Below are 53,590 nucleotides of genomic sequence, written 5' to 3'. Positions count from 1 at the left end.
ATCGTCATCGGCCTGATCCTCATCCTCGCCGTGGCCTTCGACCGCTGGCTGAAATCGCGGGTGAGGCGGTGATGGTGGAGGAGCGGTAGCTATCCAGGTCGGCAGGACAGAGGGGGGTGTTCAAGCGCAGCGTAGAGGGATAGGCAAGTTTCGCGCGAAGGGAATAGAAGTAGTGAACCACTATCCCGTACCTCCCAGTAACCGCGGCAATGCGCGCAAAATGCGCAAGTCGATGACTGATGCCGAGCTGAAGCTCTGGAACGAGGTCCGGGCCCATCGTCTCATGGGACTGCCATTTCGCCGCCAGATGCCCATCGCCGGCTTTATCGTCGATTTTGCCTGTCCGGACAAAAAGCTCATTGTCGAGTTGGACGGCTCTCAGCATGCCGAGGCCGAAGCTTCGGCATCGGATGCTGCAAGAAGCTCGCGCCTTGAAGCGCTCGGCTGGACTATCCTGCGCTTCTGGAACGACGACGTCATTCGCGATATCGATAATGTCTGTCAGCACATCGTAATCGTGGCCGGCGCGGATGTGCGCTGAACTCGGCCGTGCAGGGTCGGTGGGACAGCACCTCTCTGTCCTGCCGAACATCTCCGCTCAAAGGGCAGGTTTCTGAGGCGAGGTGCCAATGACCCAGATAAGGACCATGACCGAACAGGACGTGCCGGCGGTGTCTCGGCTACTTGGAGAGTCCTGGCGATACACCTATTCGCCGATCCTGGGTGCCGAGACTACGGCACGGCTGTCGGATGAGAAGCACGCGCCGGAGCGGCTGGCGGCCGAGCTCAGGGACGACAGCAAGATGTCCTTCGTCACCGAGCGGGCTGACGGCTCGCTCGCCGGCTACGCGATGGCGGCGATGGACGACAAGGGCGAGGTCATGCTCGAGCGGCTCCATATCGACAAAAGCGACTACGGCACCGGCTTTGCCGCCGACCTGCTGCACGCCGTTCTTGCCGCGCATGCGGGTATTCCCAGCATCGCACTGGAAGTGATCGAGGGCAACGACCGCGCAATCGCCTTCTATCGCAAGCACGGCTTCGAGGTCGTCGAGCGCCGGCCGGCTGCACACGGGGTGGGCGGCCACGCCTCGCTGATCATGCGCCGGCTGCTGCCACGGGCTTAAAGCGCTGTCGGTGAAGCTGCCAATCTCCCCACTAGAGCAGGCATTCGCGCATCCGCGCCGCAATCATTGGCGCTCCTCCTTGCCGGCCCCCACGCGTTGAGCCGCCAGAAACATCAGCGTGTAGGCCGCCTTGCGGCGATCCCAGCCGGCCGACTCAGCCATATCCAGCAACCCGTCGACCAAAGGCGCCAGCGCCGCCCTGCAATCGGTTTCATAGTTGAAATCGTTCTTCGGGCGGGTCGGCGCGGCGATCTTTCCAAGACTGTCCGTCATATCCATGGCAACACCTGCTCAGCATCAGTTCCCGGACCGGCAAGACCGTGCCCGCCTTTGGCGGACACGGTCCATCTGCCGTTTCGAAATCGCGCTTTGGAAGCCTGACCTTAGAAGTCCATGCCGCCACCGCCGGGCATCGGAGGCATGGGCGTTTCCTTCTTCGGCTTCTCGGCCACCATCGCCTCGGTCGTCACCAGCAGCCCGGCAACAGAGGCCGCACCCTGCAGCGCAGTGCGCACGACCTTAGCCGGATCGATGACGCCCTGCCCGTACAGGTCGCCGAACTCGTTGGTCTGGGCGTTCCAGCCATAGCCGAAGTCGGTCGTCTCGCGCAGCTTGCCGACGATGATCGAACCTTCCGCACCGGCGTTCTCGGCGATCTGGCGCACCGGCGCTTCGATGGCGCGACGCACGATGTCGACACCGGTCTTCTGATCGGGATTGTCGACGACGACGTTATCGAGCGCCTTCGCCGCCCTCAGCAGCGCCACGCCGCCGCCGGGCAGGATACCCTCCTCGACCGCCGCGCGTGTGGCGTGCATGGCGTCGTCGACGCGATCCTTGCGCTCCCTGACCTCGATCTCGGTCGAGCCGCCGACGCGGATGACTGCGACGCCGCCAGCGAGCTTGGCCAACCGCTCCTGCAGCTTCTCGCGGTCGTAGTCGGAGGTGGTTTCCTCGACCTGAGCCTTGATCTGGCTGATGCGCGCCTGGATTTCATCCTTGCGGCCGGCACCGTCGACGATGGTGGTATTCTCCTTCTCGATCAGCACCTTCTTGGCGCGGCCGAGCATCTCCAGTGTGACGTTCTCGAGCTTGATACCGAGGTCTTCCGAGATCGCCCTGCCGCCGGTCAGGATGGCGATGTCTTCGAGCATGGCCTTGCGGCGATCACCGAAGCCCGGCGCCTTGACGGCCGCAACCTTCAGGCCGCCGCGCAGCTTGTTGACGACCAGCGTCGCCAGCGCCTCGCCTTCGACGTCCTCGGCGATGATCAACAGCGGCTTGCCCGATTGCACGGCGGCTTCGAGCACAGGAAGCATGGCCTGCAGGTTGGACAGCTTCTTCTCGTGGATCAGCACATAAGGTTCTTCGAGTTCGACGCGCATCTTATCCTGGTTGGTGATGAAATAGGGCGAGAGGTAGCCACGGTCGAACTGCATGCCTTCGACCACTTCCAACTCAGTCTCAGCGGTCTTGGCTTCCTCGACAGTGATGACACCCTCATTGCCAACCCTTTCCATCGCCTCTGCGAGGAAGCGGCCGATCTCGGCATCGCCATTGGCAGAGATGGCGCCGACCTGAGCGATTTCGTCGTTCCTGGTCACCTTGCGGGCATTGGATTTCAGGTCGGCGACGACGGCGTCGACCGCCTTGTCGATGCCGCGCTTCAAATCCATCGGGTTCATGCCGGCAGCGACCGCCTTGGCCCCTTCCCTGACAATGGCCTGAGCAAGAATCGTCGCGGTCGTGGTGCCATCGCCTGCGGTGTCGCTGGTCTTCGAGGCGACCTCGCGCACCATCTGCGCGCCCATATTCTCGAACTTGTCCTCCAGCTCGATTTCTTTGGCGACAGTCACGCCGTCCTTGGTGATGCGCGGGGCGCCGAACGACCTATCGAAGACGACATTGCGGCCCTTGGGACCGAGCGTTACCTTCACCGCATTGGCGAGAATATCGACGCCGCGCAGCATTTTCTCGCGGGCTTCGGTATGAAATTTCACATCTTTGGCAGCCATTGGATCACTCCTTCGAATAGGCAGCTTTTCGTTGACTGGAATGCTTGTTGAGGCCCCGCTCAGGCGGCCCTCTTCATCTCGCCGGCGCCCTCGATAACGCCCAGCACGTCGCTCTCTTTCATGATGAGCAGATCCTCGCCATTGAGCTTGATCTCGGTGCCGGACCATTTGCCGAACAGGATGCGGTCGCCGACCTTGACGTCGAGCGGCTGCAACTGGCCGCTGTCGTCGCGCGCGCCCGGACCGGCGGCAATGACCTCGCCCTCCTGCGGCTTCTCCTTGGCGGTGTCGGGGATGATGATGCCGCCGGCGGTCTTCTCTTCGACCTCGATACGGCGGACCAGGATGCGGTCGTGCAATGGACGGAACGTCATGTCGTTCTCCTCTCGGGACAAACAGATTTTCGAAGATCCTCCTGACCGGACCGGCAATAATCGGCCCGGCACGGGGTGCACGACCCTTCGTCAGGCATCGCGCGCATACGAACTAGTCGCGCTTTTTTCAGCTTTCAAGAGGATCCCGCAAAAATTTTAGCACTCGACACCTGAGAGTGCCAATACCCTGTAATCGTTCGCACATTAGTCGCCTCAGGTAAAATGCGCCTGAAATTTGGCAGGATTTTTCAAAATCCCGTCCGCCGGGAGCCGCTCGCGGCGGCTGGAACCTATGTGGAAGGCGAGGCGTTTTGCAGGCCGAGATTTCAACAGACCGAGATTTCAACGGAAAGGACGATCGCATGACCAGCAGGGACTTTCAGCTCCAGATGCAAGGGTTTGGCCTCACCACGGCGGAGATCCACTACCGCCTGCCCGATCATCGCAGCCTGCTGCAGCTCTACATCTGGCAGGAGTACGATATTGCCCCCGATTTCCCGACGCTGAAGCATTTCCTCGATTTCTGGGAGCGCGAGATCGAAGGCCCGCTGCATTCGGTGCGCGTCGCCCATCATCACCTGATCCAGCCCTCCGAATGGCGGGCCGTAAACGGCATTATCACCGTCCACTGAGGAGCAAGCCGATCAGCCGCTAGACAGCTGACAAAGTCTCCGAGGTGGGGGAAAGGCAGCTGCCTCTCCCCACTTGTCTTGGATCTCACATTATCGGCGGGGGGGCCGGGCTAGCCGGCGTGGTCGACAGGCTTGCGGGCCGATGCGAGCAATCCGGCCTTGCGCGCCGCCCTGACGAAGGCCTTGCGCGCATCACGCGCGGTACGCCAACCGTCGAGCGCGTCGCGGCAGGTCCGATAGGCGGCGCGCCAACTCCGGCCGCGTGCACGGTCCGCCCACTGCTGGCGCATGCATTCGATGGCTTCCCAACTGCTGGCGACCTTGCGCTCGCTGGATTGGAATTTCAACGTGATCGGCTCGGCAAAGCGGACGTCGTCCATCACTTCCTCCTTGTTTTCTGATCGTCTTCTTGTTTGAGCAAGCAACGTTATGCTGGCAGGCACCGACGGCCGGCCGGCGCCGCCGAAGGTGGTCTTCTCTTTGCGCGGTTCAAGAGCATCGCGGCAACAGCCGGTTATTCCTCCTCGTCCGGCCCTTGCAGCAGTTCGATCAGCATCGCTACTCTTGCCGTCGGCAGCGGTCGGCCCTCGTTCACCAGCGCCTCGTCGGCGGCGATCCAGGCCAGGGCCTCACGCAATTCCTGGACCGTCCCGTCCGTCGCCGCAATGTCGGCGATAACGGCGTCGTCGACCGGGCCCAGCACAGAAATGATCTCGTCGCGTGTCATGGTCAGCTCCATCTGCGAGTGCCGGGAATGGGCCCGGCAACACAAGAATCTGGGTCTTGACCTGCGGCAGACAATAACCGGCCGGGGAAGTCAGCGTTGGCGATTGAAGCCAAACAGGCAATCTCCTGCCGGACATCTCGCCGCAAGCGGGGAAATTGGCAGCCTCGCCGAACCGACCGAAAAACCGGCAACGCGAAAGCCACCGGGTCTTGACTTGCGGCGGACAGTAACCAGATCGAAGGCACCGGTCGCCGAAATGGGGCCGGCGAAACCAGGGAGCGCCAGCTCTTTGGCGCTCCTCGTATCTATGTTGCTCGATGGAGGATGTAGCTATGAGAACCGCATTCGATTTTTCCCCGCTCTATCGGTCGAGCATCGGCTTCGACCGCGTTTTCAACCTGCTGGAAAATGCTCCGCAGGCTTTCGACGCCTGGCCGCCCTATGACATCGCGCGCAGGGGCGAGAACAACTACCGCGTCACCATCGCCGTCGCTGGCTTTTCCGAGGACGACCTCGAGATAACCCACGAGCCGAACCTCCTGATCGTCTCGGGCCGGTACAAGGATCCGGACAACGCGGAATATCTGCATCGTGGCCTCGCCGCGCGGCCCTTCACCCGCCGTTTCGAGCTTGCCGATCACGTCAAGGTCGCAGGCGCCTCGCTCGACAACGGCCTGCTCAGCATCGATCTGGTACGTGAGGTGCCCGAGGAGATGAAGCCTCGGCACATCGCCATCGGGACCGATGTCGCCTCGCCGAAGACCGGGCCGAAGGTCACGCAGGTCGAAGCAAACAAGCAGGCTGCCTGAACGCACCAGTCGAGAAAGGAGACTATGCAATGGCTATTCGTGATCTCATTCCCTGGGGCCGGGAGAACAATCAGGCCCCCAGCCTGTTCCGCCACGGCGATCGCGATCCCTTCCTGACGCTGCATCGCGAAATGAACCGCCTGTTCGACGAGGCGTTCCGCGACCTCGACACGCGGCTGCCGTCGCTCGGTAGCTTCTCCGCTGCCCGCACCAGCTGGCCGAGTGTCGAAATCTCCGATGGCGAAAAGGAGATCCGCGTCACCGCTGAGATTCCCGGCATGGACGAGAAGGACGTCGAGCTACTGCTCGACGATGGCGTGCTGACGCTGCGCGGCGAGAAGCGCGAAGAGACCGAGGACAAGGACAGGCAGTTCTCCGAACGCTTCTATGGCCGTTTCGAGCGGCGGATCCCGCTCGGCTACGAAGTCGACGAAGACAAGGTGAACGCGGCGTTCCGGAACGGCGTGCTCAGCGTGCCGCTGCCGAAGACGGAGCGCGCCAAGGCCAAGGCCAAGCCTATAGCCATCAACGACGGCAACGGCAAGTCCTGATGGCTCGCAGCAGGACGACGCCCCTTCTGCCCTGCCGGTTCCGGCGGGCAGAGGGGGGCAAATGTCGATGACCCGTTCTCCCGACACTCCGGTTCCGCCTGACCAGGCGCAGCACGCCCTGCAGTGCCTGACGACCGAGCATTTCGTGCTGCAAAACGCTCGCGCCGCGACCATTCAGGAAGCGAACCAGCGAGCCGATCTGTTCCTGACCTCGGTCTCGAGCGCAACGATTGCCTTGTCCTTCGTCGCGCAGGTCACGGAGATGGGCAGGCCGTTCGTGTTGTTCAGCCTTATCTTGCTGCCTTGCCTTTTCTTCATCGGCCTGGTCACCTTCGTGCGCGCTGTGCAGGTTGCCATCGAGGACATGGTGCATGCCCGCGGCATGGCCAGGATCCGCCACTATTTCGTCGAACTGGCGCCCGTCCTGCAAAGATACCTTGTCAATTCCACGCATGACGACCCCTCGGCGGTGCTGGTCGACAAAGGTCTCAGGCCCTCGCCGCTGCAATATTTCATGACCACCGCGGGGATGGTGGGCACGATCAACGGCGCCATCGCCGGCGTCTTCGCCGGCATCGTTGTTAAGTCCGCTTTCGGCGGAGGCATGTCGCCCGGCGTGATTTGCGGGCTGGCGGCCTTCGCGACATGCATTCTCATCCTGCGGCGCTATCATAGTCGCGCCTGGGCGGCGGCCGAAGAAAGCTTGCCCGCACGGTTCCCAGGCGACAATGGCGACAGCGAAAGCTAGCGCCGACGCAACCGGATGTCGAAAAGTGGCAGGGCGCCGCCCTTGCGTCTTGCGCGCCAATTGACCATCCTCGCCAACATCACTTTGCACCGCGGCCGCGGGGTTCGCATATGCCGACGCTTTATGCGCTGAAACCGGCCTTCCAGGCCAGGCTGCGGCCGCTTGCCGACGGCCTGGCCAGGGCGGGCATCACCGCCAACCAGATCACGCTGCTGGCCTCGGCCCTCTCGCTCGCCACCGGCCTTGTGGTGGCAGCCCTTGCCGGCCACCGCGTGGTCATTCTGCTGATGCCGCTCGTGCTGTTTATGCGAATGGCGCTGAATGCGATCGACGGTATGCTCGCAAGGGAACATGGCCAGGCCTCGAAGCTCGGCATGTATCTCAACGAGCTCTGCGATGTTGTCTCCGATCTCGCTTTGATCCTGGCCTTTGCCGTCATTTTTCCTGCCTGGGGCGTCGTTGCATTTGCTATCGCGGCGATGATCACGGAGTTCGCCGGCGTGCTCGGCATCGCCGCAGGAACCGGGCGCAACTATGCCGGCCCGTTCGGCAAAAGCGACCGGGCGCTGGCGCTTGGCATCCTCGCCGTGCTTATCGCGTCCGGCCTGTGGGTCCCGGCGCTCACGCCGCTCGTGTTTCCGGCCATGGCTACACTCTCGCTGGCGACCGCCATCAACCGGATACGCAGCGGCCTTAACGGGAGCGGCAGCTGAATTCCGGTCTCGCCAGGGAGAACAACATGCTTCACCAAGAGACGGTTGCCGCCGTGGCTCCAGCCAACATCGAGCGGGTGGCGCAGGAGCGCAGCTTCAAGAGCCATGACGGCACTGAGATCTTCTATCGCTATTGGCCGGCACTGTCGGAAAACCGCAAGGGCGCCATCCTGCTGTTCCACCGCGGCCACGAGCATGGCGGCCGCATGGCGCATCTGGTCGACGAGCTCCAGATGCCCGACCACGCCTTCTATGCCTGGGATGCGCGCGGCAATGGCCGCTCCGCCGGCGAGCGCGGCTATGCGCCGTCGTTTGCCGCGCTGGTGCGCGACATCGATTGTTTCGTGCGCGAGATCGGCAGCGACGGCTTTGCCCGGCGCGACATCGCGCTGATCGCGCAATCCTTCGGCGCCGTGCTTGCCGCCGCCTGGGTGCATGACTATGCGCCCGACATTCGCGCCCTGGTGCTGGCCTCGCCGGCCTTCTCGGTCAAGCTCTACGTGCCCTTCGCCAAGCAAGGCATTGCGTTGTGGCAGAAGCTGAAGGGCCGCTTCTTCGTCAATTCCTACGTCAAGGCGAAATTCCTGACGCATGACCCCGAGCGTATCGCCTCCTTCGACGCCGACTCGCTGATCACCCGGCCGATCGCCTCCAACATCCTGGTCGAGCTCTACGACCATGCCGCGCGCATGGTCGCCGACGCCCGCGCCATCACCGTGCCGACACAGCTTCTGATCTCCGGCAGCGACTGGGTGGTGCGGCATGGACCGCAGCACGAGTTTTTCGTCAATCTGGCGAGCCCGGCCAAGGAGCGGCATGTGTTGCCCGGCTTCTTCCACGACACGCTTGGCGAGCGCGACCGCCACAAGGCACTCGACCTGATCACGCCTTTCCTTGAAAAGCAATTCGCGGCGCCGGAAAAGCCGGTCGACCTGACCGAGGCCGACCGCGCCGGCTACACACGCGACGAGGCCGACCGGCTGGCCTCGCCGCTGCCGCTGCTGTCGCTAAGGGGCCTCTACTGGGCGATGAGCCGCGCCTCGATCCGCATGGGCGCCTGGCTGTCGTCGGGCATGAAGACGGGGATTGCCACCGGCTTCGATTCCGGCTCGACGCTCGACTATGTCTACGAGAACGAGGCGCGCGGCATCAGCCCCATCGGCCGCATGATCGACCGCACCTTTCTAGATGCCATCGGCTGGCGCGGCATCCGCCAGCGCAAGCTGCATCTGGAAGAGCTGATCGGCAGCGCCGCCGAGACGCTGAAGGCCGCCGACCGGCCGGTCCATATCGTCGATATCGCCGCTGGCCATGGCCGCTACGTGCTCGATGCCGTGCAGAAATGCGCCGAGCCGCCGGCAAGCGTACGGCTGCAGGATTTCTCCGAGCTCAACGTCTCGCTCGGCCGCAAGCTGATCGCCGAGCGCAGGCTGCCGGCGACTATCTCGTTCCATCAAGGTGACGCATTCGACGCCACCACGCTGACCGGGCTCGACCCGGCGCCGGATCTCGCCGTCGTCTCGGGGCTCTACGAATTGTTTTCCGACAATGCCATGATTGCCCGCTCGCTCGGTGGACTGGCCGGCGCCATGCAGCCCGGAAGCCTGCTCGTCTACACCAATCAGCCTTGGCATCCGCAGCTCGAGATGATCGCGCGCAGCCTGACCTCGCACCGCGGCGGCCAGGCCTGGGTGATGCGCCGCCGCACGCAGGCCGAGATGGACCAGTTGGTGGCGGCCGCCGGCTTCGAGAAGCTCGACCAGCGCATCGACCAGTGGGGCATCTTCACCGTTTCGGTCGCGCGGCGCGTCTGAGCATGAACTTGCCTGCCTCTGCCTTTCCTCACGATGCCCCTGCCCTTCCGGCCTTGCCGCGCGAGCCATATCCCGGGATAGTCCTGCGCGCCGCCCTGTGGCTTGCATTTCTGGCGCCGTTCTTCTACGCCACCTACGGCTTCGCCAATTGGCTGGCGTCGCGGCGCGACGACGTCGGCAGCATCGTCTTCGGCTGGGAGCATGGCGTCCCGTTCCTTGCCTGGACGATCGTGCCCTACTGGTCGATCAACCTGTTCTATGGCTTGTCGCTGCTGTTGAACAATTCGAAGAGCGGCGTCGACCGCCTTGCCGGCCGCTATCTGACGGCGCAGCTCGTCGCCGTCGCCTGCTTCATCCTGTTCCCGCTGACGGCGACCTTCGCGCGCCCGCAGACGAGCGGCCTGCCCGGTTTCATGTTCGCCGTACTCGGCGGCTTCGACAAACCCTTCAACCAGGCGCCGTCGCTGCATATCGCGCTGCTGGTCATCATCTGGGACCATTGGCGTCACAGATTGACCGGCATTGCCGGCGTCGCCTGGCATTTCTGGTGTTTCCTGATCGGCGCCTCGGTGCTGACGACGTGGCAGCACCATTTCATCGACATTCCGACTGGCGCGCTGCTCGGCCTTTTCGCGCTGTGGCTGTTTCCGCGCGACGGCGAGCTGCCGTTCGCCGGCTTCCGCCTGAGCGCTGACCCGAAGGCGCGGCGGCTGGCGCTGTTCTATTCGCTCGGCGCAACCCTTGCGCTGGCCGGCGCGGCTGCCGGCGCGTTGGTCTCGGCGCTGTGGCTCATCCTGTTGTGGCCGGCACTGGCGCTGGCCATAGTCGCTTTCGCCTATGCCGGCGCCGGCGCCAAACTGTTCCAGAAAACAGCCGATGGCCGCGTGTCGCTGGCCAGCCGTCTTCTGCTTTGGCCCTACCGCCTTGGCGCCAAGGCCAATGTGTGGGCGTGGACGCGAAAGTTTCCGGCGCAGATCGTCATCGCCGACGGTGTTTTCCTTGGCCGTTTTCCGACCGCCGCCGAGGCCGACCCCTTCGGCACGGTGGTCGACCTTGCCGGCGAATTGGAAAGACCGCGCGGCGCCTCCGGCCGCTGGGTGAGCGTGGCCATGGTCGATCTATTGCCGCCATCGCCGGAGGCGCGTGCGCAAGCGGTGGCGACGATCGAGGCGGCGCAGAGCCAGGGCACGGTGCTGGTCTGCTGTGCGCTCGGCTTCCAACGCAGCGCCGCCGTCGTCGGCGAATGGCTGGTCGCCAGCGGCCGGGCCGCCACGCCGGATCAGGCGCGAGGCAAGCTCGCCGCCGCGGGCCGGCCGGTGCATCTTGGCGTGGACGCGGCGAACATGACCGCCTATCGTGACAGGGCCGAAGCGTTCGCCGCCGGGCTGATGGTGCAGGTGGCATGGCCGCTGCTGTTGATTGCTGCTGCCTTGCTGGCGGCGCCGGTCATCGGCCTGGCGGCTGCGCCGCAAACATCGTCGCTATCCGCGGCGGCCTGGCTGATCGCCGCCGCGGGTGCCATAGCCACAATTATTCTCTCGGCCCTGCTTTTATTCGACGCGCTGCTGTTCCGGCTGATGGCCAGCCACGCCAGCGAGGCAGGCGGCGGTGCGGCGATCGACGACGTGCTGGCGCGCATGCGGCTGAAACCCACGGCGGCCGGCGGCCGCTCGCTCGACCAGCGGATGGCCGGCACGCGCCGTCTGCTCGCCAAGCAGCGTATCGCCTTCAGCCTGTTCGCGGCGGCCTCGGTCGTCGCGGCATTCTTTTGAGCCCGTCCATGACAAAGCTTCGCGTCAGCACCTATACCCTGCTGCAGACGGTGACCTCGGTCGGCCTGTCGGCACTGGCCTGGGTGGTCACCGGCGTGCGGCCGATCTGGAACGGCAGCCAGCCATCGGACCGGCAGCGTATCTACTTCGCCAACCATGCCAGCCACGGCGATTTCATCCTGCTGTCGGCCTGCCTCAGCGAGAAGGAACGCGCCCGTACCCATGCGGTGGCGGCCGCCGATTATTGGGGCAAGACGCGGCTGCGCCGTTTCATCGCCGAGGACATGCTGTCTTCCGTGCTGATCCACCGGCAATGGACGGATGAAACGCAGCACCCGATCTCGATCATGCTGTCGGTGCTCGACCAAGGCCATTCGCTGATCCTGTTTCCCGAAGGCACGCGCAACATGACCGACGAACCGCTGCTGCCGTTCCGCTCAGGCCTCTACAATCTGTCGATGGCGCGGCCCGATGTCGAGCTTATCCCGTGCTGGATCGAGAACATGTCGCGGGTGCTGCCCAAGGGGCAATTCGTGCCGGTGCCGCTGCTTTGCCGCGTCGTCTTCGGCGCGCCGATCGCCATTCAACCGGGTGAGGAACGCCGCGCCTTTCTCGACCGCGCCCGCGAAACGCTGCTGGCGCTGAACCCCCGGCCGCAGCGAGACGATTGAGGACCAAGGCAAAATGCTGCCGATGATGCACGAAACCCTCATTCTGATTGTCGGCCTCCTGGCGGTGCTGATCAGCGCCAGCGTCGTCGCCGGCGTCTTGTCATGGCGCGCGCCAAAGCCGTTGTCGCCGACGCTGGTCAACCTCACCCAGCGCATCAATGCCTGGTGGGTGATGGTGGTGGCGATCACCGTCGCCTTCTTCTTCGGCCGCCCCGGCATGACCATTCTGTTCGCGCTGATTTCGTTCGCCGCGCTGCGCGAATTCGTGACGCTGACACACAGCCGCCGCAGCGACCACTGGGTGCTGCTCGGCATGTTCGGCATCGTTATCCCGTTCCAGTACTGGCTGGTGTGGACCGCCTGGTACGGGCTCTTCACCATCTTCATCCCGGTCTACTGCTTCCTGCTGATGCCGGCGATCACCGCGCTGCACGGCGACACCGAGCGCTTTCTCGAGCGCGTCTCGGCGCAGCAATGGGCGGTCATGATTTCGGTCTACTGCGTCAGCCACGTGCCGGCGCTGCTGACGCTCGAGGTGCCAGGCTTCGAAGGCCGCAACCTGTTGCTGATCGCTTTCCTGATCATCACCGTGCAAGGCAGCGACGTGCTGCAATATATCTTCGGCAAGCTGTTCGGCCGGCATCTCCTGGCGCCGACGGTCTCGCCGTCGAAGACCTGGGAGGGGCTGGTCGGCGGGCTGGCAGCATCGAGCCTGCTCGGCGCGCTGCTGTCGTTCCTGACGCCGTTTTCGCCGCTGCAGGCAGCCGGCGTCGCCTTCATCGCCTGTCTGATGGGCTTCCTTGGTGGGCTGGTCGCCTCCGCCATCAAGCGCGATCAAGGCGTCAAGGACTGGGGCCATCTGATCGAAGGCCATGGCGGCATGATGGACCGTGCCGACAGCCTGGTCTTCGCCGCCCCGGTCTTCTTCCATACGGTGCGTTATTTCTGGACTGTGTGAAGACTGGCGCCGTTCGTCGCGGTAGCATCCGAACGGTTCAGCGCGACGCTTGCGAAGACACCTGATCCGTTTCGTTATTGCCGTTTTCGCGAAAGCGGTAATAACCCGACCTGCCGCGGTCTTCGCCGCGCTCATTTTGCCGCGGCGAGCGACTCTTTCTTGCGCGCCGGCGCCAGGCGGCGCACGCGGCGTTTGGCGGTGGTCTTCAGCGCCACCGGCGGAGCGCTGGACAACGCACCGAGCACCGCACCGACCATGCCGTGTGCGACGAAATCGGCGTTGATCTCATTGGCCAATCTGGCGTCTGCCTCCTGGTTGTCGCTGTCGGCTTCCGACCACAATACGATGCCCACCCGCAACCTTGGTTTGGCGCGTTTCAGCCGACGGACCAGGAACCGGCCGTGCTTGACGGAATCCCGGTTTAAAAATCCGACGACGACGGTATCGACAGCGTCGAGCTCAAGACGGCGAATGCTCCCCGGTTCCATATCGGCGAAGCTCGCTCTCAACACCGTGGCGCCCTGGATTTCGAGCACCTGCGCCAGCATGGCGGCAGCGGCATCGTCGAGTTCGCCGCGCCCTCCGCCGCACAGCACCGACATGCCCGTGCCATCCGGCAGTTCAGTTTCGTCCTCGCCCTGAACCTCCCCCTGAACCTGCTTGTCCTCGCGTGAGCCGTTGTCCTCGGCCGCGGCCGTATCGTCCTCTTCCGCCTCCTCCTGCGCGCTGTCGTCGAGGTTCGCCACCATCGTCAGCGCGCTGCCCGCGACCTGCTGTCTTTGCTCATCGCTCAACACACCACGCACCCGGTCCTGCTCGCCGAGCAGAAGTGCGGGAATCGCGACCTCGTCATAGAACTCGACCAGATATTTTTCCTCCAGCATCTCCTCGGCATGGTCCGTCGCTTCCTCGGGATCGCCGGCCAGCAGCCGCTGGTAAAGCCGGGCGTGCGGTTCGAGCACGGGTTCGTTGCCGAACAGAACGTCGAGGAATTCGAACTGCGGCACATGGCGGCCGAGCACGACGAGGCAGACCGTGAGCGGCGTCGACAGAACCAGGCCCAATGGCCCCCAGAGCCAGGTCCAGAAGATCGCCGCAACGATGATAGCCAATGGCGACAGCCCGGTGCGCGAGCCGTAGAGCCAGGGTTCGATCACGTTGCCGGTGATCAGTTCCACCACGACGAAAAGCCCGGCGGTCCATAGCACGAGCGACCAGCCGGGCGCCACGGCAAGCGCCAGGAACAGAGGCAACAGCGTCGCTATGACCGGGCCGATATAGGGGACGAAGCGCAGCGCCAGCGCCAGCAAGCCCCACAGCAATGGATTGGGTATGCCCAGCAGCCAAAGTCCGATTGCAATCGGGACGGCATAGACGATGTTCACGACCAATTGCATCAGCAGATACCGGCCGACGCGCTTGCCGGCATCCTGCAACGCCTCGGTGGTTCGATGCAGATCGCCGTAGCCGACGAGGCGTATGAAGCGATCGCGCAGATCCTCCCGCTCGAGCAGCATGAATATGACGACCACAACGATCAGTCCGGCCGATGCCAGCGGGCTCAGCAGCGGGCCGATCAGATTCTGGAGAACCTCGAGCGGTCGTTCGCGCGCGACGATTTCGACCGGGATCGGCTCCCGCGGAGGCTGATCGGCGGCGGGTTGTGCGGGCTCCGGTCTGTCGAGCTCCTGGCCGACGCGTTCGATCACCCGGCTCAATCTGGAAACGATGCCTCCGCCGACGCCGGTTTCCTTGAGCGACCGGACCTTGGTCAGGATATTCGCCTGGTAAAGCGGGATGTTCTGCGCCAGTTCACTGACCTGCGTGGCGACGATGAAGGAGAACAGAGCCAGCACCGTGAATGCGCCGAGCACGCTGGCGATTACGGCAGGAAGACGCGGAATGCCGGCTCGCTTGAGTGCCGATACCATGGGCACGAGCGCAAAGGTAAGCAGCAGCGCGATTGCGATCGGCAGAAAGACCTCGCGCCCGAAATAGAGCGCCGCGACGGCCGTCACGACCGACGCTACGCTGGGCAAGGATGTGCGCGGAAGCGCCCTGGCCGCGGAAACAATGCCCGCCCGCCGGGGCTCCGACAGGTGCGCGCCGTTTCGACGATTTGCCGCCACTTGATACCTCCACCCCGCCACCGCCATGATCGGGCATATTGAGCCGGCGTGCAACTTCGTAGCGTCTCACCCAGCTGGACGCCGATTGCGCTCGTCTGCAGCGCCGCAAATTCAGTCGTGGTAGAATTTTCTGCATTAATGGCGTCACGGGCAATCCTGTTCCATGCCTGCGCCAGAACGTGGAACTTTCGGGTCAAAACGCCGTTCCTTCGTAGATCGCTGATGGACAACCTCAAAGCAGCAGCTCTGGAGGAATGATCATGAACATCAAGATGCTTTGCATGGGCGCGATGGCGCTTTCGATGATGACCGGCGCAGCGCTTGCCGCCGGTGCCACTGGCACTTCGGCGCTCGACGATCCGCAGAAAATGACGCCCTTCTTCACCGACGCCGGCATGAAGAGCATGAAGTCGGAAGCCGAATTCAAGGCGGCATGGATGGCCATGTCCACGAGCGACCGGGCCATGATGTTGAAGGAATGCAGCGACGCAGGCATTGCCAAGATGCATGCCGACTTCTGCAAGATGGCCAACCAGCTCGGTGGCGCCAACAAGTGACCGCCGGCTTCTTGCCGATTGCAATAACGGACCAAGCGAAAGGGCGGGCAGCTCCGCCATTGTGCGACCTTCCTGTCCACACCGGCGGGCGCTCAGCTATTTGAACTCGTGCCGGAATATCTGCGTAATGAAGGCCACGGCTTTTGTTCGATTGCCGTGGCGCCATCGCATGGATGACGGCCTGGTCGGAGCGCATGTCGCGGAGCGGCAATGCCACTATGGGCCCAGGGGGGGTCCCGTCTGCTCGCAACCCGGGTTTTCCGATCGGCCGTCCGCATGGCATTGACAGCCGGCACGCTTGACCCAGTGGGCTTGACCCCCAGCACGCTTGACCTCGCCGCCAACTGTGGAATAGGCCGGGTAATGACCCAACCACCTCCGCACCGGAGCCCCACGAAAGACCCGACATGACTGACGCGATCGTAAGAGACAGCAATGGCACGGCGCTGCACGAGGGCGATTCCGTGACCCTGATCAAGGATCTCAAGGTCAAAGGCACCTCGGAGACGATCAAGCGCGGCACGCTGGTGAAGAATATTCGCCTCACCGGCAATCCCGGCGAGATCGAATGCAGCACCAGGCAGGTGAAGGGCCTGGTGCTGAAGACCGAGTTTTTGAAAAAGGCGTGATCGCCTCGGCACCTTCGCTTCCATATCAATCGCCCTCATGACTGAATCGCTCATGTGAGTGAATCGCCCGCGCGAGGAGCTGGAGGAGCTGCGCCCTCCCCCTATGTTGCACTGCGTTAGATTTGTTGCATTGCAATATCGGCGCATCGGGTCGAGCCTCTGCGAGGTGGGCATTCCTTGCATGAGGTGATTGTGTCGGCATCATTTCGGCCTGACATCGAAGGGCTGCGCGCACTGGCGGTGGCCGGTGTCATCGCCTTCCATTTTGGTCTCTCCGGCCTGCCCGGCGGCTTTGCCGGCGTCGACATCTTCTTCGTCATCTCGGGCTATCTGATCACCCGCCACCTGGTTACGGAAATCACCGAGACCGGGCGGCTGAACCTCTGGCGCTTCTATGCCCGGCGCGCCCGGCGCCTGTTGCCGGCGGCACTGTTCGTCATCCTCGCCACGCTGCTTGCGGGTTATTTCATCCTGTCGCCGGAGGAACAGGCGCTTTATTCGAAAGGCGCTATGTTCGCCTCCGCCTACATGATCAACCTTTGGCTGATCCGGTGGTCGTTCGACTATTTCGCCGCCGACGCCACCAACAACCCTTTCATCCACTTCTGGTCGCTCTCGGTCGAAGAACAGTTCTATTTGGCATGGCCGGCGCTGCTGCTTGCCGCCGCATTGCTGCGCCCCGGCAACCGCACCGCTATCGTCGTCATCGGCGTCGCCGGTGCGGCCTCCTTCGCCGCCTGCGCCTGGCTGACGGAAGTGTCGCAGCCCTGGGCCTTCTATTTCTCGCCGCTCAGGGCCTGGGAATTCGCCGCCGGCGGCCTCGCGACCATGGCACCGGCAAAGATCTGGCGCGACCGGCCGCTGCTGGCCACCCTCCAGGCATGTCTCGGGCTAGCGCTGATCGCGTGGGCCTATCTGATGCTGGACGAAGACTCGCCTTTTCCCGGGGTGAATGCGCTGGCGCCTGTCGCCGGCACCGTGCTGCTGCTGCTCAGCGGCAGCGGCGGCCGCAACCTGCCGAGCGCCGCGCTGGCGCTGCCGCCCTTGCAATGGTTGGGCCGGCTCTCCTATTCGCTCTATCTCTGGCACTGGCCGGTCATCGTCTATGCGGCAATGGTGGTTCCCAACCTGTCCATCCTGGACCGCTTTGCCTGCGCGGCGCTGACGCTGGTTCTGTCGATGTTCACCTATCATTTCATCGAGAACCCGATCCGCCGCAACGGCTGGCTGATGGCCGGAGCAGCGCGGGCGCTGGTGCCCGCCGTCGCGCTGACCGGCGCCGGCGTGGTCGCGGCCTACGGCAATGCGCGCTTTGCCGAGCACAATCTCAGCCCCGAACAGCACGTCATCGCCGACAGCGCTGCCCAGCTCTCCACCGTGCGCGCGACCAATGGCGGCTGCGTGCTCGATTTCGAGACCGTCAAGCCGAAGCCCTGCATGTTCGGCCGCAAGGATGCCCAGCGCTCGGTCGTGCTGTTCGGCGACTCGCATGCCGACCATTGGTCGACGCCGCTGATCAAGGCGGCCGAGAAGAACAACTTTCGCGTCGTCACCTTTCTCAAATCCTCCTGCCGGGCTTCGCGGGTGACGACCTGGAACTGGCGGCTGAAGCGCGACTACACCGAATGCGACCAGTGGCGCGAGCAGTCGGTCAAGGACATCATCGCGCTCCATCCGCAACTGGTGGTGATTTCGGAATTCTCGATCGGCAATGTGATGAAGGAATCGCCCGAGGAGTTGAAGCACGCCGATTGGCAAGCGCAGTGGCGAACGGGCCTCACCTGGACGCTTCAAGCCTTCAGCCAGGCCGGCATCAAGGTCGCGGTCATCAGGGACGTTCCCTACAATGCAAGCTACGCCGACAAATGCGTGGCGCGGGCGCTGTGGCGGGGCCAGACGCCCGCGACATGCGACACGCCGAGGATCATGGCGGCAAACGACGACATCGCCACCATAGAGCGCGACATCGTACGCTCGACACCGAACGCTGCTTACATCGACATGACCGACCGCTTTTGCGACCAGACCACGTGCCATGTCTTCATCGACGGCAAACTAGCCTTCCGCGACCGCCACCACCTGGCGACGCCCTTCGCCGAAACGCTGGAACCGGCGGTGGAACGGGCGCTGTTTTCGGATGTGATGGCGGCGGCTGTAAAGTAACAGTGCCGGATCTTGTCGGATCACGACCCAGCCCCCTCGGCAAGCAACCATACGGGCGTCAGCTGAGGATGAGACCCGCCAGGAAAACCGTAAGGATAAGCGACAGCGGAACTGCAAGAAGGCAGCACAGCTCGAAAGTATTGGCTCGCCAAGAAGTCATTGGTCGCTTTTCCATGTTGGCCTCCTCCCTCAACGGCCAGACCGAGACGGCAGTTCCGCTTAAACGGTGCTCATCCCCACCACTCAATATGCAATTGGCGCAGCTCGTTCCGCTTCCTGGTCATCCATCGTGCACGCGCCAGATGTGTCGCCCACGCCCGGAAAGCCCTCTCCGGCTCCTGCTCCGGATCAATGTGCAGAACGATGCGGGCGACCTCGCGCCAATCGGTCCCTTCCGCCGAAGCGTCGAGCAGCCGGACATAAGTAAGCATGCGATCTTCGTCATAACCGGTCAGCACCGAAGACGTCGGCGCTGCGTTCGCGATATGAAGGTTTGGCGGCTTTTGCATTGCGACCTACCAGCACTGGCGCATCGTAGCAGCCTATGAAGAAGCCCGCGCCCTTTGATCGGAGGATGCGGATTGAGATTCGGCTCGACAGTCGACAAATGCGGGCCTCGGGCGGGGGTTCCCCGCCCAGCTGGTCTCACGCCTCACCCATCGCGATCGGGTGGACGCAATCTATGTATTTTACTATGTATTTCAGTGGAACCTAATTTAGTCGACGCAATTGTGCGTGCGTGAGAAAGCGTGAAATCCAGACCGTCACTGAAGGCCGGCTATCGCGGGATCAGTTGGCCGATGACCCAGTGATTGCAGTCGATTTGACTGAACGGATATTACAGGCGGCCGAAAACGACAGGATTGTCTGCCTCGTCGTGGCAACGGAGCAGCTGGAAACCGACCGCATCGAGAAAGCGGAGCCTAAGGAGACCAGGATTGCCGCAAGCTTCGTCCGGGACTTTGAGGTGATGCTGCTTGTTCTTTATGCGGCCTACGCCCTCGCTGTGCTGGGTGCGACCGCTTTCATTTTGCTGGAACTGGGCCATATTCTGTAGGTCGGCAAGGTGACGGGACTGGCACCGCCCGATTGTCGCTGTTTGACGGGATACATAGGGCGCGGACCACAATCCGCTCGAGGCTTGGAAAGCAGCCAGCCACGTTGCGTCGGCGGCCCCACCCTGGCGTACAGCAAGAGGCGTTTTCGCCCCCGCTGGCGCTAATTTGGGCTCTCGCTTCGTGGCATCTTGCCAATCTATGGAACGAGGCTGCCCCTCAAGGGTTTTTCTATTAGAGGGACGTTAAAGAAGGAGGTAGCTATGAAGAAGCTCCTGCTTGCCTCGGTGATCGCCATCGCCTCGGCGGCTTCCGTGATTGGCCCGGCGAATGCTGGCGGCAGCGTCACGATCGGCATCGGCAACGGCTATGACGACGACTATTATTATCGCCACCATCGGTATTCCGATTACGACGATGAGTACGTCCCCCGTTACCGCTATGATGTCTACGACGAGGACTACAGGCCGCGCTACCGGTACCGGTACCACCGGCGCTGCCACACCGAAGTCATCAGGCACTGGCGTCATCACCACCGGATCATCGAAAGAATCCGTGTCTGCCGTCGTTGACGGATCGATCCGGCCGGTAGTGCCGGCCGGATCGGCGGGGCTTCTCACCTCGGCTTGCGCATCAGCATCATGCCGTAATGCACGGCCAATATGTCGAGCCCGATCTTGAGCAGTTTCACCACCACGTCGCGCGGCTCGCCGGCTTGGTCGGCCAGGCTTTTCACCGTTGCGTCGGCACAGCAGACCTTTTGCACGACGCCGGCGATCTCCCAATGGGCAAGCGCCCTGGTGGCCTCGGCATGGTCGCGGCCAGCGGACAGAATGTGTTCGGCGACGCCGCTGCCGGTGCGGCCGCCGTCGACGCGCTCGGCCCAGGCCATCGGCTTGGCGCTTGCCTCGGACGAGTCGCGAAAATCCTGGCGGTAGCGCATGCCTGCCTCGCGCTGCTGGCGCGACAACGAGGTGAGGCCGCTCAGCGGGTCGACGTTGCGCACCCGCACGATGCCGCCGGTCGCTGTGTGGCCATCATTGGAAACCTCGTAGAGGCGCGCGCCCTCCTGCGTCCCCTTGGCCAGCCGCTTGCGGCCGAACTGGTCGTCCTTCAGCGCGAAATCATGACCGATCTCCTTGCGGATGCGCACCTGCTCGGCCTCGCCTTTCGGCAATCTCGGTGGCCTGGCTTTGGCCTTTTGGGCGGTTTTGTTGCTCATCGGATCAGTCCTCCTGGGTTTTGGTCGTCGGGCTCTGGCGAACTTCCAGCCTCATGGAAGCGGGCTCAAATTGCTTCGGCCGGCAGCGTGCGCAGGAAGCGCGCCGCGTGATAGGCGCAGTAGCTTTTCGATGGCTTGGTGCGCAGTCCGCAGCACAGCATGTCCAAACCGGGCCGGCTGCCGGGGGCGTCGTTTTCCGCATCCTCCTGCAGCGTCGTGTCGAGCGGCGCGCGGCAGCGCTCGAACAGGCAATCGATGAAGCGCATGGCGGCGAAATGCGGCTGGCGGCCGCCGGCAGCGATCGGGCGCGGCGCCGGCATTTCAAGCGGCGCGCCATCGGTCCCGGTGATCCGAGCCGGACCCGGCTGCCAGGCCGGCGGCGCCAGCCTGGCCGACAGCCTGGCGGGGCGGCAGCGTGGCTCGGCCTTCGGAGCCGCCTCCGCTTGACCTGCGGCATTTGATGGCTCAGGCGCCGAATTTCCGAGCCGTCCGCCCGACCGTCCGCCACACCGGCCCTTGGATCTGGCAAGGCCGATGGTGCGCAAACGGGCGGTGCGGTGGACGATGCCGATGATGGCCGCGCGTGAGAGCGGGCTACCACGCTGCGCACCGAGCCTGGTGGCGATCTTCGCGGCCGACAGTCCGCTCATCAGCTAGTTCTCGATTTGTTCCAGTTCCGAGGCGGAATAGCGGGCGGCCATGATGTTTTTTCCCTGCAAAGATGGTTGTGTGCGGCGCCGGCTTCGCCGGCCTCAGGCCCGAAAGCCGGTCAGCCTTCGCGTTGTCTGCTGCGATCGAGCTTCATCTCGGCCGCCTGCCTTGTTGCGCCGGACACTGCCTTGCCCGTCCGCTTGTCGAAGGCGATGACCGTGCCGTCTTCGGTGCGGATGCAGGAAACCGTGGCATCCGCATTGCCGGCCGGCAGGGAATTCGTGGCCGGAGCCGTGAGGGGAACGGCTCCGGCCGTTCCGGCCGCTTGCGCTGCCGGATCCGAGGCGCGAGCCTCGGGCATCGTCCCGGCCGGGGAGGAGGACAGCCGCGACGAAGGGGAAAGGGTTGGCACATGCATGGCCTTGGCGATCGTTTGCGGTACCGCCTCCAGGCCAGCGCTGCCGGCGCGCTGAACGGCGGATTCAAGGACCGAAAGCTGGTGAAGCGACTTGTGCATGCCCATATAAGAGCATAACTCAAATCATAATGCAAGCGATTCTTGCATAGACGAAACCGAATCTTATGCCTCAGATGGAGCCATGGCGAAAACTGCACTGTCGATCAAGGTCGGAGCGGCGATCCGCCGGGCGCGCAAGCAGCGCGGCCTGGTGATGCGCCACATTGCCGAGCACAACGACACCGACGTCGCTGCCGTCGGCAACTGGGAGACCGGGCGCAACCTGCCCAAGACCGAGAACCTTTTGAAGACCGCCGCTTTCCTGCGCGTCGACCCGGTGGCGCTCGGCAAGGGCGAGGTCGTTTTCCTCGAAGATGCCGGACCGGTCGCCGATGCCGAGATCGTCACCGATCCCGGCCCCCTGCCCGCCGGGCCGATGGACATCCAGCTTCTCGGCACCGCCGTCGGCGGCGACGATGGCGACTTCACCTTCAATGGCCAGCCGGCCGGCTATGTCCAGCGGCCGCCGGGGATCCGGCATCTGCGCAATGTGTTTGCGCTGCACGTGCTGAGCGATTCGATGGTGCCGCGCTACGAGCCCGGCGAGATGATCTATTGCGGCGGCCGCGAAGCGCTGCCCGGCGACCATGTGGTGATCGAGACGCTGCCCGAGGAGAACGAGCAAAACGGCAAGGCCTTCATCAAGAAGCTGGTCAAGCGCACCGCTGCCGAGTTGATCGTCGAACAGTACAACCCGCCGAAGACGCTGACCTTCAACCGCTACGCCATCAAGAACGTCTTCCGCGTCATCCCGCTCAAGGAATTGCTGGGGTATTGAGGAGGCGCTTGTTGCCTTCTCCCGAGAAAAGCAGGGCAATCGCAAGTAGGCAAGCGCCCCCCTCACCCGGAATGCCAACCGAATTGCGAAGGGCAATTCGGGCAATCCGACCTCTCCCCGAGGGGAGAGGAGGTCGCCAGCGTTGATGCCAGGCTCTTCTCCCAGCGGGGAGAAGGTGGCCGCCCGCGGGTCTTGCCTCCGGCAAGCCCGAGGCCAGGCTCCGCGGCCGGATGAGGGGGACCCCATATGCGATAGCCCGCCCTGAGGAGGGACCGGCGCCCTCCCCTCAAGCCCGCCTCGACTGCTCCAGCTCTCGACCGTTGAGCAGGCGCGCCTCGGCGCGGGTCCGTTGCCGGTCGTCGATGAAGGCGGCCTGGATCGAGACCGCGGCGCCCGGCAGGCCGTCGGCCCGGCAGGCCTTGCAGATCAGGCGCCCCGAAAGTGCGGCCAGCGGTGTCTCCGGCATCACCCCATGCCGCTTGAGCTCGGCCGGCTTCCACCACCTGTTGCGTCCGCAGTCGATGCACTCGACGGCAATCGAGACAACATCGGCGATCGTCGCTTCCTTGCCTGCCAATGCCATGGCCATCCCCATCGTTGTTCCTGCTTTGTTCGCATCATTATCGGTTTTCCAAGCGGAGTCGAGTCGGTTCCGCTTACACCAACATGAAAGTTTCGCTTGTTCGATTATTTGAGTTATGCTTATACCTGGTGCGGACTGGAATCGGCGCGAGCAACAGAACCGCAGCCGGCCGGCAGCAAGGGAATGACGATGGACCCAGCCCAGTTCGCCCATGCCTGCGGCTATAGCGGCGACAGCCCGGCTATGCTTGCCGCTTTCGCGGCCATCCGCCAGCACGGCATCCGCAAGGCACGCCAGGGTCATCGCCAGCGCAAGGCGGCGATTGATCAGATGAAGCCGAGCCGCGCTCTGTTCCTGGCGGCGATCCGCCCGGCACAGTCAGCCGAGGAAGCACTCGATGACGCCGCCCGCTTCCTGTCGATGTTCCGCAACATGCCGCGCTGGCGGCAGGAAAGGCGCGCCGCCGACCTCGCCCGCGCCAGGCAACAACGCCTCTTCGCCCGCTTCTTCCGCCGCTACGGCCATCGTCTCTGGGCGCTCGAGGCCGCCTGAAGACGCGCGCCTCCCTTGCAAGTCAAAACGGATATTGCGATCGCCAACACTGCGCCGTATGTCTCCGCGCGATGAGCGAGATCGAATTCCGTCGTGCCCAGGCGCCTGACCTGCCGGCGATCGTTGCAATGCTTGCCGACGATGTGCTCGGCGCAGACCGGGAAGACCCGTCCACGCCGCTTGCGCCATGCTATCTCGATGCTTTCAGCGCAATCGATGCCGATCCCAACCAGTTGCTGGCCGTCGCCGTCGACGCCGGGCAAGTGGTCGGAACGCTGCAGCTCAGCTTCCTTCCAGGCATTTCGAGGAAAGGCACCTGGCGCGGCCAGATCGAAGGCGTTCGCATCGCCCGGCAAAGGCGGTCCCGCGGGGTCGGCAAGCTGATGATCGAATGGGCGATTGAAACGTGCCGTTCGCGCAATTGCAGCTTCGTCCAGCTCACCACGGACAAAGGTCGACGGGAGGCGCACGCTTTTTACGAGCGCCTCGGTTTCACCGCCAGTCATCTCGGCTACAAGATGGCGCTGTAGATCAGCATTTCATCGAATTCAGCGCCGACCGCTCATCTTCGCTACCCCACTCTGGATGGAGCATTGACAAGCCGACCTTTCGCCCTGCTCCATCCGCTCGATGATTTACGACCGAACCTGGCTTGAAAAAACCTTTCGCGCAAAGCCCCGGCAGAAGTTCCTGTTCTTCTGGGGCCATCAGCCGTCCAAGGACGGCCGCATAACCACGTCGTGCTTCAGCCAGTGGTGGCATGCGCCCTTTACCGTCGATGGTCTGAGCTATCCGACTGCCGAACACTGGATGATGGCCGAGAAGGCACGCCTGTTCGGTGATGCTCAGACGGCAACACAAATCCTCGAGGCGGCGAGCCCCAAGCAGGCAAAGCAACTTGGCCGCCAGGTGAGCGGCTTCGATGGCACCAAATGGGATGCCGACAAATATCGCATCGTCACCGAAGGGAGCTTTCAGAAGTTCCGCCAGAACGCGGCGCTGCGCGAATATCTGCTGTCGACGCATGACCGGGTGCTGGTCGAGGCGAGCCCCGTCGACCGGGTGTGGGGCATCGGCCTTGCGGCGGATGACGAGAGGGCGGTGAACCCGCTGCTGTGGCGCGGCGAGAACCTGTTGGGATTCGCGCTGATGCAGGCCCGCGATCGGCTGCGCGGCTGAACATTGCCGCCCTCTCGTCATCTGCGGCAGCCTCCGCGCTGCTTGACAATCCGCCGGCGATGTTCTCTTTATGTTCTCATCACAACTCGAGACAATGCGGCGTTCGAACCGCCGCGGGCGAACGGGCCGGATGGAAGCCAACATCCTCCACGCGGATCTGGATGCCTTCTATGCCTCGGTCGAACAATTGCTCGACCCGGCCTTGCGCGGCAAGCCGATTGCCGTCGGCGGCGGGGTAGTGCTTGCCGCATCCTATGAAGCCAAGGCGTTCGGCGTGCGCGGCGGCATGCCGGGACGGCGAGCGCGGGAACTCTGCCCGCAACTCATTTTCGTCGGCGGCCATTTCAAGGACTATCAGCGGCTGGGCGATGCGGCCATCAAGGTGCTCGGCGATTTCACGCCGGTGGTCGAGCGGATTTCCATTGACGAGGCCTTTGCCGACGTCGCCGGCTGCACCCATCTGTTCGGCTCGCCGGCCGAGATCGCCAGCAAGATCCGCCGCCGCGTGCGGGCCGAGCTCGGCTTGCCGATCTCGGTCGGCGTAGCCCGCACCAAGCATCTGGCCAAGATCGCCTCACAGGTCGCAAAGCCCGACGGGCTGGTGGTGGTCGATCCGCGCCACGAGCTGGAGTTCCTGCACCACCTGCCGGTCGAGCTGATGTGGGGCGTCGGCCCGGTCACCAGGGAGCGGCTGGCCGGCATCGGCGTCAACACCATCGGCGAGCTGGCCAAGACCAACAGTGGCGCGCTGGAGCGCCTGCTCGGGCCGGCGGCCGGAGAAAAACTCAACGCGCTGGCGTGGAACCGCGATCCGCGCAAGCTCGAGACGCAGCGCCGCGCGCGATCGGCCGGCGCGCAATCGGCGCTTGGCCGAAAACCGGCCGACGAGGACGTCTTCGTACCCGCTTTGCTGCATCTGGCCGACAGGGTCGCCACGAGGTTGCGGGCGAAATCCCGGCCCGGCCGCACCGTCACGGTTCGCGTCCGCTTTGCCGATTTGCGATCGGTGACGCGCTCGATCACGCTCGACCAGCCGATATCGGCAACCGCCATGCTGGCCGAGATCGCCGAGGCGCTGGTGCGCAAGGTGCTTATCGATCATCCGCATGAAAAGACCATCTCGCTGCTGGCGATCGCCGTATCGCATCTGGAGCAGCATGCCGGCCTGCAACTGGAACTGCCGCTCGGGCTCGACGACGACCGCCGCCGCCCCGGCACCAGGAAGGGCGCGGCGCGCTGGACCGCAGATCGCGCCGTCGACAAGATCCGGGACCGCTTCGGCTGGGAGGCAGTCGGCTACGCCTCGGTCGCGCTCGGACTACGGCGGTCGGTTCCCGACGCGTTTCGGGAGCTGGCCGAGAAGGAGCTGTGAGTTGTGCGGCCGGGGCGAAAGAAGACTATCCGACAGGAGCCAGGGGCGATACGGCCGGCCCGTTCAAGGCCGTGCCGTCGACGGCAAAATGCGAGCCGTGGCAGGGACAGTCCCAGCAGCGTTCCAACGAGTTCCAATGGACATGGCAGCCGGCATGGGTGCATGAGGCCGAGCGCTTGTGGAGCGTGCCGTCCTCATCGCGGAAAGCCGCCACTTTGGTAAGTCCCTCGCGGACGATGGCGCCCTCTCCCGGCCGCAGCTTATCGGCGGAATCGATTTCGCCAGGAGCGACATACTCGGCAAAACTCCTGATCGTTGTCGCATTCTCCGCCAGATAGTCGCCAATCGCGCGTGCCGTCTTGCGGGAGGGTTCGTAAAGTTCCCGCCAAGGGCTTTCCCCCTTCAGGATCAGGTCGGAAATCAGTTGGCCGGCAACAACTCCATGGGTGATGCCCTGACCGGAATCGCCGGTAGCCACGAAGACACGCCGGTCGCCGGGATTGCGGCCGATGAAGCCGGCATAGTCGACGGTCTCCATTACCTGCCCGGACCATCGATTGGCCTCGGTGCCGATATCGGGCACCAACCCTTTGATCCAGTCCGCCAAGGCCGCGAAGCGGTCGTCGGCATCGTCGGCCTGCCCTGTCTTGTGGTCCTCACCACCGACGATCAGAAAGTCGGTTTTGCCTTCACCAGGCTGCAGGCGAACGTAGTGATAGGGATCCAGCGTGTCCCAATAGAGTGCATCCGGCAAAACGTTGCGCGCGATCTCGAACGACATCGCGTAGGTCCGATATGGCGCTTGCTTGGTGTGGAGCGCGACCCGATCGTTGATCGGCGAATTGGTGGCGACAACGGCCGATCTGGCAGACACGGTAAAGCCCGAGACCGTGCTTACGCGGACGCCGCCGTCGGTCTCCTCGACCTTGTCGACGATGGTCTCCGCATAAAGCGCGCCGCCGCGCGCGCGAATGCCAGCAGCGAGCCCGCGGAGATATTTGAGCGGGTGAAATGTCGCCTGATTGGCGTAGCGAAGGACGGGCGCATCCGAAAAGCCTGCAAACGGCACGCCTGCGGTTTTCTCGACGTCGACACCGATTTTCCGGGCGGCGTCCAGTTCCCGCTCGATGACGGATTCCTTTCTGCCTGACGCCGGAAACAGGAAGCCGTCGAGGCGGCGGAAATCACATGTGATGCCCTCCACCTCCTGGATCGATTGGATACGGTCGATAGCGGCCGACTGGCTTCGGTAGTAAATTCGCGCCAGTTCCTCGCCGCGCAATTTGATCAGTTCCGAAAAGTAGTCGTCGCAGATCGATGACAGATGCGCGGTGGTGCGGGCCGTCATGCCGCTTCCGATCCGGCCGCGATCGAGCACCGCCACCTTTTGCCCGGCGATGGCCAGTTCGTAGGCGACCGACAGTCCGGCAATGCCAGATCCGACGACCACGACATCGACCTGTTCACTCCGCTCGAGCGGAACCGCCTCAGGCGCGACTTCGGTTGCCGCCCAAAGCGATACAGTCCTTTCATCGCTGACATTCATGGCGGAACTTCCAGACGCGATAGCCGGTAAACGGACGCGAGGGTTCAAAGTTCCTCGGGACCTTTGACGCCATGGTGCTCAGTGTCGTCCGGGACGGCCGAGGGGAAAACCCAGAGCGGAGCTCGGATATGTTTCCGGCCCCTCAGCCCTCCACCACCTGGAAATGCAGCCGGGCCTGCATCTGGAATTGCCGCTCGGGCTCGACGACGACCGCCGCGGCCCCGGCACCAGGAATGGCGCGGCGCGCTGGACCGCAGATCGCGCCGTCGACAAGATCCGCGACCGCTTCGGCTGGGAGGCGGTCGGCTACGCCTCGGTCGCGCTCGGACTACGGCGGTCGGTTCCCGACGCCTTTCGCGAACTGGCCGAAAAGGAGTTGTGAGCCGGCCTGGCCGGGGCAGTGCGATACACTTTGCGTCAGGAGGGATCGTTTCCTGCAAACGCGACATTCGAGGCGGCCCTGGTCGTCAGACCAAAAGCGTTGCGCTGCCCCAGGCGATCAGGGCGATGCCGGCCGCCCGGCCAACCCACTGGCCGACAGGAAACACCTTTTCGACCAGCACCCGCGAAGGTCCCGAAATGACCCAGAAGCGGGCGTTCGGCAGCGATCCGAGCAGCAACGATTTGGCAGGACCGGAAATCGGCATGGAATGCTGCAATCATCATCATGTCCCGTCCAAGTTGTGGACACTTCCTTCTCAAAGGCGCACTCTTGGCATGCGAAACGCGAGCCAGAGTTTCGTCCAACGCTTCACATGCCTGACTTGCGTCGGTGATTGTCTGACCTATGCGGATACTTCCGGATGGGCAGACCTCACATTGTGTCGCCTATCCGTGATCAGGCTACGGCCTAAGGCACGTTGCAGCCTGTTCCGGATCAACTGGGAGGTAAACAACATGCCTGATTTTCAGCGCAGAGAACTTCTTGTTCAAGGAAGCGCGGCTCTTGCCGCAATTGCTGCTCTCTATACCTCGCGTCGGGCTTACGCTTTTCCAACACGGCCGAGCGAGGAAGTTATTCCGTGGCTGGATCAGCCGACCAAAAATCCCGATCCGGTGGGTATCCAGAAGCAGCTTGTCTGGGAGGATTTGGACAGCTGGATAACGCCAAACGACAAGTTCTTCAGCATCTCGCATTTCAACCGACCAACGATCGACGAGAAGACATGGTCGATGGAGATCGGAGGCCTGGTCAAGAAGCCCTTGGAGTTAACGCTCGCCGACATCAAGGCGCGACCGCGGCAGGAGGTCGTTTTCACAGTGGAATGCTCGGGCAACCACGGATTTCCCTTTTTCACCGGCGGCATCGGCAATGCCCGTTGGGCAGGTACGCCGCTCGCCCCGATCCTCGAGGAAGCCGGTGTTCTGGAGAAGGGCATCGAGGTCGTCTTTTTCGGTACCGACACAGGCGAGATCCCGATACGCGACGTAAAGATGAAGCAGAACTTCGCTCGTAGCTTGTCGCTCGCCGACGCGATGACCCCCGACAATCTCCTCTGCTATGAAATGAATGGAGCCGCCTTGCCGGCGGCCAATGGCTTCCCGGTACGGCTCATTGCTCCAGGCTGGTACGGGATCGCCAACGTCAAGTGGCTAAAACGCATCGAGGTTCGCGATACGCGGTTCATGAGCCTTCTGATGGCCCGTGACTATGTCACCATCCGGGAGGAGGACCACAACGGCGAGACCGTATGGGCCGAGACTTCAGTCGGGCGAGCGCTGATAAAGTCCGCGCCTGCGAAGGTTACCCGGAAAGACTCAGATTACCGCGTCGTTGGGGCAGCCTGGGGGGCGCCGATCGACCGGGTCGAAGTGCAAATCGATCAGGGGCCTTGGGCACCAGCGACCATTGACCACAGTGAGGAGGCAGAACACGCCTGGAAAATCTGGTCCCTGGCTTGGGCAAATCCCTCTCCTGGAGAACACACGGTGACCTCGCGCGCGGTCAGCACCACGGGACAAATTCAACCGGCGATGGACGATCCCTTGATTGCCAAGAAACACACATACTGGGAAAGCAATGGCCAGGTGACGCGCCGCGTGCGTATCGGCTAGAGCATTTTGCAGCCAAATGGAATCATTTGGCGTCCGCATAAATGCGGCAAAACAGATAGTTAGAGCGGGTTGCCGGTTCCAAGAGAACCGGATCCGCTCTAAGAACTTGCTGCCATATGGCAATTGCGTTTGGGTCACCCAGGAGGAGGCTGCCTGATCCGAAAGCTCGCACCGCTCTATATCGAGCATGACGGGTGTAGGCCGTAGATCCTCTTCGCGACGATACCGCTCCCCGAAATCGGAAGCGGAGCCCTTCACCTCTCGACGGCCCTGATCTCCGCGTCGACCAGGCACCAGGGCGCATAGCGGAAGTCGCGGATCTGGATGACCTCCTCGCCCGCCCATTCGACCAGCATGAAGCCGCGCACGGCGCCGTCGGCCGCTTGCGGCTCGCGGATGAGGATCGCCGGCCTGCCGTCGACGAAGCCGAGCGACAATGTCCAGTCGCTGATACGGTCGTAATTGCCGAAATAGGTCGACGCCTGGGCCTTGCCGCGCAGGCGGACGCGGTTGACGACATCGAGCCGGACGTCCTCGGCGATCAGTGCCCTGACCGCGTCGAAGTCGCGCGCGTTGAACAGGTCGACATAGCGCCGCAGCCGGCGCTCGTCGTCGGCGTCGAGCCTCGGGGCGAGCGCCTGCTCGGGCTGCAGCGCCAGCAGCTTGAGCTGCGCCCGCCCGCGATGCAGTGCCGCCTTGGTGGCGGCGAGCGTCGCGCCGGTCACTTCGCAGGTCTCGTGCAGGCTGAGGCCGAGCACGTCGACCAGGATCACGGCGCTGCGCTGCGGCACCGAAAGCTGCATGAAGGAGCGCAGGCCGGTCTGGGCGGCGAGCCGGCTGTCGGCGCTGCCGGAAGGATCCTCGATCACGCTCATGTCGGCCTCGGTCATGCGCGACCTTTCCCGATTGCGCCGCCGCAGGTGATCCTGCGCGGCATTGTGGGCGATACGAAACAGCCATTGCTCCGGCCGTTCGACCATGGCGCCCCCGTCGATCGCCTGCAGCGCCTTGATCAGCACCTCCTGGACGATGTCCTCGCCGTCGATCACCGAGCCGGCCATGCGCGCGCAGTAGCGATGCAGCCTTGGCCGCAACCCGACGAGCATCGCCTCCAAAATCGCCCTGTTCATTTTCGGCGTAGCATCCCGTTTCTGCGCGAGCGGCATGGCAGGCGCTATCCCGCCTTGTGATCCGCCAGCATACGGTAATTGCCGACGACTTTGACAGGCGATCGCATTGCCGGGGTCGAACGGCGTTCGGCGTGGTTTTCCGCAAATGCCTTGAAGGCGGCAAGCCCGGTCAGCGCCGACGAATCGCCGTCCTGGCCGACGATGTGGACGAACGAGCCGTCGTCCAGCTCGAGCACGAGATAGCGCACCGTCGGCGGTGCAGCCTCGCCCAGCGCTTCGAACACTTTTTCGACCAGCGCGCGATTATCTTCCAGGTCGGCTTGGTTCACACCGTATCGAATGAGCGCGTAGTCCATTGTCGTCTCCTGATTGGTTGGTATGAACGAAGGACGACCGGCTGCGCTGAAAAGATTCTCCTTGCCGAAGAATCTTTTCGGTTGCCCGCATCGTCTTTCCCGCGTGGGCGGCTGCGCGGCAGCCATCAAGCAGGAGAGACGAATCATGCATATCCAGTTTGCCGAGCTTCCGGTATTCGACCAGGATCGAGCCAAGGCGTTCTACACCAGGCATCTCGCCTGTCAGGTGCTGGCCGACCAGAAGATGGGTGATGGCGGCTGGCGCTGGATCGAGCTGGCATTTCCGCATGCCGTGACGAACCTGCATTTCATCAGCCGCGCCGACGACGCCCCCGGCGCGGAGCCCGTATTGGTGCTGGTCGACGAAAATGTCGGAGCAATGATCGCGGCGTTGAAGGCGGGCGGCGTCGAGATCATCACCGAACCGCATGAGGCGTCTTGGCAGCCGGGACGCACGGTGGCGGAGTTTCGCGACAGCGAAGGCAACCGCATGGTCCTCGCCAGCCGATAAGCCACCGGAGCCCTCTGTCCGGCGGGGCGTCGTACCTAAGTCCTACCTCCGGCCGGACCATTGGCCCTGCTTCCTTCGTGTTATTATTTCGTGACCTCTGCGCGCCGGAACCTTCCCTTGCATCGGGCGTTCGGGCGCTGTATTCGCGATGCCTCATATTTAGGCAGGCGGAGGAAATGCGAATAAGGGTGGGTGGCGAAACAAACATGGGCCGGGGAGGAGCATCTTACCATGTCGAACCGAAAAATCGGAATGTCCCACAGTTTGGGGCTGCGCGTTGCTGACCTCAAATCCAGAATGCAAAGTGCCCAGATTACCGAGCACGAGATCAAGACGTTTCAAAAGGTTGCCGCCATCATGGGCGGCGCCGAAGGCTCACTGCGCCTCGACGCGGACGATCTGATTGCCGCGTCCTTCCTTGTCGATCCCTTGGACGATCTCCCGCTCTCCAGTTGAAAGCACTGACCGCAGGTCGAAATCCTATCGGGTTTGAACCTGCGATTGCTGGCGGCGGAGCATCCGCCAGCCCAAGCCGCATGCGAGGATGACGTTGGCCAGCGCCAGACCGGAAAGCGCGGCCAACGTCCCGTGCGGGCCGAAGCGCTCCAGCAGCAATGCGCCGGCCGAGGGTGCCGCTGCCTGGGCAATCAGGCTCGGCATGGCGAGGCGGCCCATCAGCTTCGCATAGCCGTTCGAGCCGAACAGCGCGAGCGGCAGCGTTCCCCGCGCGATGGATTCGAGGCCGATGCCCGCGCCGTAGAAGCCGAGCGCCAACGGGATGACTGGCATGCCGGCCCAGAGCGCCGAAACGCCGATCGCGACGAAGGTAACCGAGGCAAACTTGGTCAGGATCGGATGGTGGTAGCGCGCGATGGTCATCTCGATCGCACGCGCCGCCACTTGGGACGGGCCGACCAGCGCGCCGAGCCCGACGGCAGCGGCCAGCGCCATGCCGCTGCCTTGCAGGATGGTGAGCAGATGCACCGACAGCGTCGAGGAGATCAGCGCCGCAAGCGTAAGTGTCGCGGCCAGAACGATCATGATCGACAGATCGGGATTGCCATCGAGAGCCGGCGTCGCCTGGTTCAATCCCGGTTTGACTGGCGGTTTCGGCGCCTCGCGGGGCAGGATCACCAGATAGAGCGGAAGGGCAATCACCAACTGAACAGCCGCGTACACCAGGCAGGTACCGCGCCAGCCGACTTCCTCCAGCAGAAAGGCCGAGATCGGCCAGCAGATTGTGCTGGCAAAACCGCCGAACAGCGTCAGCGTGGTGATGGCGGAGCGCGCACCATGGCCGTAGTGGCGGCCAAGCGTTGCGAAAGCGGCATCGTAGAGCCCCGCCCCCATGCCCAGGCCGATGATCAGCCAGGCAGCGATGTACGCCGCAAGGTTGGGGGCAACGGCCAGCCCAACCTGGCCGACTCCGATGCATCCAGCGCTGAACGCCAGGACGTTGCGGCCGCCATGCCGCTCGATCGACGACCCGACGCGCGGAGAGATCAATCCCGCCACAAGCAAGCCAAGAGACAGGCCGCCGACAACCCATGCCAGCGGCCAGCCGGTATCGGAAGAGACCGCCGGCGCAATGACCGCTGGAAGATAGTAGGAAGACCCCCACGCCATGATCTGCGTCAGGCCAAGCGCGGTGATGATCGCGCCGCGGCTGCGCAAAATGGCCGGCGAAGGCGGCGAAAGGCTCATGCCGCGACGCCGCAGCCACAGCCGCCTTTGCCGACCGCCTTAGCCTCGACGTCGGCGACACAGCAGGCATCCACCGCTACCGGCGCCGGACCGCCGCAGCATCCCTTGTCGGCAATGCCGATCCGCGGCACGGTGCAGACGCCAGTCTCCGGCAGCACGAGCTGGACATTGTCGGCCGCAACCATGTCGCCGGCGATCGCCGCGGCGACCGAGCGCACCTGCTCATACCCGGTCAGCAGCAGGAAGGTCGGTGCGCGGCCATAGCTCTTGATGCCGACCGTGTAGAACCCGTGCTCGGGATGGCTGAGCTCGCGGTGGCCGTGCGGCGGCACGTCGCCGCAGGAGTGCTCGTTGGGATCGATCAACGGCGCCAGTGCCTTGACGCTTTCCAGCCACGGATCGAGCTCGAGCCGAAGCTCGCGGGTCAGCGACAGATCGGGGCGCTGTCCGGTCGCGGCGATGATGCTGTCGACCGGGCCAAGCGCCTGCAAGCCGTCCTTGGTCTGGCCTTCGACGACCAGCCGGCCGTTGGCATCGCGGATCGAGACAGCCGCAAAGCCCGTCACCAGCCTGACGCCGCCGCTCTCGGCGAGTTCGCGCACTTCGGCGCCGAGTTCGCCGCGTGCCGGCAATTGGTCTGCATCGCCGCCGCCATAGATGCGCACCAGGTCGGTGCCACGCGTTGTCCACATGAAAGCCGTGCCGGGCTCCACGTCCGCCAGGCTGGCGAGATCCAGCAAGGCATTGGCGGCCGAATGGCCGGAGCCGGCAACCAGCGTCGTCTTGCCGGCATAAAGGCTGCGATCGCGGCCGAGAATATCGGGTATGCCGTAGGCGATGCGGTCGGCAAACTCGGCTTCGCCTTCTGCAGGAATTCCGCCGGCGCCGAGCGGGTTCGGCATTTGCCAGGTTCCCGAAGCATCGATGACGGCACGGGCGCTGTCGCGTCTTGTACCATCGGCAGTCTCGACTGCCAGCATGAACGGCCGGTTTTCGCGTTCCTTGCTCAGCACTTTGTCGGCGCCCCAGCGCGAGATGCCGACGACCCGAGCGCCGGTTTCGATCGACGGTGACAATTGCGGAAGCTTTGCAAGCGGCTCGAGATAATCCGCGACGAGGTCGTTCGCGGTCGGGAATGCCTCGGGCTCCGGCATCCGCCAGTCATGCGCCTCGAGCAGGTTTCTAGCCGCCTGATCGACGCAATAGCGCCAAGGCGTGAACACCCGGACATGGCCCCAATCCCTGAGGTTGGATGCAACCGTATTGCCGGCTTCGTAGACTTTGACAGGAATACCCTGCGCGATGAGGTGGACCGCTGCCGCCAGGCCGACCGGCCCGGCGCCGATCACCGCGATGGGGAGTTTTTCGATCATCTCCATACCTTCCATCCTTCCGGTAATTTCGAATTATACTGCCAAAAAAATCACGCCGGCGTCTTGGCCGTCGCTTCCGCCGATGCCGGCGCACAGGTGGCGTCGGCGCAGCATTCGTCTGCGAGGTATCCGATGAGCCCGTTCATGGCGGGATAGTTGGCCCGGCAGATCAGCGTGGTCGCCTGGCGCTCCTGTGACACCAGGCCGGTGTCGACCAGCCGCTTGAGGTGATGCGACAGCGTCGAGGCAGCGATGCCCAATCTGTCCTGGATGCGCCCGACCGGCAGCCCCTCATCGCCCGCCCGCACCAGCGTCCGATAGAGCTGCAACCGCGTCGGGCTGCCGAGGGCTTCAAGTTGCGAGGCTGCTTTTTCGAGTTTCATGGAAATACGCTATTTCCAGAATCGCTGCACGTCAAGAGAATTTCGACAAAGATCGAAATAAGCTGATCTCTAGGCGACGCGCTTGCCGCTGGCGTCGATGACGACCTCGCCGTCCTCCTTGGTGAACGGGCCGATATCCGGATTGGGCAGGATATCGAGCACGGCTTCGGAGGGTCGGGCAAGCATGGTGCCGAGCGGCGTCACCACGATCGGCCGGTTGATCAGGATCGGATGCGCCAGCATGAAATCGAGGATCTCGTCGTCGCTCCACTTAGGGTCGCCCAGGCCAAGTTCGGCATAGGGCGTGCCCTTTTCGCGCAGCAATTGGCGCGGCGTCATGCCCATCGCTGCGATCAGCTCGACGAGCTTTTCGCGCGACGGCGGGTTTTTCAGATATTCGATCACCTCAGGCTCCTCGCCGGACCGCCTGATGATGGCAAGCGTGTTGCGCGAGGTGCCGCAATCGGGGTTGTGGTAGATGGTGATGGTCATCGCGCAGCTTTCATCTGTCCGGCTGGTTTCGGTTGGGCGAGCAGCCACCCTGCCAATGCCATGGCGAGCAACGCGCCCAAAAGTTCGGCGGCGATGAAGCCCGGCAGATCGGCGGGGCGGATGCCGGCAAAAGTATTGGAGAACGCTCGGGCGATGGCCACGGCCGGATTGGCGAAGGATGTCGATGCGGTGAACCAGTAGGCGGCGGTGATATAAAGCCCGACCAGCCAGGGGATCGAATCCGGGCGGGAACGCAGGCCGGCGAGGATGGTGAAGACCAGCCAGAAGGCGGCAACCAGTTCCGCAATCCATTGCCCGCTTCCGGTCCGCACCGTCGCCGACACTTGCAGGATCGGCAGTTCGAACATTGCATGCGCGAGCAACGTTCCAGCGATGCCGCCGGCAATCTGGGCGGCGACGTAAGCCAGCGCTGCCTTCGTTTCGATCTCACGTCGAAGCGCGAACACCAGCGTCACCGCCGGGTTGAAGTGCGCTCCGGAGATCGGCCCGAATATGGTGATGAGCACGACCAGGATCGCCCCGGTCGGCAAGGTGTTGCCGAGCAGGGAGACGGCGACATCGTTGCTCAGCCTGTCAGCCATGATGCCGGAACCGACAACGGTGGCGACCAACAGAGCCGTGCCGAGGGCCTCGGCAACAAGGCGGCGTGACAGATTGACCAAGACGAACCTTCTAGCAGTTGCAGGTCACAGCCTGGATCACAGGCTGGCAAAGTTCCGGCGCGCCATTGCAGCAGTCCTCCATGAGGTAGGCCAGCAGATCGCGAAAGCCGGTCATATCGGCAAAGTAGCGCACGCTGCGGCCCTCCCGTTCGGTCCGCACCAGGCCGGCATGCGACAGGATCTTGAGATGGGCGGATATGGTGTTCGGAAATGCGGCGAGCCGCGAGGCGATCTCGCCCGCAGCCACGCCCTCGGCGCCGGCCCGCACCAAAAGGCGAAAAACGTCCAGCCGGGTTTCCTGGCCGAGCGCGGCAAGCGCCGAAAGGGCGAGTGTCTTATCCATATTTCCAGGATTCCAGAAATGGGGAATAGAGTCAACGCGCCTCTGCCAGCGACCCAAGGCAATCGCTTCAGTTTTGAATTCGCCCTTTAAGCGTTTGCGTTGCCCCTCACCTGCCTGCCGGCATCCTCTCCCCGTATAGTGACGGGGAGAGGGGCCTCGTCATCGGTGATTTCGCCAAACATCAGCGGTGCAGAAACGACGCCAACGCTGCGGCCAGCCCCTTCTCCCCGTCACTATACGGGGAGAAGTGCCCGGCAGGGCGATGAGGGGCGGCGCCGACTTCGGCGAAGCTATCGCCTGTCCAAAGCGAGCGCCCGCTGCCCCTCGCCGGCTCGCCCGGCCAAATCAGCCAGGCACCGCGGCGGCGACCGCATCAGCGCGGCCAAGACCGGCAACCGCTTTCCTGACCCGCTCCAAATGCGCCTGGCGTCCGGCGGCCGAGACGCTGTCCATCCGGTAGAGCGCCAGGAATTTGGTTCGGCACAGCGGATGGCAGACGGAGCGGAAGCCGCGCAGCAGGGTCCGCCGGCCCGGTTGTCCCATGATCCACGACATCAGCGGCGTGGCGCCGCATGTGGTCATTGCCAACACCCGGCGTATTTGCCGCAATTTGGGCCGCGGACCGCGTCGAGCGGTCGGCATCTCGAAAGCGAAGCCCGGCACCAGCACGCGCTCCAGCCAGCCTTTCAGCATCGCCGGCAGGCCATACCACCAGGTCGGATAGATGAAGACGACCGCCTCCGCCCAGAGTAGTTCCTGCGCGTGTTCGTGCACCGGTTGCAGGTTCGCCGCCTTGTCGTGGTAACCGCGCCATTCCTGCGTGCGCATGACCGGATCGAAGCCGGTCGCATAGAGGTCGAGCAGGTGGACCTGATGGCCGCTTTCGGCAAGCGTCTCCAGCACCGTATCTCGCACCGCGCCGTTGAAGCTGTCGGTGCAGGGATGGCAATAGACGACGAGGACCTTCATCTGGCGCTCAGACCGGTCGGTCGCGAGAGGATCGCGGCGGTGCATGCAAGGGCATCACATGCAAACAAGCCACCCGCAGACGTAGTCGATCAGCTGTTTTCATGCGAAGCCCCGCAGCCCCCATATCAAGACGCAACACCTCCAGTCGCGTCAAGCCCCGCTCGTTCGCTCAAGGAAAATTGCGCAGACATGGGCTTGCTGCAGGGCGCTGTCCCGCATGCCTTGCGGTACTCTGCGGGATGCAGCGCTGCGGCGTATCATGCCCAAGAACTCCCAGCATTGTTCCCAGAATGTCTGCGCCCTAGCTTCGTGGCGTATCCAAAGCGTCAGGAGAAAAAGATGCAGACAGGAAAACTGGGCGGCAAGATCGCCTTGGTGACGGGTGCCTCCTCAGGCATCGGCGAGGCCACCGCCTTGGCATTGGCGGCCGAGGGCGCCACGCTGGCGATTGCCGCGCGGCGCGCCGAGCGCCTGGACGATCTGGCGAGGCGGATCCGTGAGACCGGCAGCGCGGCGCTGCCGATTGCCGTCGACGTCACCGACGACACGCAAGCCACGGCCATGGTCGAGCGGGTCCAGCAGGAGTACGGCCGGCTCGACATTCTGCTTGCGGTTGCCGGCGTCGGCGTCGCCGCGCCGTTCCGCAACACGACGCCGGAAGAATACCGCCGGATGGTCGACGTCAACATTCTCGGCCTGCTTTATCCGATCCATGCGGCACTGCCGTCGATGCAGCGGCAAGGCGCCGGCCACATCGTCGTCGTCTCGTCCGGCACCGGCCGTTATATCCACCCTTCGGTGGTTTATTCCGGCACCAAGCACGCCGTGAGCGCGATGGCGGAATCGCTGCGCCGCGAGATCGGCAAGGACGGCATCCGCGTCACCTGCATCGAGCCCGGCGCCGTCAAGACCGAGTTCACCCAGAATATGCGCGCCGATGTGCGCCAGGCGGTCGAGCAAAGGCTGGGCGATATGGAGCAGCTGGAAAGCGAGGACATCGCCGCCGCCATCCTGTACGCGGTAACGCAGCCGCCACGGGTCAACGTCAACATCCTGACGCTCTATCCGACGGAGCAGGCGTGAGGTCAGCCTGCAGACGTCGATGCGCTGCGCCACCCCCCCTCTGTCCTGCCGGACATCTCCCCTTCAAGGGGGGAGATCGGCAGCTTCGTCGGCAGCACTCTTTTTGCAACGTTCGCGATTGGCGAAATCAGGGGTGATATCCAATCTCCCCACCTGAGGGGGAGATGTCCGGCAGGACAGAGGGGGGTGCTGTCCCGCCAACCTTGCCCTGCTTCGACTATCCCCCGGTCATCAGCGTGAACACAAGCTGCCGCAACTTGCCGCCCGGGCCGAATTCGACCCGGTCGAAATCGAGGCTCGCCTGCCGCTGTGCCTGAGAGATTCCGGCGAGCCGTCTCGTCAATTCGGTCCTGATCTTGCTGCAGCCGCGGTCATCGGCGACGGTCAGGCCGATGGTGGCCGCCTCGATCTTGTGCACCATGTCGACGATGCTGGCGCCGTGCACCTTCTCGTGGGCGGCGAGGCCGGCTGCGAAAACCTCCCAGTTCTTCTGGATCGCGCCCGGCAGCCGCGCGGCCGGCTTCGGCAAGGTATAGGTGATGATCAGCTTCGGCCGCGCCGACACCAGCACGCAGGCGTCGCCTTGCGGCTGGTAGTCCCTCACCCAGGTCAGCTTGAAATTGGTATGCGCGATGACGCGGCGCTCGCCGAGCAGCGGCCCACGCCCGCCGATCGAGGCATAGAGCTCCGGACCGGATTGCCCTGAGATGGCATAGGTCTCGACCTTCTCGACCGCCTGCCAGCCGGCATGCGCCGGCGATGTCGGCAGGAAGGCGAGCAGCAGGCAAAGGCGAACGGCTGTTTTCATGCAAGTCCTCGCAGCCGCTGCGCACGACGCAAACGACATGCAGTTCCCTTCCGTGGACATAGCCCGCGGCCGGCTATAGTGGGATGCTCGTATACAAGAATCCACAGGCAACGCCATGTCGCCGCGACCGAACATTGCCCGGCAACGCCCTGCCCCCGGGACCCAGTCTCCCGGCGTCAGCCTCTGCCGCGCGCTGTCGAAGCTTGGCCTGTGCTCGCGCAAGCAGGCCGAGCTTCTGGTTGCCGAGGGGCGCGTGCGGGTCGCCGGCAAGATCGTGCGCAACGGCTCGATGCGCGTCGATCCAGGCCGCGACCGCATCGAGGTCGACGGCCGCCGCGTCGCCGCCGAGCGCAAGGTCTATCTGATGCTCAACAAGCCGCGTGGCCTGGTCACCACTCGCGACGACCCGCAGGACCGCGGCACCGTCTATGATTGCCTGGCAGGCCTCGACCTGCCCTTCGTCTCGCCGGTCGGCCGCCTCGACAAGGCCAGCGAAGGCCTGCTGTTGATGACCAACGACACGCGCTTTGCGCAGCGCCTGCTCGATCCCGCCTCGCATGTCGCCAAGACCTATCACGTGCAGATCGGCGCGCTGCCCGACGAGGCCATGCTGGCGCGGTTGCGCGCCGGCGCGACAGTCGACGGCGAATTGCTGACGGCCCGGTCCATCGAGCTGCTGCGCGGCGGCACCAGCACCGCCTGGCTGGAAATCGTGCTCGACGAGGGCCGCAACCGCCATATTCGCCGGCTGCTCGCCGCCCACGATATCGAGGTGCTGCGCCTGGTCCGGATCGCGATCGGCCCATTGCAGCTCGGCGACCTTGCCAAGGGCAAGACACGCCATCTGACTGCCGAAGAGCTGGCGCTGCTTCAGGCCTGAGCTGCTGGCGGCGACTCGATAGTCAGCCAGTCGAAGCCCAAGTGACGCAAGCAAGCAGCGCGGGGCGGACAGGGGTCGCCTTCGACTCCTGGCGGATGTTCCCGAACAGATCGCCCACACCGGTTCGAACGATACCAATCTCCATCGGTATTACATTCCGTCAGCACACAACAGATCGCAGCCGGCCGCTTTGATTTTCTGCATAAAGATCTTGAGCGATTCTTGGGCAGGCATGGGAAGCTGGCCAACCGACGGGACAAACAAATCGATCAGGGCCTGGCGATGGTCTGGAGAGATGCTCTGCGCGAGATAGGGACCATCTGCTCTTAGCGATTCAATAAGAACTATCTTGTTCCCCTGCTTCAGCGCCGGGTCAGCCAGAAAAATTGAGGCGCCACGAAACATTTTCTCTATGCCTCCTCGAGCTTTGGCACCGTTGGCTCGCAACATTTCGGCAGCGTTGGGTTGGTGCGCCAGGAAATCATTGAAAGCTAGCTGGGAAGCGGCAGCAGCCCGAAACACAAGTGCAAACGACTGCGTGGCTTCATCCTGCAAAGGCAGCGGGTTAGCCTGGCCATAGAGCGCGAGTAGCGACCCACTTCTGTCCATTACGAAAGACAGTGCTTCCAGGTCGCTCTCATCGTATGGCGGCGAACCTATCAAAGCCTCGCCGTCCCAAATCTTGTGCAGTAGATCCCGGTCCGTTGGATCTTCAAGATTTGGCAATTTGCCTTCAATCCGGCGCTGCTGCAAAAGTTCATCGAACTTGGCGAACAAATCCTTCGCATAAGCGCGGCCTGTTGGCGGAACATGGGCGTGCGCCCATGTGGAAAATAGGATTGCAAAAATCGACAACACCAAACATTTCATGGCCGTTCCTTTACTTGACTACCTTCAGTAGCGCGACAGCGTTGTCCAAATAATGCAAGGGATAGTCGATATTGTCGATCAACCGGCCGAGATTATTGAAGATATCATCGGATGTCAGCCCGAGTAACGGGCTTGTTCGGAGCGGCGTTCATGGCATTCACCGCCATGCATCCCCGGTCACGTCGACCGATCGCTTCGCATGATGGAAGATGATGCCGACGGCGTGGGCGTATGCCGGAGCGAAGCCGGCTGACGCCGTGCCTGAGATTGCAAACCGCCCGCTTCCAGCCAACGAAGTTATGCACAGAGCGAAGCATCGCTCCGTGCCCGGGCCGGTTTGATGAGCGTTCTCATGGATTTCGGCAAAATCCAGCCCATATTCCTAGATGTGGAGCTTTGAGCGTGAAACTCGCGCGTGCGGTCCTGCTTGCCGCGGCCTTCGTGGCTGTTGCGGCCGTTTGTCCCTCTTCCGCAACCGGAGAGGCGAACGGCCGGGAGAAAATTGTGTTGCGCGTCGAGATAGACGGCGCCATCGGTCCGGCGAGTGCCAGGCAGCTTGAGGAAGCGCTGGCGGTGGCCGCGGACCGAAACGCCCAGGCTCTCATCCTGCAGATGGACACGCCCGGCGGGCTGGTCACCAGCATGCGCGAAATGATCGCCGGCATCCTCGCCTCGCCGGTTCCCGTCATCGGCTATGTCGCGCCCGCCGGCGGGCACGCGGCGAGCGCCGGAACCTACATCCTCTACGCCACCCATCTAGCGGCGATGGCGCCCGGCACCAATCTGGGCGCGGCAACGCCGATCGAGATGGGCGGGCCGCTGCCATCGTTTCCCGGCGGCAAGAACGATGGCCCGGAGGCGGACAAGGACAAGAAGAACGCACCGGCGGGCGACGCGATGATCGCCAAGGCGACGAACGATGCCGTTGCCCTGATCCGCAGCCTGGCTGAATTGCGCGGGCGCAATGCCGAATGGGGTGAAAAGGCCGTGCGCGAGGCGGCCAGCCTATCGGCCGGCGCGGCGCTGCAGGAGCATGTCATCGACTTCGTCGCCCGCGACACCACCGAACTGCTTCAACTGGCCGACGGCCGGACCGTCGAGATCGCCGGCAAAAAAGAGGCATTGGCGACGAAAGGGCTGCCGGTTGAAACGCTTGAGCCAGGCTGGCTCATCCGGCTTCTCGCCGTCATCACGGACCCGAACATCGCCGTCATCCTGATGCTGGTCGGCGTCTATGGCCTCGTCTTCGAATTCACGAGCCCGGGCGCGGTCGCGCCCGGCGTGATCGGCACGATTTGCCTTCTGCTCGGGCTCTATGCGCTCAATCTCCTGCCGATCAGCTATGCCGGCCTTGCCTTGATGCTGCTTGGCATCATCTTCCTGGTCGTCGAAGCCTTGAACCCGACAGTGGTCCTTGGGCTGGGAGGCGTGGCTGCGTTTCTGCTGGGCGCTGCCATGCTGCTCAAGATCGAGGGGCCCGGCTTCGAGATGTCATGGGCCGTTATCGGCACCGCCGCCGTCCTGACGCTCGGCCTGGCGCTGTTGACCGGCAGCTATCTGTGGGCGGCCCGCAAGAACGTTCCGCGTGTTGGCGCACAGGCCATGCAGGGGCTGCCGGCGGAGGTCCTCGACTGGCAGGGCAGCGAGGGCCACGTGCTCGCCCGGGGCGAGCGCTGGCGGGCAAAAGCCGACGAACCGCTTGCGGTGGGCGACAGCGTCGAGGTGGCTGATGTCAGGGGTCTTGTGCTGACGATACGGCGCCGCAATGTGAGAAGCGATGGAGCAAGGCGATGATCATCGGTTATGTGGCCTATCTGGCAGCAGCGCTCGTCGTGGTCATGTTCCTATCCGCGGCCATTCGCATCCTGCGGGAATATCAGCGCGGCGTGGTCTTCACGCTCGGCCGCTTCACCGGGGTCAAGGGCCCCGGCCTTATCATCCTCATCCCCTTCGTGCAGCAGATGGTGAAGGTCGACCTGCGAGTGGTGGTCCAGGACGTCCCGCCGCAGGACGTGATCTCGCGCGACAACGTCTCGGTCAAGGTCAACGCGGTGCTGTATTTTCGTATCGTCGACGCCGAGCGGGCGGTGATCCAGGTCGAAGACTTCATGACCGCCACCAACCAGCTGGCACAGACCACGCTGCGCTCGGTGCTCGGCAAGCATGAGCTCGATGAAATGCTGGCCGAGCGAGACAAGCTCAACAGCGATGTCCAGGAGATTCTCGACCAGCGCACCGATGCCTGGGGCATCAAGGTCTCCAATGTCGAGATCAAGCATGTCGACCTCAACGAGAACATGATCCGTGCCATCGCCAAGCAGGCAGAGGCTGAACGGCTGCGGCGCGCCAAGGTGATCAACGCCGACGGCGAACAGCAGGCGGCGGCAAAACTCGTCGAGGCCGGCAAGATGCTGGCCGAGGAGCCGCAAGCCATGCAGCTGCGCTATTTCGAGGCCCTGCATGACATCGCCGGCGAACGCTCGTCGACGGTCGTGTTCCCGCTGCCGATGGATCTGCTCGGTCATTTCATCAAGCGGGGTGGTGGAGGCGGAGGCGCAGGCGGCGCGACCTAACAAGGCTTGGGTTCCTCGCCCCCGCAGAGCGGGGGAGAGGTGGCCGCGAAGCGGTCGGAGAGGGGGCCTACCGCACTCCTCCCTTTGAATTCATTGACGGCAGGGCGTCCCCCCTCTCCGTCTCGGCTTCGCCGAGCCACCTCTCCTCCACTATCGTGGGCGCGAGGAACCCAAGCTGGAATGAAAGCCGCGACTCCCTCTGTCGCCTTCGGCGACATCTCCCCTCAAGGCGGGAGATCAGCACCCTCACCTCCGCCACGGCGGGACCGGCGCAAAGCGTTTGCCGATCCAGTCGGCGAAGGCGCGTGTCTTGGCGGCTTGCCCCTTGGCCGAAGGCATGACGACATAGACGGCGCCCTCGTCGGCGAGCGTCCAGTCTTCCAGCACTGGCACCAGCCGGCCGTCTGCGAGCTCGCGTCCGACCAGCCAATCTGTGCTCATCATCAGCCCGACGCCTTGCACGGCGGCTTCGACCAGCACCTCGGCGTCGTCGGTGACCAGCGGGCCGGAAACCTCGATACTGACGCGGCGGCCCGTGCTGTCGGTCATCTCCCAGGCCGGAAAGGTCTGGAAGCCCGAGAAGCCGAGGCAGCTGTGTTCCAGCAGCGCCTCCGGCGCAGTCGGCGTGCCCCGGCGGGCGAGGTAGGACGGCGCGGCGCACAGCAGCCGCCGCCGTGTCGCGACCTTGCGCGCCACCAGCCGCGAATCCTGCAGCGCGCCGAGACGGACGGCGACATCGAAATTCTCGGCGACGAGATCGACGAAACGGTTGGAGAACTCGGCCTCGATACGGACGTCGGGGAATGCGGCGAGAAACTGTGGCAGCAGCGGGCCGATCCACATGCGCCCGAACGAGCCGGGCAGCGCCAGCCGCAGCACGCCGCGCGGCCCGCCGCCGGCATGCGCCGACGCGACAGCCTCGGCCTCGTCGACCGCGGCCAGGATGGCGCGGACCCGGGCGAGGAACTCCGAACCCGCCTCGGTCAGCGACACGCTTCGCGTCGTCCGATGCAGCAGGCGCACGCCCAACCGCTCTTCCAGCGAGGTAAGGCGCCGCGACAGGATCGTGGCGTCGCGGCCGATGCGAGCCGCCGCCTTGGTGAAGGAGCGTGCTTCGGCGATTGCCGCGAAGGCGGCCATTTCGGCCAATGCTGCCGGTTCGTACGATTGCTGCATCAGGCGCAGAGCTCAAATGTAGAAAGCGAGAATTATATACCAATAGCGCAGCAGCTAGTTTCACTCAATCCCGGCCCGTCAATCGGCCCATCAACCGGAGTGAGACATGAAAGCGATCGAACTGACTGCCCCGAGACTGGACGCGTTTCGCGCGGCCACCGTTGCCACACCTGAACCGCAGCGCGGCGAAGTGCTGATCCGGCTGCGCGCCGCAAGCCTCAACTTTGTCGACGTCGCGATAGCGAGCGGCAACTATCCAGGTCCGAGCTTTCCGCTCATTCCCGTCGTCGACGGCGCCGGCGAGATCGTCGGCATCGGCGAGGGCGTGTCGAGGCTCGCCGTCAACGACCGCGTCATCGCCCATGCAAAACCGCGCTGGGTCGGCGGCCGTCCGCGGCCTTATGAGACCAGAGAGATGCGCGGGCTGACACTGCCCGGCTCGCTCGCCGAATATGTGGCGCTGCCGGCCAATGCCGTCGTGCCGATGCCGGCGCATTTGTCCTTCGAAGCGGCAGCGACGCTGCCGATCGCCGGCACCACCGCGTGGAATGCGCTTCGCGCCGCCGATGCCGGGCCGGGGTCGGTCGTCGTCCTGCTCGGCACTGGTGGTGTCTCGATCTTGACCCTGCAGCTGGCCAAGGCTGCCGGCGCCACGGTCATCATCACCTCGTCGTCGGACGAAAAGCTGGCCCGCGCCAAGGCCTTGGGTGCGGATCATCTCATCAATTATCGTGAGACACCGGACTGGGACGCCAAGGTGCTCGAATTGACCGGCGGCCTCGGCGCCGACCTGATCGTCGAAACCGGCGGCGCGGCCACATTTGCCCGCTCCATCAATGCCACGGCGCCGGGCGGCACGGTGTTTACCATCGGCTTCGTCACCGGCGCCGAGGCCACCACGAACCTGCTGCCGATCATCATCAAGGCGCTCAAGGTAGTGGGCAACAACACCGGTTCGGTATCCGACCTGCGCGACGCGGCGCGCGCCATCGGCTCCGCCCATATCGATCCGGTCATCGACACGGTCTACAGCCAGCACCAGGCGACCGAGGCCTACGCCCACATGGCGGCAGGCGGCCGGCATTTCGGCAAGCTCGCGTTCAGCCTGTCGTGGTGAGCCTGAAAAGGAGCGCGGCTTTATTCCAGCTTGGGTTCCTCGCCCCACGAAAGTGGGGAGAGGTGGCTCGGCGAAGCCGAGACGGAGAGGGGACTGCGCCCTACGAAGGCCCCCTCTCCGGCCGCTTCGCGGCCACCTCTCCCCCGCATCGCGGTGGGCGAGGAACCCAGGTCTTGAGAGGAGATCGGCAGCCTCACCGCCTCCGCCTAAATCAGCTTCTCCAGCGTGATCGGCAGGTCCCGCACCCTTTTCCCCGTGGCGTGGAATACCGCGTTGGCGATCGCCGGCGCCACGCCGACGATGCCCAGTTCGCCGACCCCCTTGCCGCCGAGTACCGAGGAATGCGGATCGGGAATACCGACCGAGATAACCTCGATGTCTGGAATGTCGGCATTGGTGGCGATGAGATAGTCGGCGAGGTTGTTGTTGACGATGCGCCCATGCCGGCGGTCGACGACGCCTTCCTCTAGCAGCGCCTGGCCGATGCCCATGATGATGCCGCCCTTCCACTGGCTTTCGGCGAGCTTGGGGTTGTAGAGCCGGCCCGAATCCAGCGCCGACACCACGCGCGACACACGAACCGTGCCAAAATCCTCGTCGACGCGCACTTCGATGAAATGCGCGCACCAGCTGTGGCGGGAATAGTCGCCCTCGGTGTGCGGCAGCGCCATGGCTATGGTGGTGTAGTTCTTGTAGCGGTCCTCGACCGTCGAATTGGCCGGCATGGTGTCGCCCTTCGCCTCGATATGCTCGCGCCCGACGCTCCTGAGCAGTTCGGCGATCGAAACTTCAGGCCCGTTGCCGCGCGGCGAGGCGATGCGGCCATTGGCGACGACGAGCGTGTTGGCCTGCAGTTCGTGGAACGGCGAAGCCGGATCGCTGATGGCGAGCCCGATCAGTTGGTCGAGCGCGGCACTCGCCGCCTTGTGCACGGCACCCGTCATCACCCCGGCCAGCCGCGAACCGCCGGTGACGCCGGCGCGGGCATAGCGAGAATCGCCGAGCTTGACGACGACGTTTTCCGCCGGCACGCCCACCACCTCGGCGGCGGTCTGCGCCAGGATAGTATAGGTACCCTGTCCCATGTCGATCGACGAGCTTTCGACCTCGACCGAGCCGTCGGCGAGAATCCGCACGACCGCCTCGCCATAGGCGCGACGCACCGGATAGGTGCCGGCCGCGACACCCCAGCCGATCAGCTGGTTACCGTCGCGCATCGAGCGCGGCCGGGGGCTGCGCTTCGACCAGCCAAAGGCTTCGGCGCCGGCCGCGAAGGCCTCGCGCAGCTGCCGTGTCGACCACGGCTTCTTCGCATGCGGATCCTGCTCGGCATAGTTCCCGAGCCGGATTTCCAGCGGATCGATGCCGACCTCATAGGCGAGCTCGTCGATGGCGCTTTCGATGCCGAAAGCGCTCGGGTTCTCGCCCGGCGCGCGCAATGCCCCCGGCACCACCGTGTTGACCCGCACGACGTTCTGCCGCGACGAGAAATTCGGCGTCGCGTACATGACCGAGGTGACCGAGCCGAGCGGCTCGACCCACATGCCGTCGACCGAGGTCTCGTTGACGCCACGATGCACGATCGACTGGATCTGACCCTCTGCGTTGGCGCCGAGCGCCACCGTCTGGCGCGTCGCCGCCCGTCCGCCATAGGCGGTGAAGGTCTGCGGCCTTGTGACCGCCAGCTTCACCGGCCGTCCCAGCATTTTCGCGGCCGCCGCCGCCACCGCGCCGTAGCCATAGGCGAACGCCTTGGAGCCGAAGCCGCCGCCAATATAGGGCGAGACAAGGCGCACATTCTCGAACGGCACGCCGAACCATTCGGCATAGGTTCGCGCCATGCCATCGAGCCATTGGCTCGGCTCCCAGACCGTCAGCTGGTCGCCCTGCCACTTTGCGATCAGGCCATGCGGCTCCATCGGCGCCTGGTATTCGCGCGGCGTGTTGTAGGCGTTGCAGATCCTGACCGGAGCCGAGGCGAACGCTGTCTCTGCCTCGCCCCATTCCTTGGTCATCGCGTCGACCGGGATACCGTCGCCGGCCTTTGGATCGCTGAGGTCGACGATCGCCGGCGCCTCGTCATAGGCGATCTTGACCAGTGCTGCGGCCGCGACCGCCTGCTCGAAACTCTCGGCCACCACCGCCGCGACATGCTGGCCGCTGAAGGTGATGTCGCGCGCCAGCGGGCAATAGGTAACGGCCGGCGGCGGCGTGCCCAGCCAGTCCGTCGCGGTTCTCAGCGGCAGCATATTGTCGGGCGTCAGCACCAGCAGCACGCCGGGTGACGCCTCGGCCGCCGTCGTGTCGATGGAACGCACCCGGCCGGCGGCAATGGTGCTCTCGACCAGTACCGCGTGGGTCAACCCCTCGAGCTGATGCTCGACGGCGTATTTGGCAGCACCGGTGATCTTGGCCGGGCCGTCGACGCGCGACAGCCGGCCGCCGACCTGATCCGCGAGGACGGCACCGTCCGAAGCGTCGCCGCGTTTGGCATCGCCGGGTCTTGTTCTCAACTCGTGAACGGTCATGCCGTTTCTCCCATTTTTAGGATGGCGCGGGCGACGACGCGCGGCGCCAGTTCGATCTTGTAGTGGTTGGCGCCATGGTCGACGGCGCCCTCGACGGCGAGCAGGCTGGCTTGCCTGACGACCTCCGGCTCGAGCACTTTGCCTTTCAGCGCCTCTTCGGCGGCGTGGGCGCGCCATGGCTTGGTGGCGACGCCGCCAAGTGCGACGCGCAGATCGCGGATCGTCCTACCGTCGGCCTCGAATTCGATGCCGACCGCGGCACTTGCCGCGGCGAATTCATAGGACTGGCGGTCGCGGACCTTGAGATAAGTCGAGCGGCGGGCGGCGGCCGAAGCGGGAATGCTGATCGCGGTGATCATCTCGCCGGGCTCGATCGCATGTTCCCGTTCGGGCGTACTGCCAGGCAGCAGGAAAAAATCATCGACGGCGACCTGGCGGTCGCCGAGATGGACGATCGCGTCAAAGGCGACGAGTGCAACGGCCAGGTCGCCGGGATAGGTGGCGATGCAGGCCTCGCTGGTGCCGAGCACGGCATGGCCGCGGGTGACGCCGCCGATCGCCGAGCAGCCGCTGCCGGGCGAGCGCTTGTTACAGGCGGGGAAATTCGCCGGATCGCGGAAATAGGGGCAGCGCGTACGCTGCATCAGATTGCCGCCGATCGTCGCCATGTTGCGCAGCTGCGCCGACGCCGCCTGCCACAATGCTTCCGAGACGGCGGGGAACCTGCTCTTGATATCGGCATGATCGGCGACGCTGCTCATCCTGGCCAGCGCGCCGATCGTCGCGCCCCGGTCATCGACGGCAATCGTGTCCAGTCCCTTGAGATGGGTGATGTCGACCACGGTCTCGGGTTCGGCAACGCCGCATTTCGCGAGATCGACAAGCGTCGTGCCGCCGGCCAAAAGCATGGCGCCCGGCAGTGCTGCTGCCTCACGGGCTGCGTTGACGGAGCCGGCGCGGAGATAGGAAAAATCCCTCATGATGTGGCCTCCACGGCCGCCTGGCGCACGGCGGCAACGATATGCGGATAGGCGCCGCAGCGGCAGAGATTGCCGGCCATGTATTCGCGGATCTCCTCATCGGAGCCGGCATGGCCCTCGCGGATGCAGGCGACTGCCGACATGATCTGGCCCGGCGTGCAATAGCCGCACTGGAAGGCGTCCTGTTCGAGGAAGGCGGCCTGCACCGCATGCAGCGTGCCATCCTCCCCGGCAAGCCCTTCGATGGTGGTGATGTCCCTGCCTTCAGCCTGAGTGGCGAGCGTCAGGCAGGCCAGCACGCGCTGGCCGTCGATATGCACGGTGCAGGCGCCGCACTGGCCCTGGTCGCAGCCCTTCTTGGTGCCGGTCAGGCCGAGATGGTCGCGCAAGGCGTCGAGCAGCGTAACGCGCGGCTCGATCTCCAGCTCACGTCGATCTCCGTTGATTTGAAGTTGGATTGGAGTTCGGGTTTTGCTTGTCATGGGGCGTCTGGCTCCAGTTGCTTGACGCGGGAGGGGTTGATCTGGCGCTCGGCCGGCGAGCGGCAAGGTCAGCTTATGGCTAGGTAAAGGCTAATCTCCCCCTTGCGGGGGAGATGCCCGGCAGGGCAGGTCCGCTTGACTTGGTGCGACCTCCGGGAGGGCCGCGGCTTGCGAGGTCGAAAGACGTGACATACCCGATCCCGTGATTACATGATAAAGGCGCTCCACAAATCGGAGGCGCCTCCGCTTATTACCTAAGGGCCTGCTCCGCCCTGTTCAAGCCCCGGATCGAAATTGGAGAAATTGGAGAAATTGGCAGGGCAGCCAGCCGTCATGCCTGGAGACAAAAAAGCACCACCGGCCCAAGCCGGTGGTGCTCTCTGGACTGTCTGTAGGGGCAGGACAGTCCAATGATCCTGAGGGGATCGTGCTCAACGTGGGCTCATTTTTGCCCCACGGCATCGGCCGAACAGATGAGGAGTGCCGGCCGCGAGGAAATATCCTCCGTCGTCATCCACCGGCCGTGCACCGGAGGCGGGCAAGATGCCTCGCCTGCCGGAACGCCGGCCCAGACTCGATCCTGTGATTATATTTACTTGCGATTATATTTGTCGGAGACGTAACGAAGGTGGAAGCGTCTCCGTTCTTGAAACGGGACCTGCCTATTCGGTTATGCTTCGGATCAACACTGGAGAAAAAATTGGCCGCGGAGCCGCCCGTCATACCTGGAGACAAAACCGAAGCCGCCGTTGCAAAACCGCTGCGCGCCGATGCGCAGCGCAACCGTGACGCGCTGGTCGAGGTCGCGGCAAAAGCCTTTGCCGCGCATGGCGTCGATGCCTCGCTGGAGGAGATTGCGCGCCAGGCCGGCGTCGGCATCGGCACGCTCTACCGGCATTTTCCAACCCGCGAGCACCTGGTCGAGGTGGTCTACCGGCGCGAAGTGGAAGGACTGTGCCAGGCGGCCGACGAGCTCGCTCGCGATCATCCGCCCGACATGGCGCTCGAACAATGGATGCAGCGCTTCGTCGACTACATCGCCACCAAGCGCGGGCTGTCGACAAGCCTGCGCATCCTGCTCACGACCAACTCAACCCTGTTCTCCGACGTTTCGGGCAGGGTCACGCTCGCTTTGCGGCGGCTGATCGATGCCGCGGTCGCCCACGGCTCGATCCGCGGCGACGTCGATGCCTCCGACGTGCTGCATGCGCTGGGCGGCATCTATTCGGCCCCCGACACCAAGGACTGGCGCCACCGCTCGCGCCGATTGGTGTCGCTGCTGATGGATGGGCTGCGGTTTGGAGCGGCCAAATCCGGCCCATCCAAGGAATGACGAATGCAGTGACTGTCCTTATTTCAGCGAGATGCTCATACCGCTGAGATCGGCATTGACTTGCAGGCCTACCTGCCTGCCCGTGAGTTCGAGTTGGGCACCCTTGTCATTGGTCATGACGATCACCTGGGCCCCTTTGCCGAGCGCGCCGCCACCGCCCGCTGCACCGTACACCCCCGTCACATCCCGGGCGCGGCGTATGTGGCGCACGGTACCTTTGAAATAGGTCTTGGAGGCGCCGAAGGCGAGGCCGCCCGAGATGCCGCCGACCGAGATGGGATATCGGCGACCATGGAAGGTCAGTGTGCCCTCGCCTCCGGAGCCGCCGATGAAAAAGGCCGCCTTGTAGATGGCGAAGCGGATCGTACCGCTGTCGGCATGCGCGACGCTGGCAAAGCTAACTGCCGCCGCAGCGATGACCGCAACCGCGACTGAACGAAATCTGGACGAAATCTTCATGATGAGAACTCCTCAAGATCGCAGCATGCCCAGCCGGCCGGGCACGTCGGCGTCGTATCAAAGTCATAGCTGAACAGTCTCGCCCGTCATTGGTTCCAAGCACCCGGCCTGAATCCGGCTGCGAGAAGACCGCTACGAAACGAGGCGGATGGCGAGCATAGTCCTGGCTGTAAGAACAGTGGCCGAATGGTGGGGATCCGTCGCCGGCGCCCTACGAAGACGTAGGTGTTGAAGCGGAATGGTATTAGTCTGCGCTGTCTGGGGTTTCGGGGAGCGCGGCAAAAGAATGGATTTGAACTCGGGCTATGGCTACCTGCTGATCGGCGGCCTGATCCTGGTCGGTGCCGGGCTCCTGGTCCTTTCGCTGATCGTCAATCTTCGCGTGGCGCATAGTGTGCGTGACGACGTACGCCATCGTGAAAAGCTGCTGGAATATTATCGCAATATCTTTTCGCAGCTGGGCGTGATCCTGATCGGGATTGGCGTGTCGCTTTTCATCTTCTTTTTTCAGCAGAATTATCAGGACCAGCGCAAACGCGAAACGGAGCTCCAGCAGGTTCTCGCCAAACTGGCGGCGCGTATTGCCCGCGGCAGCGCTGTCGTGGAGGCCCTCGGCGAATTCGATGCGCTGCTGGATGATGGCGGCGCCTATGTCAGTCCCGAACTCGGCGGCAACAATGCCGCCGTCAGCGCCCACGGGACGGCGCTCGCCAAGCAGGTTTCCCAGATCCTTCTGGTCGAGCGCGACGTCGATGTTCAGGGATTCGATATTCTCAATCTGTCACGCGATTTCGAAGCATCGTTCGTCGTCAACGAGCTCAACCCCACGCTATGGTTCAACATCGTCCGGGACGAGAGCGACATCAAATATGCCACCACCCAGATCGCCTTGGATTACAAGGACCTGCAGGATGCGATCGGCGGCGAGCCGATCGAGGTTGCGATCGCCAATCCCGAAAAGGAGCGGAAGATCAAGCAGGAGGTGCTCGACGTCTTTTATGATGCCGACCTCCTGCGCCAGCGCAGCAGGCGGTTTCTCGGCCGCGCGTGCTGGCTTTTCAGCAAGGGGCGCGGCTTCGTCAAGCTTGCACCGGCCAATGAGATCGAAGCCGATGCCAGATCGCACCAGGAATGGATCGACCGGTCGAAACCCTTCCTGACGCAGGCGGCATCGGGCAGCGGCGATTGCTTCAAATTGCTCCGGTTCGGCCCGGCATCCTGAACCGGCAAAGGCTCCCTGATCGCCGGTGGCTAATCCCCCACGCGCTGCAGCGTGCCGAGATGATTGTCGTTGAGAAAATCAATGGTCACGGCCGACGCCTTGCCGTCGGGGCCGACGGCAAAGCTGACGGCCGAGGGCCTGTCCGGCATCTCGGCATCGGGGAAGGTCACGAAGAGGTCGCGGTCGAAATGCTTCAGTGGATAGGACCGCGCACCGGCGGGCCCGACCTGGAGGAC

At 63.9% G+C, this 53,590-nt stretch carries 61 protein-coding genes and 1 pseudogene (1 of these 62 running past the window's edge); 32 read left to right on the top strand and 30 right to left on the bottom strand.

From position 1 onward, the window contains the following. Positions 1-172 precede the first annotated feature (172 nt). Together NKH23_RS12765 and NKH23_RS12760 are read left to right on the top strand one after the other, a co-directional pair. Positions 173-541: an endonuclease domain-containing protein gene (locus tag NKH23_RS12765; protein WP_352721187.1), complete on the top strand. Its 369-nt coding sequence runs from the start codon at positions 173-175 to the stop codon at positions 539-541. A gap of 88 nt (positions 542-629) precedes the next feature. After that, on the top strand, positions 630-1,127 hold the full coding sequence (locus NKH23_RS12760; RefSeq protein ID WP_352721186.1) for a GNAT family N-acetyltransferase: 498 nt from the start codon (positions 630-632) through the stop codon (positions 1,125-1,127). Between the two features lie 63 nt (positions 1,128-1,190). On the opposite strand, the gene NKH23_RS12755 is transcribed toward NKH23_RS12760, so the two are convergent. The 3 genes from NKH23_RS12755 to NKH23_RS12745 form a co-directional block, all read right to left on the bottom strand. Then, positions 1,191-1,406, bottom strand: coding sequence for a hypothetical protein (locus tag NKH23_RS12755; protein ID WP_352915695.1), 216 nt, complete (start codon positions 1,404-1,406; stop codon positions 1,191-1,193). A gap of 104 nt (positions 1,407-1,510) precedes the next feature. Beyond that, a complete protein-coding gene (gene groL / locus NKH23_RS12750) occupies positions 1,511-3,142 on the bottom strand; it encodes a chaperonin GroEL (RefSeq protein ID WP_352915693.1) in 1,632 nt (543 codons plus the stop codon). 59 nt (positions 3,143-3,201) lie between these two features. Beyond that, complete coding sequence (locus tag NKH23_RS12745; protein ID WP_352721181.1) at positions 3,202-3,516, bottom strand: co-chaperone GroES; 315 nt, start codon at positions 3,514-3,516, stop codon at positions 3,202-3,204. 362 nt (positions 3,517-3,878) lie between these two features. On the opposite strand from NKH23_RS12745, the gene NKH23_RS12740 reads away from it, so the two are divergent. Next, complete coding sequence (locus NKH23_RS12740; protein WP_023718102.1) at positions 3,879-4,148, top strand: usg protein; 270 nt, start codon at positions 3,879-3,881, stop codon at positions 4,146-4,148. A gap of 110 nt (positions 4,149-4,258) precedes the next feature. Here the strand turns inward: NKH23_RS12740 and NKH23_RS12735 are convergent, their stop codons facing one another. Together NKH23_RS12735 and NKH23_RS12730 are read right to left on the bottom strand one after the other, a co-directional pair. Then, positions 4,259-4,528 (bottom strand): DUF982 domain-containing protein, encoded by a 270-nt coding sequence (locus tag NKH23_RS12735; RefSeq protein WP_352721179.1) that lies wholly within the window; start codon positions 4,526-4,528, stop codon positions 4,259-4,261. Between the two features lie 134 nt (positions 4,529-4,662). Beyond that, positions 4,663-4,875: a hypothetical protein gene (locus NKH23_RS12730; RefSeq protein WP_292664633.1), complete on the bottom strand. Its 213-nt coding sequence runs from the start codon at positions 4,873-4,875 to the stop codon at positions 4,663-4,665. A gap of 332 nt (positions 4,876-5,207) precedes the next feature. Here NKH23_RS12730 and NKH23_RS12725 point away from each other — a divergent pair, with 332 nt between their 5' ends. The 8 genes and pseudogenes from NKH23_RS12725 to NKH23_RS12690 all read left to right on the top strand — a co-directional run bounded on the left by NKH23_RS12725 (position 5,208) and on the right by NKH23_RS12690 (position 12,911). Then, a complete protein-coding gene (locus NKH23_RS12725) occupies positions 5,208-5,684 on the top strand; it encodes an Hsp20 family protein (RefSeq protein WP_352915691.1) in 477 nt (158 codons plus the stop codon). Positions 5,685-5,713: 29 nt separating this feature from the next. Beyond that, positions 5,714-6,235, top strand: coding sequence for an Hsp20/alpha crystallin family protein (locus NKH23_RS12720; RefSeq protein ID WP_353034724.1), 522 nt, complete (start codon positions 5,714-5,716; stop codon positions 6,233-6,235). Between the two features lie 67 nt (positions 6,236-6,302). Further along, a complete protein-coding gene (locus tag NKH23_RS12715) occupies positions 6,303-6,983 on the top strand; it encodes a hypothetical protein (protein WP_352915686.1) in 681 nt (226 codons plus the stop codon). A gap of 110 nt (positions 6,984-7,093) precedes the next feature. After that, positions 7,094-7,696 (top strand): CDP-alcohol phosphatidyltransferase family protein, encoded by a 603-nt coding sequence (locus NKH23_RS12710; RefSeq protein ID WP_352915684.1) that lies wholly within the window; start codon positions 7,094-7,096, stop codon positions 7,694-7,696. Between the two features lie 26 nt (positions 7,697-7,722). Next, on the top strand, positions 7,723-9,510 hold the full coding sequence (locus NKH23_RS12705) for a bifunctional alpha/beta hydrolase/class I SAM-dependent methyltransferase (protein WP_352915682.1): 1,788 nt from the start codon (positions 7,723-7,725) through the stop codon (positions 9,508-9,510). A 2-nt stretch (positions 9,511-9,512) separates the two neighbouring features. Continuing rightward, positions 9,513-10,844 (top strand): annotated as a pseudogene (locus tag NKH23_RS12700) (phosphatase PAP2/dual specificity phosphatase family protein); the annotation flags it as partial. Between the two features lie 446 nt (positions 10,845-11,290). Beyond that, positions 11,291-11,953, top strand: coding sequence for a lysophospholipid acyltransferase family protein (locus tag NKH23_RS12695; protein ID WP_292664595.1), 663 nt, complete (start codon positions 11,291-11,293; stop codon positions 11,951-11,953). Between the two features lie 22 nt (positions 11,954-11,975). Further along, a complete protein-coding gene (locus NKH23_RS12690; RefSeq protein WP_023675663.1) occupies positions 11,976-12,911 on the top strand; it encodes a phosphatidate cytidylyltransferase in 936 nt (311 codons plus the stop codon). 131 nt (positions 12,912-13,042) lie between these two features. On the opposite strand, the gene NKH23_RS12685 is transcribed toward NKH23_RS12690, so the two are convergent. Continuing rightward, entirely contained in the window at positions 13,043-15,040 is a 1,998-nt protein-coding gene (locus NKH23_RS12685) for an AI-2E family transporter (RefSeq protein WP_352979392.1), read from the bottom strand. 260 nt (positions 15,041-15,300) lie between these two features. Between NKH23_RS12685 and NKH23_RS12680 the strand changes: the two genes are divergently transcribed. From NKH23_RS12680 to NKH23_RS12670, 3 genes are all read left to right on the top strand, one after another. Further along, positions 15,301-15,597, top strand: coding sequence for a hypothetical protein (locus NKH23_RS12680; RefSeq protein ID WP_352915676.1), 297 nt, complete (start codon positions 15,301-15,303; stop codon positions 15,595-15,597). 407 nt (positions 15,598-16,004) lie between these two features. Then, positions 16,005-16,226, top strand: a complete 222-nt coding sequence (locus tag NKH23_RS12675; protein WP_352481647.1) for an alkylphosphonate utilization protein — start codon at positions 16,005-16,007, stop codon at positions 16,224-16,226. A gap of 192 nt (positions 16,227-16,418) precedes the next feature. Next, positions 16,419-18,389: an acyltransferase family protein gene (locus tag NKH23_RS12670; RefSeq protein WP_352915673.1), complete on the top strand. Its 1,971-nt coding sequence runs from the start codon at positions 16,419-16,421 to the stop codon at positions 18,387-18,389. 230 nt (positions 18,390-18,619) lie between these two features. Here the strand turns inward: NKH23_RS12670 and NKH23_RS12665 are convergent, their stop codons facing one another. Continuing rightward, on the bottom strand, positions 18,620-18,898 hold the full coding sequence (locus NKH23_RS12665) for a DUF2285 domain-containing protein (protein ID WP_352915671.1): 279 nt from the start codon (positions 18,896-18,898) through the stop codon (positions 18,620-18,622). Positions 18,899-19,128: 230 nt separating this feature from the next. Between NKH23_RS12665 and NKH23_RS12660 the strand changes: the two genes are divergently transcribed. Both NKH23_RS12660 and NKH23_RS12655 read left to right on the top strand, forming a co-directional pair. After that, positions 19,129-19,446 (top strand): hypothetical protein, encoded by a 318-nt coding sequence (locus NKH23_RS12660; protein WP_352915668.1) that lies wholly within the window; start codon positions 19,129-19,131, stop codon positions 19,444-19,446. Between the two features lie 261 nt (positions 19,447-19,707). Further along, a complete protein-coding gene (locus tag NKH23_RS12655; RefSeq protein ID WP_352979394.1) occupies positions 19,708-20,016 on the top strand; it encodes a hypothetical protein in 309 nt (102 codons plus the stop codon). Positions 20,017-20,060: 44 nt separating this feature from the next. On the opposite strand, the gene NKH23_RS12650 is transcribed toward NKH23_RS12655, so the two are convergent. The 3 genes from NKH23_RS12650 to NKH23_RS12640 form a co-directional block, all read right to left on the bottom strand. Next, positions 20,061-20,666, bottom strand: a complete 606-nt coding sequence (locus NKH23_RS12650; RefSeq protein ID WP_352721161.1) for a DUF6456 domain-containing protein — start codon at positions 20,664-20,666, stop codon at positions 20,061-20,063. Between the two features lie 65 nt (positions 20,667-20,731). Beyond that, entirely contained in the window at positions 20,732-21,316 is a 585-nt protein-coding gene (locus NKH23_RS12645) for a GcrA cell cycle regulator (RefSeq protein WP_353034722.1), read from the bottom strand. A gap of 119 nt (positions 21,317-21,435) precedes the next feature. Beyond that, positions 21,436-21,834 carry a hypothetical protein gene (locus tag NKH23_RS12640; protein ID WP_353034720.1) on the bottom strand — a complete coding sequence of 133 codons (399 nt, stop codon included), beginning with the start codon at positions 21,832-21,834 and terminating at the stop codon, positions 21,436-21,438. Positions 21,835-21,916: 82 nt separating this feature from the next. Between NKH23_RS12640 and NKH23_RS12635 the strand changes: the two genes are divergently transcribed. After that, positions 21,917-22,612 carry an XRE family transcriptional regulator gene (locus NKH23_RS12635; protein WP_352915658.1) on the top strand — a complete coding sequence of 232 codons (696 nt, stop codon included), beginning with the start codon at positions 21,917-21,919 and terminating at the stop codon, positions 22,610-22,612. Between the two features lie 286 nt (positions 22,613-22,898). Here the strand turns inward: NKH23_RS12635 and NKH23_RS12630 are convergent, their stop codons facing one another. Then, the gene (locus NKH23_RS12630) at positions 22,899-23,195 is read right to left on the bottom strand and encodes a hypothetical protein (RefSeq protein ID WP_292663304.1); all 297 of its coding nucleotides are present in this window, start codon (positions 23,193-23,195) and stop codon (positions 22,899-22,901) included. A gap of 183 nt (positions 23,196-23,378) precedes the next feature. On the opposite strand from NKH23_RS12630, the gene NKH23_RS12625 reads away from it, so the two are divergent. The 4 genes from NKH23_RS12625 to dinB all read left to right on the top strand — a co-directional run bounded on the left by NKH23_RS12625 (position 23,379) and on the right by dinB (position 26,298). Next, a complete protein-coding gene (locus tag NKH23_RS12625) occupies positions 23,379-23,747 on the top strand; it encodes a hypothetical protein (RefSeq protein ID WP_352915655.1) in 369 nt (122 codons plus the stop codon). A gap of 71 nt (positions 23,748-23,818) precedes the next feature. Then, complete coding sequence (locus tag NKH23_RS12620; RefSeq protein WP_352915652.1) at positions 23,819-24,277, top strand: GNAT family N-acetyltransferase; 459 nt, start codon at positions 23,819-23,821, stop codon at positions 24,275-24,277. Positions 24,278-24,377: 100 nt separating this feature from the next. After that, on the top strand, positions 24,378-24,926 hold the full coding sequence (gene ybiA / locus NKH23_RS12615) for a riboflavin biosynthesis intermediates N-glycosidase (RefSeq protein WP_352915649.1): 549 nt from the start codon (positions 24,378-24,380) through the stop codon (positions 24,924-24,926). Positions 24,927-25,056: 130 nt separating this feature from the next. Next, complete coding sequence (dinB, locus tag NKH23_RS12610; RefSeq protein WP_352915645.1) at positions 25,057-26,298, top strand: DNA polymerase IV; 1,242 nt, start codon at positions 25,057-25,059, stop codon at positions 26,296-26,298. A gap of 25 nt (positions 26,299-26,323) precedes the next feature. On the opposite strand, the gene NKH23_RS12605 is transcribed toward dinB, so the two are convergent. Continuing rightward, complete coding sequence (locus NKH23_RS12605; protein WP_352915642.1) at positions 26,324-27,844, bottom strand: FAD-dependent oxidoreductase; 1,521 nt, start codon at positions 27,842-27,844, stop codon at positions 26,324-26,326. A 163-nt stretch (positions 27,845-28,007) separates the two neighbouring features. Here NKH23_RS12605 and NKH23_RS12600 point away from each other — a divergent pair, with 163 nt between their 5' ends. Further along, a complete protein-coding gene (locus tag NKH23_RS12600; RefSeq protein ID WP_352915639.1) occupies positions 28,008-28,226 on the top strand; it encodes a hypothetical protein in 219 nt (72 codons plus the stop codon). 85 nt (positions 28,227-28,311) lie between these two features. Here the strand turns inward: NKH23_RS12600 and NKH23_RS12595 are convergent, their stop codons facing one another. Continuing rightward, complete coding sequence (locus NKH23_RS12595; protein ID WP_352915636.1) at positions 28,312-28,491, bottom strand: hypothetical protein; 180 nt, start codon at positions 28,489-28,491, stop codon at positions 28,312-28,314. 250 nt (positions 28,492-28,741) lie between these two features. On the opposite strand from NKH23_RS12595, the gene NKH23_RS12590 reads away from it, so the two are divergent. Continuing rightward, the gene (locus NKH23_RS12590) at positions 28,742-29,899 is read left to right on the top strand and encodes a sulfite oxidase (protein ID WP_353034717.1); all 1,158 of its coding nucleotides are present in this window, start codon (positions 28,742-28,744) and stop codon (positions 29,897-29,899) included. Between the two features lie 254 nt (positions 29,900-30,153). On the opposite strand, the gene NKH23_RS12585 is transcribed toward NKH23_RS12590, so the two are convergent. Both NKH23_RS12585 and NKH23_RS12580 read right to left on the bottom strand, forming a co-directional pair. Next, the gene (locus NKH23_RS12585) at positions 30,154-31,029 is read right to left on the bottom strand and encodes a sigma-70 family RNA polymerase sigma factor (RefSeq protein ID WP_353034715.1); all 876 of its coding nucleotides are present in this window, start codon (positions 31,027-31,029) and stop codon (positions 30,154-30,156) included. A 44-nt stretch (positions 31,030-31,073) separates the two neighbouring features. Continuing rightward, positions 31,074-31,532, bottom strand: coding sequence for a hypothetical protein (locus tag NKH23_RS12580; RefSeq protein WP_352721144.1), 459 nt, complete (start codon positions 31,530-31,532; stop codon positions 31,074-31,076). On the opposite strand from NKH23_RS12580, the gene NKH23_RS12575 reads away from it, so the two are divergent. Next, positions 31,531-31,896: a VOC family protein gene (locus NKH23_RS12575; RefSeq protein WP_352915628.1), complete on the top strand. Its 366-nt coding sequence runs from the start codon at positions 31,531-31,533 to the stop codon at positions 31,894-31,896. The two genes, NKH23_RS12580 and NKH23_RS12575, sit on opposite strands and share 2 nt — an antisense overlap. Before the next feature lie 231 nt (positions 31,897-32,127). After that, on the top strand, positions 32,128-32,352 hold the full coding sequence (locus NKH23_RS12570; RefSeq protein ID WP_352915707.1) for a hypothetical protein: 225 nt from the start codon (positions 32,128-32,130) through the stop codon (positions 32,350-32,352). A 24-nt stretch (positions 32,353-32,376) separates the two neighbouring features. Here NKH23_RS12570 and NKH23_RS12565 read toward each other — a convergent pair whose 3' ends face one another. From NKH23_RS12565 to NKH23_RS12535, 7 genes are all read right to left on the bottom strand, one after another. After that, positions 32,377-33,600 (bottom strand): MFS transporter, encoded by a 1,224-nt coding sequence (locus NKH23_RS12565; RefSeq protein ID WP_353034713.1) that lies wholly within the window; start codon positions 33,598-33,600, stop codon positions 32,377-32,379. Then, positions 33,597-34,973 carry an NAD(P)-binding domain-containing protein gene (locus NKH23_RS12560; RefSeq protein WP_352915623.1) on the bottom strand — a complete coding sequence of 459 codons (1,377 nt, stop codon included), beginning with the start codon at positions 34,971-34,973 and terminating at the stop codon, positions 33,597-33,599. Before NKH23_RS12560 ends, NKH23_RS12565 begins: the two co-directional genes overlap by 4 nt. A gap of 50 nt (positions 34,974-35,023) precedes the next feature. Further along, on the bottom strand, positions 35,024-35,356 hold the full coding sequence (locus NKH23_RS12555) for an ArsR/SmtB family transcription factor (protein WP_352721136.1): 333 nt from the start codon (positions 35,354-35,356) through the stop codon (positions 35,024-35,026). A 69-nt stretch (positions 35,357-35,425) separates the two neighbouring features. Then, positions 35,426-35,848, bottom strand: coding sequence for an arsenate reductase (glutaredoxin) (gene arsC, locus NKH23_RS12550; RefSeq protein WP_352915619.1), 423 nt, complete (start codon positions 35,846-35,848; stop codon positions 35,426-35,428). Next, positions 35,845-36,531, bottom strand: coding sequence for an aquaporin (locus NKH23_RS12545; RefSeq protein WP_352915616.1), 687 nt, complete (start codon positions 36,529-36,531; stop codon positions 35,845-35,847). The genes arsC and NKH23_RS12545 overlap by 4 nt, the downstream gene beginning before the upstream one ends. A 10-nt stretch (positions 36,532-36,541) precedes the next feature. Beyond that, the gene (locus tag NKH23_RS12540) at positions 36,542-36,874 is read right to left on the bottom strand and encodes an ArsR/SmtB family transcription factor (protein ID WP_352915613.1); all 333 of its coding nucleotides are present in this window, start codon (positions 36,872-36,874) and stop codon (positions 36,542-36,544) included. A 345-nt stretch (positions 36,875-37,219) separates the two neighbouring features. After that, positions 37,220-37,843: an NAD(P)H-dependent oxidoreductase gene (locus NKH23_RS12535; protein ID WP_352915610.1), complete on the bottom strand. Its 624-nt coding sequence runs from the start codon at positions 37,841-37,843 to the stop codon at positions 37,220-37,222. Positions 37,844-38,182: 339 nt separating this feature from the next. Here NKH23_RS12535 and NKH23_RS12530 point away from each other — a divergent pair, with 339 nt between their 5' ends. Continuing rightward, on the top strand, positions 38,183-38,926 hold the full coding sequence (locus tag NKH23_RS12530) for an SDR family oxidoreductase (protein WP_352977355.1): 744 nt from the start codon (positions 38,183-38,185) through the stop codon (positions 38,924-38,926). 217 nt (positions 38,927-39,143) lie between these two features. Here NKH23_RS12530 and NKH23_RS12525 read toward each other — a convergent pair whose 3' ends face one another. Beyond that, positions 39,144-39,734: a DUF922 domain-containing Zn-dependent protease gene (locus NKH23_RS12525; protein WP_352977354.1), complete on the bottom strand. Its 591-nt coding sequence runs from the start codon at positions 39,732-39,734 to the stop codon at positions 39,144-39,146. Positions 39,735-39,849: 115 nt separating this feature from the next. Here NKH23_RS12525 and NKH23_RS12520 point away from each other — a divergent pair, with 115 nt between their 5' ends. Then, positions 39,850-40,614: a pseudouridine synthase gene (locus NKH23_RS12520; protein ID WP_352915602.1), complete on the top strand. Its 765-nt coding sequence runs from the start codon at positions 39,850-39,852 to the stop codon at positions 40,612-40,614. A 150-nt stretch (positions 40,615-40,764) separates the two neighbouring features. Here the strand turns inward: NKH23_RS12520 and NKH23_RS12515 are convergent, their stop codons facing one another. Then, a complete protein-coding gene (locus NKH23_RS12515) occupies positions 40,765-41,484 on the bottom strand; it encodes a cytochrome P450 family protein (RefSeq protein ID WP_292664853.1) in 720 nt (239 codons plus the stop codon). Between the two features lie 402 nt (positions 41,485-41,886). On the opposite strand from NKH23_RS12515, the gene NKH23_RS12510 reads away from it, so the two are divergent. Together NKH23_RS12510 and NKH23_RS12505 are read left to right on the top strand one after the other, a co-directional pair. Then, positions 41,887-43,278: an NfeD family protein gene (locus tag NKH23_RS12510; protein WP_352915599.1), complete on the top strand. Its 1,392-nt coding sequence runs from the start codon at positions 41,887-41,889 to the stop codon at positions 43,276-43,278. Further along, positions 43,275-44,057 (top strand): slipin family protein, encoded by a 783-nt coding sequence (locus NKH23_RS12505; protein ID WP_352721120.1) that lies wholly within the window; start codon positions 43,275-43,277, stop codon positions 44,055-44,057. Before NKH23_RS12510 ends, NKH23_RS12505 begins: the two co-directional genes overlap by 4 nt. A 246-nt stretch (positions 44,058-44,303) precedes the next feature. Here NKH23_RS12505 and NKH23_RS12500 read toward each other — a convergent pair whose 3' ends face one another. Beyond that, positions 44,304-45,233 (bottom strand): LysR family transcriptional regulator, encoded by a 930-nt coding sequence (locus tag NKH23_RS12500; RefSeq protein WP_352915597.1) that lies wholly within the window; start codon positions 45,231-45,233, stop codon positions 44,304-44,306. Between the two features lie 106 nt (positions 45,234-45,339). Here NKH23_RS12500 and NKH23_RS12495 point away from each other — a divergent pair, with 106 nt between their 5' ends. After that, positions 45,340-46,350, top strand: coding sequence for a zinc-dependent alcohol dehydrogenase family protein (locus tag NKH23_RS12495; protein WP_352977353.1), 1,011 nt, complete (start codon positions 45,340-45,342; stop codon positions 46,348-46,350). A 206-nt stretch (positions 46,351-46,556) separates the two neighbouring features. On the opposite strand, the gene NKH23_RS12490 is transcribed toward NKH23_RS12495, so the two are convergent. The 3 genes from NKH23_RS12490 to NKH23_RS12480 are packed head-to-tail and all read right to left on the bottom strand — an operon-like array spanning position 46,557 to position 50,340. Next, complete coding sequence (locus tag NKH23_RS12490) at positions 46,557-48,878, bottom strand: xanthine dehydrogenase family protein molybdopterin-binding subunit (RefSeq protein WP_352915593.1); 2,322 nt, start codon at positions 48,876-48,878, stop codon at positions 46,557-46,559. Beyond that, on the bottom strand, positions 48,875-49,858 hold the full coding sequence (locus tag NKH23_RS12485; protein ID WP_352915590.1) for an FAD binding domain-containing protein: 984 nt from the start codon (positions 49,856-49,858) through the stop codon (positions 48,875-48,877). Before NKH23_RS12485 ends, NKH23_RS12490 begins: the two co-directional genes overlap by 4 nt. Beyond that, positions 49,855-50,340, bottom strand: coding sequence for a (2Fe-2S)-binding protein (locus NKH23_RS12480; RefSeq protein WP_352915588.1), 486 nt, complete (start codon positions 50,338-50,340; stop codon positions 49,855-49,857). Before NKH23_RS12480 ends, NKH23_RS12485 begins: the two co-directional genes overlap by 4 nt. Before the next feature lie 700 nt (positions 50,341-51,040). On the opposite strand from NKH23_RS12480, the gene NKH23_RS12475 reads away from it, so the two are divergent. Then, a complete protein-coding gene (locus NKH23_RS12475) occupies positions 51,041-51,673 on the top strand; it encodes a TetR/AcrR family transcriptional regulator (protein ID WP_352915585.1) in 633 nt (210 codons plus the stop codon). Positions 51,674-51,691: 18 nt separating this feature from the next. On the opposite strand, the gene NKH23_RS12470 is transcribed toward NKH23_RS12475, so the two are convergent. Continuing rightward, a complete protein-coding gene (locus tag NKH23_RS12470; protein ID WP_023677323.1) occupies positions 51,692-52,132 on the bottom strand; it encodes a lipid-binding SYLF domain-containing protein in 441 nt (146 codons plus the stop codon). Positions 52,133-52,418: 286 nt separating this feature from the next. On the opposite strand from NKH23_RS12470, the gene NKH23_RS12465 reads away from it, so the two are divergent. Further along, on the top strand, positions 52,419-53,354 hold the full coding sequence (locus tag NKH23_RS12465; protein WP_352915582.1) for a hypothetical protein: 936 nt from the start codon (positions 52,419-52,421) through the stop codon (positions 53,352-53,354). Positions 53,355-53,383: 29 nt separating this feature from the next. On the opposite strand, the gene NKH23_RS12460 is transcribed toward NKH23_RS12465, so the two are convergent. Continuing rightward, on the bottom strand, positions 53,384-53,590 hold the final stretch of the coding sequence (locus tag NKH23_RS12460; RefSeq protein ID WP_502908342.1) for a serine hydrolase. Its footprint extends 1,317 nt past the window's final position; 207 of the gene's 1,524 nt are visible here — the last part of the coding sequence; the start codon falls outside the window, past its right edge — the gene reads right to left on this strand; the stop codon is at positions 53,384-53,386.

The organism is Mesorhizobium sp. M1328 (assembly GCF_040318075.1).
In the GTDB taxonomy this organism is placed as follows: domain Bacteria; phylum Pseudomonadota; class Alphaproteobacteria; order Rhizobiales; family Rhizobiaceae; genus Mesorhizobium.
Note: the sequence above shows the minus strand (reverse complement) of the source record. Positions and strands in the feature narration are given on the sequence as shown.

Excerpts from the sequence above, each read along its gene's own strand:
- NKH23_RS12760 (WP_352721186.1), top strand. The coding sequence starts at position 630 with ATGACCCAGATAAGGACCATGACCGAACAGGACGTGCCGGCGGTGTCT.
- NKH23_RS12755 (WP_352915695.1), bottom strand. The coding sequence starts at position 1,406 with ATGGATATGACGGACAGTCTTGGAAAGATCGCCGCGCCGACCCGCCCG.
- groL (WP_352915693.1), bottom strand. The coding sequence starts at position 3,142 with ATGGCTGCCAAAGATGTGAAATTTCATACCGAAGCCCGCGAGAAAATG.
- NKH23_RS12745 (WP_352721181.1), bottom strand. The coding sequence starts at position 3,516 with ATGACGTTCCGTCCATTGCACGACCGCATCCTGGTCCGCCGTATCGAG.
- NKH23_RS12740 (WP_023718102.1), top strand. The coding sequence starts at position 3,879 with ATGACCAGCAGGGACTTTCAGCTCCAGATGCAAGGGTTTGGCCTCACC.
- NKH23_RS12735 (WP_352721179.1), bottom strand. The coding sequence starts at position 4,528 with ATGGACGACGTCCGCTTTGCCGAGCCGATCACGTTGAAATTCCAATCC.
- NKH23_RS12730 (WP_292664633.1), bottom strand. The coding sequence starts at position 4,875 with ATGACACGCGACGAGATCATTTCTGTGCTGGGCCCGGTCGACGACGCC.
- NKH23_RS12725 (WP_352915691.1), top strand. The coding sequence starts at position 5,208 with ATGAGAACCGCATTCGATTTTTCCCCGCTCTATCGGTCGAGCATCGGC.
- NKH23_RS12720 (WP_353034724.1), top strand. The coding sequence starts at position 5,714 with ATGGCTATTCGTGATCTCATTCCCTGGGGCCGGGAGAACAATCAGGCC.
- NKH23_RS12715 (WP_352915686.1), top strand. The coding sequence starts at position 6,303 with ATGACCCGTTCTCCCGACACTCCGGTTCCGCCTGACCAGGCGCAGCAC.
- NKH23_RS12710 (WP_352915684.1), top strand. The coding sequence starts at position 7,094 with ATGCCGACGCTTTATGCGCTGAAACCGGCCTTCCAGGCCAGGCTGCGG.
- NKH23_RS12705 (WP_352915682.1), top strand. The coding sequence starts at position 7,723 with ATGCTTCACCAAGAGACGGTTGCCGCCGTGGCTCCAGCCAACATCGAG.
- NKH23_RS12695 (WP_292664595.1), top strand. The coding sequence starts at position 11,291 with ATGACAAAGCTTCGCGTCAGCACCTATACCCTGCTGCAGACGGTGACC.
- NKH23_RS12690 (WP_023675663.1), top strand. The coding sequence starts at position 11,976 with ATGATGCACGAAACCCTCATTCTGATTGTCGGCCTCCTGGCGGTGCTG.
- NKH23_RS12680 (WP_352915676.1), top strand. The coding sequence starts at position 15,301 with ATGAACATCAAGATGCTTTGCATGGGCGCGATGGCGCTTTCGATGATG.
- NKH23_RS12675 (WP_352481647.1), top strand. The coding sequence starts at position 16,005 with ATGACTGACGCGATCGTAAGAGACAGCAATGGCACGGCGCTGCACGAG.
- NKH23_RS12665 (WP_352915671.1), bottom strand. The coding sequence starts at position 18,898 with ATGCAAAAGCCGCCAAACCTTCATATCGCGAACGCAGCGCCGACGTCT.
- NKH23_RS12655 (WP_352979394.1), top strand. The coding sequence starts at position 19,708 with ATGAAGAAGCTCCTGCTTGCCTCGGTGATCGCCATCGCCTCGGCGGCT.
- NKH23_RS12650 (WP_352721161.1), bottom strand. The coding sequence starts at position 20,666 with ATGAGCAACAAAACCGCCCAAAAGGCCAAAGCCAGGCCACCGAGATTG.
- NKH23_RS12645 (WP_353034722.1), bottom strand. The coding sequence starts at position 21,316 with ATGAGCGGACTGTCGGCCGCGAAGATCGCCACCAGGCTCGGTGCGCAG.
- NKH23_RS12640 (WP_353034720.1), bottom strand. The coding sequence starts at position 21,834 with ATGCACAAGTCGCTTCACCAGCTTTCGGTCCTTGAATCCGCCGTTCAG.
- NKH23_RS12635 (WP_352915658.1), top strand. The coding sequence starts at position 21,917 with ATGGCGAAAACTGCACTGTCGATCAAGGTCGGAGCGGCGATCCGCCGG.
- NKH23_RS12630 (WP_292663304.1), bottom strand. The coding sequence starts at position 23,195 with ATGGCATTGGCAGGCAAGGAAGCGACGATCGCCGATGTTGTCTCGATT.
- NKH23_RS12625 (WP_352915655.1), top strand. The coding sequence starts at position 23,379 with ATGACGATGGACCCAGCCCAGTTCGCCCATGCCTGCGGCTATAGCGGC.
- NKH23_RS12620 (WP_352915652.1), top strand. The coding sequence starts at position 23,819 with ATGAGCGAGATCGAATTCCGTCGTGCCCAGGCGCCTGACCTGCCGGCG.
- ybiA (WP_352915649.1), top strand. The coding sequence starts at position 24,378 with ATGATTTACGACCGAACCTGGCTTGAAAAAACCTTTCGCGCAAAGCCC.
- dinB (WP_352915645.1), top strand. The coding sequence starts at position 25,057 with ATGGAAGCCAACATCCTCCACGCGGATCTGGATGCCTTCTATGCCTCG.
- NKH23_RS12605 (WP_352915642.1), bottom strand. The coding sequence starts at position 27,844 with ATGAATGTCAGCGATGAAAGGACTGTATCGCTTTGGGCGGCAACCGAA.
- NKH23_RS12600 (WP_352915639.1), top strand. The coding sequence starts at position 28,008 with ATGCAGCCGGGCCTGCATCTGGAATTGCCGCTCGGGCTCGACGACGAC.
- NKH23_RS12595 (WP_352915636.1), bottom strand. The coding sequence starts at position 28,491 with ATGCCGATTTCCGGTCCTGCCAAATCGTTGCTGCTCGGATCGCTGCCG.
- NKH23_RS12590 (WP_353034717.1), top strand. The coding sequence starts at position 28,742 with ATGCCTGATTTTCAGCGCAGAGAACTTCTTGTTCAAGGAAGCGCGGCT.
- NKH23_RS12585 (WP_353034715.1), bottom strand. The coding sequence starts at position 31,029 with ATGAACAGGGCGATTTTGGAGGCGATGCTCGTCGGGTTGCGGCCAAGG.
- NKH23_RS12575 (WP_352915628.1), top strand. The coding sequence starts at position 31,531 with ATGCATATCCAGTTTGCCGAGCTTCCGGTATTCGACCAGGATCGAGCC.
- NKH23_RS12580 (WP_352721144.1), bottom strand. The coding sequence starts at position 31,532 with ATGATTCGTCTCTCCTGCTTGATGGCTGCCGCGCAGCCGCCCACGCGG.
- NKH23_RS12570 (WP_352915707.1), top strand. The coding sequence starts at position 32,128 with ATGTCGAACCGAAAAATCGGAATGTCCCACAGTTTGGGGCTGCGCGTT.
- NKH23_RS12565 (WP_353034713.1), bottom strand. The coding sequence starts at position 33,600 with ATGAGCCTTTCGCCGCCTTCGCCGGCCATTTTGCGCAGCCGCGGCGCG.
- NKH23_RS12560 (WP_352915623.1), bottom strand. The coding sequence starts at position 34,973 with ATGATCGAAAAACTCCCCATCGCGGTGATCGGCGCCGGGCCGGTCGGC.
- NKH23_RS12555 (WP_352721136.1), bottom strand. The coding sequence starts at position 35,356 with ATGAAACTCGAAAAAGCAGCCTCGCAACTTGAAGCCCTCGGCAGCCCG.
- arsC (WP_352915619.1), bottom strand. The coding sequence starts at position 35,848 with ATGACCATCACCATCTACCACAACCCCGATTGCGGCACCTCGCGCAAC.
- NKH23_RS12540 (WP_352915613.1), bottom strand. The coding sequence starts at position 36,874 with ATGGATAAGACACTCGCCCTTTCGGCGCTTGCCGCGCTCGGCCAGGAA.
- NKH23_RS12535 (WP_352915610.1), bottom strand. The coding sequence starts at position 37,843 with ATGAAGGTCCTCGTCGTCTATTGCCATCCCTGCACCGACAGCTTCAAC.
- NKH23_RS12530 (WP_352977355.1), top strand. The coding sequence starts at position 38,183 with ATGCAGACAGGAAAACTGGGCGGCAAGATCGCCTTGGTGACGGGTGCC.
- NKH23_RS12525 (WP_352977354.1), bottom strand. The coding sequence starts at position 39,734 with ATGAAAACAGCCGTTCGCCTTTGCCTGCTGCTCGCCTTCCTGCCGACA.
- NKH23_RS12520 (WP_352915602.1), top strand. The coding sequence starts at position 39,850 with ATGTCGCCGCGACCGAACATTGCCCGGCAACGCCCTGCCCCCGGGACC.
- NKH23_RS12515 (WP_292664853.1), bottom strand. The coding sequence starts at position 41,484 with ATGAAATGTTTGGTGTTGTCGATTTTTGCAATCCTATTTTCCACATGG.
- NKH23_RS12505 (WP_352721120.1), top strand. The coding sequence starts at position 43,275 with ATGATCATCGGTTATGTGGCCTATCTGGCAGCAGCGCTCGTCGTGGTC.
- NKH23_RS12500 (WP_352915597.1), bottom strand. The coding sequence starts at position 45,233 with ATGCAGCAATCGTACGAACCGGCAGCATTGGCCGAAATGGCCGCCTTC.
- NKH23_RS12495 (WP_352977353.1), top strand. The coding sequence starts at position 45,340 with ATGAAAGCGATCGAACTGACTGCCCCGAGACTGGACGCGTTTCGCGCG.
- NKH23_RS12490 (WP_352915593.1), bottom strand. The coding sequence starts at position 48,878 with ATGACCGTTCACGAGTTGAGAACAAGACCCGGCGATGCCAAACGCGGC.
- NKH23_RS12485 (WP_352915590.1), bottom strand. The coding sequence starts at position 49,858 with ATGAGGGATTTTTCCTATCTCCGCGCCGGCTCCGTCAACGCAGCCCGT.
- NKH23_RS12480 (WP_352915588.1), bottom strand. The coding sequence starts at position 50,340 with ATGACAAGCAAAACCCGAACTCCAATCCAACTTCAAATCAACGGAGAT.
- NKH23_RS12470 (WP_023677323.1), bottom strand. The coding sequence starts at position 52,132 with ATGAAGATTTCGTCCAGATTTCGTTCAGTCGCGGTTGCGGTCATCGCT.
- NKH23_RS12465 (WP_352915582.1), top strand. The coding sequence starts at position 52,419 with ATGGATTTGAACTCGGGCTATGGCTACCTGCTGATCGGCGGCCTGATC.